At 62.7% G+C, this 54573-nt stretch carries 57 protein-coding genes and 1 pseudogene (1 of these 58 only partly in view); 20 read left to right on the top strand and 38 right to left on the bottom strand.

Annotation, left to right across the window (positions count from 1 at the left end):
- Positions 1 to 133: c-type cytochrome (locus tag ACWUKX_RS19325; RefSeq protein ID WP_456008564.1), on the top strand; the 133-nt coding region annotated here is incomplete at its 5' end.
- Positions 134 to 262: 129 nt separating this feature from the next.
- On the opposite strand, the gene gph is transcribed toward ACWUKX_RS19325, so the two are convergent.
- The 10 genes from gph to ACWUKX_RS19375 all read right to left on the bottom strand — a co-directional run bounded on the left by gph (position 263) and on the right by ACWUKX_RS19375 (position 10253).
- Positions 263 to 964 carry a phosphoglycolate phosphatase gene (gene gph / locus ACWUKX_RS19330; RefSeq protein ID WP_456008462.1) on the bottom strand — a complete coding sequence of 234 codons (702 nt, stop codon included), beginning with the start codon at positions 962 to 964 and terminating at the stop codon, positions 263 to 265.
- Positions 961 to 1518, bottom strand: a complete 558-nt coding sequence (locus ACWUKX_RS19335; protein WP_456008464.1) for a thioredoxin family protein — start codon at positions 1516 to 1518, stop codon at positions 961 to 963. The genes gph and ACWUKX_RS19335 overlap by 4 nt, the downstream gene beginning before the upstream one ends.
- Before the next feature lie 22 nt (positions 1519 to 1540).
- Positions 1541 to 2227, bottom strand: a complete 687-nt coding sequence (rpe, locus tag ACWUKX_RS19340; protein ID WP_065010917.1) for a ribulose-phosphate 3-epimerase — start codon at positions 2225 to 2227, stop codon at positions 1541 to 1543.
- Between the two features lie 62 nt (positions 2228 to 2289).
- On the bottom strand, positions 2290 to 3228 hold the full coding sequence (cbbX, locus tag ACWUKX_RS19345; RefSeq protein WP_095518892.1) for a CbbX protein: 939 nt from the start codon (positions 3226 to 3228) through the stop codon (positions 2290 to 2292).
- An 8-nt stretch (positions 3229 to 3236) separates the two neighbouring features.
- On the bottom strand, positions 3237 to 3671 hold the full coding sequence (locus ACWUKX_RS19350) for a ribulose bisphosphate carboxylase small subunit (protein WP_065010919.1): 435 nt from the start codon (positions 3669 to 3671) through the stop codon (positions 3237 to 3239).
- A gap of 18 nt (positions 3672 to 3689) precedes the next feature.
- The gene (locus ACWUKX_RS19355) at positions 3690 to 5183 is read right to left on the bottom strand and encodes a ribulose-bisphosphate carboxylase large subunit (protein WP_127209844.1); all 1494 of its coding nucleotides are present in this window, start codon (positions 5181 to 5183) and stop codon (positions 3690 to 3692) included.
- Between the two features lie 21 nt (positions 5184 to 5204).
- Positions 5205 to 6284, bottom strand: coding sequence for a class II fructose-bisphosphate aldolase (fba, locus tag ACWUKX_RS19360; protein WP_128341945.1), 1080 nt, complete (start codon positions 6282 to 6284; stop codon positions 5205 to 5207).
- Between the two features lie 12 nt (positions 6285 to 6296).
- Positions 6297 to 8318: a transketolase gene (tkt, locus tag ACWUKX_RS19365; protein WP_456008465.1), complete on the bottom strand. Its 2022-nt coding sequence runs from the start codon at positions 8316 to 8318 to the stop codon at positions 6297 to 6299.
- Positions 8319 to 8328: 10 nt separating this feature from the next.
- Positions 8329 to 9201 (bottom strand): phosphoribulokinase, encoded by an 873-nt coding sequence (locus ACWUKX_RS19370; RefSeq protein ID WP_065010922.1) that lies wholly within the window; start codon positions 9199 to 9201, stop codon positions 8329 to 8331.
- Positions 9202 to 9206: 5 nt separating this feature from the next.
- The gene (locus ACWUKX_RS19375) at positions 9207 to 10253 is read right to left on the bottom strand and encodes a class 1 fructose-bisphosphatase (RefSeq protein WP_029350350.1); all 1047 of its coding nucleotides are present in this window, start codon (positions 10251 to 10253) and stop codon (positions 9207 to 9209) included.
- A gap of 123 nt (positions 10254 to 10376) precedes the next feature.
- Between ACWUKX_RS19375 and ACWUKX_RS19380 the strand changes: the two genes are divergently transcribed.
- On the top strand, positions 10377 to 11336 hold the full coding sequence (locus ACWUKX_RS19380) for a LysR family transcriptional regulator (protein ID WP_127209840.1): 960 nt from the start codon (positions 10377 to 10379) through the stop codon (positions 11334 to 11336).
- Between the two features lie 70 nt (positions 11337 to 11406).
- Here the strand turns inward: ACWUKX_RS19380 and ACWUKX_RS19385 are convergent, their stop codons facing one another.
- On the bottom strand, positions 11407 to 11832 hold the full coding sequence (locus ACWUKX_RS19385; protein WP_456008466.1) for a hypothetical protein: 426 nt from the start codon (positions 11830 to 11832) through the stop codon (positions 11407 to 11409).
- Positions 11833 to 11935: 103 nt separating this feature from the next.
- Between ACWUKX_RS19385 and ACWUKX_RS19390 the strand changes: the two are divergent.
- Positions 11936 to 12149, top strand: a pseudogene (locus ACWUKX_RS19390) (TetR/AcrR family transcriptional regulator); the annotation flags it as partial.
- A gap of 111 nt (positions 12150 to 12260) precedes the next feature.
- Here the strand turns inward: ACWUKX_RS19390 and ACWUKX_RS19395 are convergent.
- Positions 12261 to 12719 carry a nuclear transport factor 2 family protein gene (locus ACWUKX_RS19395; protein ID WP_455837749.1) on the bottom strand — a complete coding sequence of 153 codons (459 nt, stop codon included), beginning with the start codon at positions 12717 to 12719 and terminating at the stop codon, positions 12261 to 12263.
- Positions 12720 to 12841: 122 nt separating this feature from the next.
- Between ACWUKX_RS19395 and ACWUKX_RS19400 the strand changes: the two genes are divergently transcribed.
- Positions 12842 to 13441, top strand: a complete 600-nt coding sequence (locus tag ACWUKX_RS19400; protein ID WP_456008468.1) for a TetR/AcrR family transcriptional regulator — start codon at positions 12842 to 12844, stop codon at positions 13439 to 13441.
- Entirely contained in the window at positions 13438 to 13755 is a 318-nt protein-coding gene (locus ACWUKX_RS19405; RefSeq protein ID WP_456008469.1) for a hypothetical protein, read from the top strand. Before ACWUKX_RS19400 ends, ACWUKX_RS19405 begins: the two co-directional genes overlap by 4 nt.
- Here ACWUKX_RS19405 and ACWUKX_RS19410 read toward each other — a convergent pair.
- From ACWUKX_RS19410 to ACWUKX_RS19420, 3 genes are all read right to left on the bottom strand, one after another.
- Positions 13752 to 14366: a TetR family transcriptional regulator gene (locus ACWUKX_RS19410; protein WP_455837747.1), complete on the bottom strand. Its 615-nt coding sequence runs from the start codon at positions 14364 to 14366 to the stop codon at positions 13752 to 13754. The genes ACWUKX_RS19405 and ACWUKX_RS19410 overlap by 4 nt on opposite strands.
- A 140-nt stretch (positions 14367 to 14506) precedes the next feature.
- Positions 14507 to 17626 (bottom strand): efflux RND transporter permease subunit, encoded by a 3120-nt coding sequence (locus ACWUKX_RS19415; RefSeq protein ID WP_456008470.1) that lies wholly within the window; start codon positions 17624 to 17626, stop codon positions 14507 to 14509.
- The gene (locus ACWUKX_RS19420) at positions 17626 to 18738 is read right to left on the bottom strand and encodes an efflux RND transporter periplasmic adaptor subunit (protein WP_456008471.1); all 1113 of its coding nucleotides are present in this window, start codon (positions 18736 to 18738) and stop codon (positions 17626 to 17628) included. The genes ACWUKX_RS19415 and ACWUKX_RS19420 overlap by 1 nt, the downstream gene beginning before the upstream one ends.
- Positions 18739 to 18963: 225 nt before the next feature.
- Between ACWUKX_RS19420 and fabF the strand changes: the two genes are divergently transcribed.
- Together fabF and ACWUKX_RS19430 are read left to right on the top strand one after the other, a co-directional pair.
- Positions 18964 to 20268: a beta-ketoacyl-ACP synthase II gene (gene fabF, locus ACWUKX_RS19425; RefSeq protein ID WP_456008472.1), complete on the top strand. Its 1305-nt coding sequence runs from the start codon at positions 18964 to 18966 to the stop codon at positions 20266 to 20268.
- A 383-nt stretch (positions 20269 to 20651) separates the two neighbouring features.
- Positions 20652 to 20852 carry a hypothetical protein gene (locus ACWUKX_RS19430; RefSeq protein ID WP_095518885.1) on the top strand — a complete coding sequence of 67 codons (201 nt, stop codon included), beginning with the start codon at positions 20652 to 20654 and terminating at the stop codon, positions 20850 to 20852.
- 28 nt (positions 20853 to 20880) lie between these two features.
- On the opposite strand, the gene ACWUKX_RS19435 is transcribed toward ACWUKX_RS19430, so the two are convergent.
- The 6 genes from ACWUKX_RS19435 to ACWUKX_RS19460 all read right to left on the bottom strand — a co-directional run bounded on the left by ACWUKX_RS19435 (position 20881) and on the right by ACWUKX_RS19460 (position 26069).
- Positions 20881 to 21510 (bottom strand): hypothetical protein, encoded by a 630-nt coding sequence (locus tag ACWUKX_RS19435; protein ID WP_456008473.1) that lies wholly within the window; start codon positions 21508 to 21510, stop codon positions 20881 to 20883.
- Positions 21510 to 22370: an ABC transporter permease gene (locus tag ACWUKX_RS19440; RefSeq protein WP_456008565.1), complete on the bottom strand. Its 861-nt coding sequence runs from the start codon at positions 22368 to 22370 to the stop codon at positions 21510 to 21512. The genes ACWUKX_RS19435 and ACWUKX_RS19440 overlap by 1 nt, the downstream gene beginning before the upstream one ends.
- Before the next feature lie 11 nt (positions 22371 to 22381).
- Complete coding sequence (locus ACWUKX_RS19445) at positions 22382 to 23170, bottom strand: ATP-binding cassette domain-containing protein (RefSeq protein WP_456008474.1); 789 nt, start codon at positions 23168 to 23170, stop codon at positions 22382 to 22384.
- A 114-nt stretch (positions 23171 to 23284) separates the two neighbouring features.
- Positions 23285 to 23773, bottom strand: a complete 489-nt coding sequence (locus ACWUKX_RS19450; RefSeq protein ID WP_456008475.1) for a hypothetical protein — start codon at positions 23771 to 23773, stop codon at positions 23285 to 23287.
- A gap of 52 nt (positions 23774 to 23825) precedes the next feature.
- Positions 23826 to 24752 carry a YVTN family beta-propeller repeat protein gene (locus ACWUKX_RS19455; protein ID WP_456008567.1) on the bottom strand — a complete coding sequence of 309 codons (927 nt, stop codon included), beginning with the start codon at positions 24750 to 24752 and terminating at the stop codon, positions 23826 to 23828.
- 66 nt (positions 24753 to 24818) lie between these two features.
- Positions 24819 to 26069 (bottom strand): ABC transporter substrate-binding protein, encoded by a 1251-nt coding sequence (locus ACWUKX_RS19460; protein WP_456008476.1) that lies wholly within the window; start codon positions 26067 to 26069, stop codon positions 24819 to 24821.
- A gap of 225 nt (positions 26070 to 26294) precedes the next feature.
- Between ACWUKX_RS19460 and ACWUKX_RS19465 the strand changes: the two genes are divergently transcribed.
- The 7 genes from ACWUKX_RS19465 to ACWUKX_RS19495 all read left to right on the top strand — a co-directional run bounded on the left by ACWUKX_RS19465 (position 26295) and on the right by ACWUKX_RS19495 (position 33434).
- Positions 26295 to 28136, top strand: a complete 1842-nt coding sequence (locus tag ACWUKX_RS19465; protein WP_456008477.1) for a (5-formylfuran-3-yl)methyl phosphate synthase — start codon at positions 26295 to 26297, stop codon at positions 28134 to 28136.
- 3 nt (positions 28137 to 28139) lie between these two features.
- The gene (locus ACWUKX_RS19470) at positions 28140 to 28691 is read left to right on the top strand and encodes a flavoprotein (protein WP_456008478.1); all 552 of its coding nucleotides are present in this window, start codon (positions 28140 to 28142) and stop codon (positions 28689 to 28691) included.
- Positions 28684 to 30078 carry a DUF6513 domain-containing protein gene (locus tag ACWUKX_RS19475; protein WP_456008479.1) on the top strand — a complete coding sequence of 465 codons (1395 nt, stop codon included), beginning with the start codon at positions 28684 to 28686 and terminating at the stop codon, positions 30076 to 30078. Before ACWUKX_RS19470 ends, ACWUKX_RS19475 begins: the two co-directional genes overlap by 8 nt.
- Positions 30079 to 30081: 3 nt before the next feature.
- Positions 30082 to 30672, top strand: coding sequence for a DUF447 domain-containing protein (locus ACWUKX_RS19480; RefSeq protein WP_456008480.1), 591 nt, complete (start codon positions 30082 to 30084; stop codon positions 30670 to 30672).
- 448 nt (positions 30673 to 31120) lie between these two features.
- Positions 31121 to 32716: a patatin-like phospholipase family protein gene (locus ACWUKX_RS19485; protein ID WP_456008481.1), complete on the top strand. Its 1596-nt coding sequence runs from the start codon at positions 31121 to 31123 to the stop codon at positions 32714 to 32716.
- Between the two features lie 73 nt (positions 32717 to 32789).
- Complete coding sequence (locus ACWUKX_RS19490; protein WP_456008482.1) at positions 32790 to 33026, top strand: hypothetical protein; 237 nt, start codon at positions 32790 to 32792, stop codon at positions 33024 to 33026.
- A gap of 18 nt (positions 33027 to 33044) precedes the next feature.
- On the top strand, positions 33045 to 33434 hold the full coding sequence (locus ACWUKX_RS19495; protein WP_456008483.1) for a holo-ACP synthase: 390 nt from the start codon (positions 33045 to 33047) through the stop codon (positions 33432 to 33434).
- On the opposite strand, the gene ACWUKX_RS19500 is transcribed toward ACWUKX_RS19495, so the two are convergent.
- The 7 genes from ACWUKX_RS19500 to ACWUKX_RS19530 form a co-directional block, all read right to left on the bottom strand.
- Entirely contained in the window at positions 33386 to 34375 is a 990-nt protein-coding gene (locus ACWUKX_RS19500) for a MazG nucleotide pyrophosphohydrolase domain-containing protein (protein WP_456008484.1), read from the bottom strand. The two genes, ACWUKX_RS19495 and ACWUKX_RS19500, sit on opposite strands and share 49 nt — an antisense overlap.
- Positions 34296 to 35333 carry a nucleotide kinase domain-containing protein gene (locus ACWUKX_RS19505; protein ID WP_456008485.1) on the bottom strand — a complete coding sequence of 346 codons (1038 nt, stop codon included), beginning with the start codon at positions 35331 to 35333 and terminating at the stop codon, positions 34296 to 34298. The genes ACWUKX_RS19500 and ACWUKX_RS19505 overlap by 80 nt, the downstream gene beginning before the upstream one ends.
- Before the next feature lies 1 nt (position 35334).
- Positions 35335 to 36144: a thymidylate synthase gene (locus tag ACWUKX_RS19510; RefSeq protein ID WP_456008486.1), complete on the bottom strand. Its 810-nt coding sequence runs from the start codon at positions 36142 to 36144 to the stop codon at positions 35335 to 35337.
- The gene (locus ACWUKX_RS19515; RefSeq protein WP_456008487.1) at positions 36137 to 36985 is read right to left on the bottom strand and encodes an ImmA/IrrE family metallo-endopeptidase; all 849 of its coding nucleotides are present in this window, start codon (positions 36983 to 36985) and stop codon (positions 36137 to 36139) included. Before ACWUKX_RS19515 ends, ACWUKX_RS19510 begins: the two co-directional genes overlap by 8 nt.
- A 3-nt stretch (positions 36986 to 36988) precedes the next feature.
- The gene (locus tag ACWUKX_RS19520) at positions 36989 to 37348 is read right to left on the bottom strand and encodes a helix-turn-helix domain-containing protein (protein ID WP_456008488.1); all 360 of its coding nucleotides are present in this window, start codon (positions 37346 to 37348) and stop codon (positions 36989 to 36991) included.
- On the bottom strand, positions 37345 to 37647 hold the full coding sequence (locus ACWUKX_RS19525) for a hypothetical protein (protein WP_456008489.1): 303 nt from the start codon (positions 37645 to 37647) through the stop codon (positions 37345 to 37347). The genes ACWUKX_RS19520 and ACWUKX_RS19525 overlap by 4 nt, the downstream gene beginning before the upstream one ends.
- A 465-nt stretch (positions 37648 to 38112) precedes the next feature.
- Positions 38113 to 39147 (bottom strand): hydantoinase/oxoprolinase family protein, encoded by a 1035-nt coding sequence (locus ACWUKX_RS19530; RefSeq protein WP_456008490.1) that lies wholly within the window; start codon positions 39145 to 39147, stop codon positions 38113 to 38115.
- A gap of 56 nt (positions 39148 to 39203) precedes the next feature.
- Between ACWUKX_RS19530 and ACWUKX_RS19535 the strand changes: the two genes are divergently transcribed.
- The gene (locus ACWUKX_RS19535; protein ID WP_456008491.1) at positions 39204 to 39902 is read left to right on the top strand and encodes a HisA/HisF-related TIM barrel protein; all 699 of its coding nucleotides are present in this window, start codon (positions 39204 to 39206) and stop codon (positions 39900 to 39902) included.
- 277 nt (positions 39903 to 40179) lie between these two features.
- Here the strand turns inward: ACWUKX_RS19535 and fae are convergent, their stop codons facing one another.
- From fae to ACWUKX_RS19570, 7 genes are all read right to left on the bottom strand, one after another.
- A complete protein-coding gene (fae, locus tag ACWUKX_RS19540) occupies positions 40180 to 40686 on the bottom strand; it encodes a formaldehyde-activating enzyme (RefSeq protein WP_029350398.1) in 507 nt (168 codons plus the stop codon).
- 168 nt (positions 40687 to 40854) lie between these two features.
- Positions 40855 to 41697, bottom strand: coding sequence for a triphosphoribosyl-dephospho-CoA synthase (locus ACWUKX_RS19545; protein WP_456008492.1), 843 nt, complete (start codon positions 41695 to 41697; stop codon positions 40855 to 40857).
- A 12-nt stretch (positions 41698 to 41709) separates the two neighbouring features.
- Positions 41710 to 42654: an ATP-grasp domain-containing protein gene (locus ACWUKX_RS19550; protein ID WP_456008493.1), complete on the bottom strand. Its 945-nt coding sequence runs from the start codon at positions 42652 to 42654 to the stop codon at positions 41710 to 41712.
- A gap of 85 nt (positions 42655 to 42739) precedes the next feature.
- The gene (mch, locus tag ACWUKX_RS19555) at positions 42740 to 43696 is read right to left on the bottom strand and encodes a methenyltetrahydromethanopterin cyclohydrolase (protein WP_456008494.1); all 957 of its coding nucleotides are present in this window, start codon (positions 43694 to 43696) and stop codon (positions 42740 to 42742) included.
- Complete coding sequence (locus tag ACWUKX_RS19560; RefSeq protein ID WP_456008495.1) at positions 43693 to 44823, bottom strand: ATP-grasp domain-containing protein; 1131 nt, start codon at positions 44821 to 44823, stop codon at positions 43693 to 43695. Before ACWUKX_RS19560 ends, mch begins: the two co-directional genes overlap by 4 nt.
- Positions 44801 to 45694, bottom strand: a complete 894-nt coding sequence (locus ACWUKX_RS19565; RefSeq protein WP_456008496.1) for an NAD(P)-dependent methylenetetrahydromethanopterin dehydrogenase — start codon at positions 45692 to 45694, stop codon at positions 44801 to 44803. Before ACWUKX_RS19565 ends, ACWUKX_RS19560 begins: the two co-directional genes overlap by 23 nt.
- A 41-nt stretch (positions 45695 to 45735) precedes the next feature.
- The gene (locus tag ACWUKX_RS19570) at positions 45736 to 46704 is read right to left on the bottom strand and encodes a beta-ribofuranosylaminobenzene 5'-phosphate synthase family protein (protein WP_456008497.1); all 969 of its coding nucleotides are present in this window, start codon (positions 46702 to 46704) and stop codon (positions 45736 to 45738) included.
- 156 nt (positions 46705 to 46860) lie between these two features.
- On the opposite strand from ACWUKX_RS19570, the gene ACWUKX_RS19575 reads away from it, so the two are divergent.
- From ACWUKX_RS19575 to ACWUKX_RS19595, 5 genes are all read left to right on the top strand, one after another.
- Positions 46861 to 47241 carry a 4a-hydroxytetrahydrobiopterin dehydratase gene (locus tag ACWUKX_RS19575; RefSeq protein WP_095518869.1) on the top strand — a complete coding sequence of 127 codons (381 nt, stop codon included), beginning with the start codon at positions 46861 to 46863 and terminating at the stop codon, positions 47239 to 47241.
- Between the two features lie 118 nt (positions 47242 to 47359).
- The gene (locus ACWUKX_RS19580; RefSeq protein ID WP_456008498.1) at positions 47360 to 48454 is read left to right on the top strand and encodes a tungsten formylmethanofuran dehydrogenase; all 1095 of its coding nucleotides are present in this window, start codon (positions 47360 to 47362) and stop codon (positions 48452 to 48454) included.
- A complete protein-coding gene (locus ACWUKX_RS19585) occupies positions 48448 to 50079 on the top strand; it encodes a formylmethanofuran dehydrogenase subunit A (protein WP_456008499.1) in 1632 nt (543 codons plus the stop codon). The genes ACWUKX_RS19580 and ACWUKX_RS19585 overlap by 7 nt, the downstream gene beginning before the upstream one ends.
- A complete protein-coding gene (fhcD, locus tag ACWUKX_RS19590) occupies positions 50067 to 50975 on the top strand; it encodes a formylmethanofuran--tetrahydromethanopterin N-formyltransferase (protein WP_456008500.1) in 909 nt (302 codons plus the stop codon). Before ACWUKX_RS19585 ends, fhcD begins: the two co-directional genes overlap by 13 nt.
- Positions 50972 to 51781, top strand: coding sequence for a formylmethanofuran dehydrogenase subunit C (locus ACWUKX_RS19595; protein WP_456008501.1), 810 nt, complete (start codon positions 50972 to 50974; stop codon positions 51779 to 51781). The genes fhcD and ACWUKX_RS19595 overlap by 4 nt, the downstream gene beginning before the upstream one ends.
- Positions 51782 to 51846: 65 nt before the next feature.
- On the opposite strand, the gene ACWUKX_RS19600 is transcribed toward ACWUKX_RS19595, so the two are convergent.
- The 3 genes in view from ACWUKX_RS19600 to ACWUKX_RS19610 are tightly spaced (at most 18 nt apart) and all read right to left on the bottom strand, a layout consistent with a single transcriptional unit that may run on beyond the window.
- A complete protein-coding gene (locus tag ACWUKX_RS19600; protein WP_456008502.1) occupies positions 51847 to 52671 on the bottom strand; it encodes an alpha/beta hydrolase in 825 nt (274 codons plus the stop codon).
- Positions 52672 to 52682: 11 nt separating this feature from the next.
- On the bottom strand, positions 52683 to 54170 hold the full coding sequence (locus ACWUKX_RS19605; RefSeq protein ID WP_456008503.1) for an NAD-dependent succinate-semialdehyde dehydrogenase: 1488 nt from the start codon (positions 54168 to 54170) through the stop codon (positions 52683 to 52685).
- Positions 54171 to 54188: 18 nt separating this feature from the next.
- Positions 54189 to 54573 carry the final stretch of an iron-containing alcohol dehydrogenase gene (locus tag ACWUKX_RS19610; protein WP_456008504.1) on the bottom strand. Its footprint extends 842 nt past the window's final position, so the window shows 385 of its 1227 coding nt (coding positions 843–1227); the start codon falls outside the window, past its right edge; its stop codon occupies positions 54189 to 54191.

Genomic DNA, 54573 nt, shown 5'->3' on the forward strand with positions numbered 1-54573 from the left:
CGAAGCCACGCTGACAGACTACCTTCGCGATCCCAAGGCCAAGATCAAAGGTACGAAGATGGCGTTTCCCGGCCTCAAGAAGGACGAGGATATCGCCAACGTCATCGCCTATCTGAAGCAATTCTCCAAATAACCCGGTTTTTCCGCAGAAATAACCCGGTTCTTCCCCATGAAGTAACCCTGTTCTTCCCCGGAAATAACGCGACTTCGCCGGCCGTTCGAAACTGCGTTCGGCCGGCGCCCGCCTGGTGGTTGGCGCCGGTCAGGCGGCGTCTTGCAGCCTGCGCATCGCGGAAGGCAGGTCGAACAGGTTATCGCAAACGAGATCGGCGCCAAGCTCTTCAACCGGAATTTGGGTGTAGCCGCCACGCAGCAGAATGATGGGCATGCCGGCGGCGCGCGCGGCAGCCACGTCGGCGCCGCTGTCTCCGACCATCAGCGCGTCACGAGGTTCGACCTGAAGCTGGTCGAGCGCGAGCAGCAGAGCGTCGGGCGCCGGTTTCAGGTATGTCACCGCGTCTCCGCCAACGATCGCGCCAAGGTGTTCCGTCAGCCCAAAATGCAGCAGGATTTCGCGAGCCGCCAACTGCGGCTTGTTGGTCACCACGCCCATGGCTATTCCGCTCAAGTGGAAGTGGGTGAGAACCTCCCGGACGCCAGGCATCAGCGTCGTCAGGCCGGTGAGATGTCTGCGGTAGATCGGCGCCATGACGCGGTTGGCCTCGTCAAGCGCGCTGCCGAGGAGCGGCGTACCGGAAGCGGTGAAGGCTCGCTCGACCAGTTTCCTGACGCCGCCGCCGATCATGGCCTTAACCTGTTCCAGGCGCAGCGGCGGCAGATCGCGGCCGGCCAGCAACTCGTTGACTGCGGCCGTTATATCAGGCGCCGAATCGACCAGCGTGCCGTCGAGATCGAACAGGATCGCTTTCGACGATCGAAACCGCCTACCCAGGCCGACGTTCATGCGGCGTCCTTCCACTTGATCGAGCAGCCGATCGAAGCGATCTGGTCGAGCGGCCCGTCGCCGGTTCGGGCAATTTGCTTCATCGCCTCGAACAGGTCGCGTCTCAACCCGGGCGGTCCGGCGTCGCGTCGCGCTGCGTCCAGCCGGCCGCGATATTGCAGCGTCAACTCGCTGTTGAGCCCGAAGAAATCCGGAGTGCAAACGGCTCCATAGCCACGCGCCACGGTCTGGCGCTCGTCGTGGAGGTAGGGGAAAGTGAAGCCGTTCGTCCTGGCGAAGAGCTTCATGTTGTCGAAGGAATCATCCGGATAGGCGTCGGCATCGTTGGAATTGATCGCGACAAAGCCGATGCCTTCGGGCTTGAGATCGTTGGCATCGCGGACGACGCGTGAAATCACCGCCTTCACATAAGGGCAGTGGTTGCAGATGAAGGCTACGACCAGCCCGTTCGGGCCGGCGTGGCTGAAGATCGAGTGCGATTTGCCGTCGATGCCGGGCAAAACGGCATCGATGGCTTGCCAGCCGAAATCGCAGACAGGTGGGATCGCCCCCATGTTGCCCTCCGATGAAATGGTTTTACGCGGCTTTCCGGATCGCCCCGTCGGCTGCCTGTCTGATGGCGCCGATATTGGCGCGATAGGCAGCCTCGGTGCCACCCTTGAAAATGGCCGAGCCGGCAACCAGCACATTGGCGCCGGCCGCGGTGACCAGGGGCGCGGTTTCGGGCGTGACGCCGCCGTCGATCTCGATGTCGATCGGGCGGTTGCCGATCAGTGCCTTGATCCGCCTGACCTTGTCGACGACCGCCGGAATGAAAGCCTGGCCGCCGAAACCCGGATTGACTGTCATCAGAAGCACCAGATCGAGCCGGTCGAGCACATATTCGATGACACTTTCCGGCGTCGACGGGTTCAGCGATACGCCGGCCTTCTTGCCAAGATTCCTGATCGCCTGCAGCGAACGATCGAGATGCGGCCCGGCCTCGGCATGAACCGTGATGATGTCGCAGCCGGCATCGGCGAAGGCGGCGAGATATGCATCGGCCGGCGCGATCATCAGATGGCAGTCGAAGATCTTGTCCGTTCGGTCGCGGATCGCCTTGATCACCGGCGGGCCGAAGGTGATGTTGGGCACGAAATGGCCGTCCATCACGTCGAGATGGATCCAGTCGGCACCCGCCCGGACGACCGTTTCGACCTCGTCGCCGAGCCGCGAGAAATCCGCAGAAAGCACCGAGGGCGCGATGATTGTCTTAGTACCCATGGTCGTCGGCTCCCATTCTGTCTACCGTTTCCGGTCGCTGCACACCAACCGGCGTCATCTTGTCAGCGCGCCTTCGTCTCCGGTTCGCCTTCGAGCTTACCTTCCGCGAACACGCGGCTGCCGCGAATATCGGATTCTTCAATGGTGATAAGGTCGGTTTTCGTCAACGCCCGGTCGCGCGACGCGAAAAGCCGGTTGGCCTGGCGAAGCCGCGCCCGGTCGAGCCCATTGCGGACCGAGCGGGCGTTGGAGAAATGCGGCAGCCGCATGCGTATCGGGAGATACTCCTCGAGCGCCTTGGCCGCCGCCTCGCTGAGACGGTAATTCTGTTCCGCCAGCATGATCTCGGCGATCGATTTGAGTTCGCTGACGCCGTAGTCGGGAAAATCTAGGTGGTGGGCGATGCGCGAGCGCATGCCGGGATTGCTGTCGAAGAAGCGGTCCATCTTGTTCTTGTAACCGGCAAGAATCACGACCAGGTCGTCACGGTTGTTTTCCATGCATTGCAGCAGGATTTCGATCGATTCCTGGCCGTAGTCGCGTTCGTTCTCGGGCTTGTAGAGATAGTAGGCCTCGTCGATGAAAAGCACCCCGCCCATGGCGCGCTTGATCACTTCGCGGGTTTTGGGCGCGGTGTGGCCGACATACTGGCCGACGAGATCGTCTCGCGTCACCGCGACCATATGGCCTTCGCGGACATAGCCGAGACGATGCAGGATTTCGGCCATCCTGAGCGCCACGGTGGTCTTCCCGGTGCCGGGATTTCCCGTAAAGTTCATGTGCAGCGTCGGCGCGCCCGAGGTCAGGCCGAATTTGCGGCGAAGCCGGTCGACCAGGAGCAGCGCCGCGATCTCGCGGATGCGGGTCTTGATGGGCTTCAGGCCAACGAGTTCGCGGTCGAGCTTGTCCATCACCTCGTCGATGTTAGACGCCTCGAACTCGGCCTGCAGATCAACCGATTCGTCCTGCGCGGCAGCGCCCTTTGCTATCGCGTCCAGCATGGTTTCGGCTAGCTCCGCTCGCCTTCGGGCCTGTCGGTCGCATAAGGCACGATCGAATAACCCTGGCTGCGGCCGTCGCGCTCCTGGCGCAGCAGCCGGAACCCGGGTTCGTTGGGCGGCCGGTTGACGATGAACGACATGCGTGGCGCTTCCCAGCCCTTGGTCGAATCGAAGGCGGTGACCCGGACATACATGTTGGGCATGGCTTTCCGGCAGCTGTTGACTTCAAGCAGGATGCCCGCCGGGTCCTTCAGGTCGAACATCGGGTTGCCGTACATTTCCCAATAGGTGTTTCGCGGATGCGGATCGTCCGTGTACTCGACGCTGACCGCCCAGTGGTTTTTTAGCGCGTATTTGATCTGCGCCGAAATCTGCTCATCGGTCAGGTCGGGCAGGAACGAAAACTGTCCCTGCGTGACCTTGTTTCCCGGATTGGTCATCATGGCGACGGTTCCTTTCGTCTAGAAGCTGGGCGTTGCGGTTGGCACGAAGTCGGCCGTGTCGGTCGATTCGTAGTTGAAGGTGACGTCCTTCCAGGTCTCCAGGGCCGCCTTCAGCGGCGTGCACCATCTGGCCGCCTGTTCGAGGATTTTGGTCCCTTCGCGCAGATAGTCGCGGCCCTCGTTGCGGGCGAGGATCATCGCCTCCAACGCGACGCGATTGGCCGTCGCGCCGGCCTGGATGCCGTCCGGATGGCCGATCGTGCCGCCGCCGAACTGCAGGATGACGTCCTCGCCGAGATAATGGATCAGCTGGTGCATCTGGCCGGCATGGATGCCGCCCGAGGCAACGGGCATCACCTTGTTGAGCGAGGCCCACTCCTGATCGAAGAACAGCCCGGTTTCGAGGTTCTGCGGCGTGCGCTCCTCGCGCAGCGTGTCATAAAAACCCTTGATCATCAGCGGGTCGCCTTCCAGCTTGCCGACCACGGTGCCGGCATGGATGTGATCGACGCCGGCCATCCGCATCCATTTGCAGATGACGCGAAAATTCATGCCGTGGTTCTTCTGGCGCGAATAGGTCGAGTTGCCGGCGCGGTGCAGGTGCAGGATCATGTCGTTGCGGCGTGCCCATTTGGCCATCGACTGGATCGCCGTGTAGCCAATGACGAGGTCGATCATGATGATGCAGGAGCCAAGCTGTTTTGCGAATTCGGCGCGCTCGTACATCTCCTCCATCGTGCCGGCGGTGACGTTGAGATAATGGCCCTTGACTTCGCCGGTAGCGGCCGAGGCCTTGTTCACAGCCTCCATGCAGTAGAGGAAGCGGTCGCGCCAGTGCATGAAGGGCTGCGAGTTGATGTTCTCGTCGTCCTTGACGAAGTCGAGGCCACCCTTCAGCGCCTCGTAGACGACGCGGCCGTAGTTGCGGCCTGACAGGCCAAGCTTCGGCTTCGTCGTCGCGCCGAGCAGCGGCCGGCCGAACTTGTCGAGCCGCTCGCGTTCCACCACGATGCCGGTCGCCGGGCCCTGGAAGGTTTTGAGGTAAGCCACCGGGATGCGCATGTCCTCGAGCCGCAAGGCCTTGACTGCCTTGAAGCCGAACACGTTGCCGATGATCGATGCAGTCAGGTTGGCGATTGAGCCCGGCTCGAACAGGTCGAGGTCGTAGGCGATGTAGGCGAAGTACTGTTGCTCGGTCTTGGTGCCGGGACCTGTGTTCGGCACCGGCTCGGATCTGAACGCCTTGGCGCGGTAGAGCTCGCAGGCGGTCAGCCTGTCGGTCCACACCACGGTCCATGTCGCGGTAGAGGATTCACCGGCGATGGCGGCGGCCGCCTCCTCGTGGTCGACGCCGGGCTGCGGCGTGATCCGAAACATGGCGATCAGGTCGGTTTCCTTGGGCCGGTAGTCCGGCTCCCAGTAACCCATCTTCTTGTAGGGTATGACGCCCGACTTGTAGCGCTCCTTGCCTTCCTTGAGGGTGCCTGCTGACGGCATGTCGATCTTGTTCATAACAGGTCTCCTGTTTGCCGCTCAGGCGGCTTTCGCGGTTGCGATTTGCGGGTCGAGCTTTCCCGCGGCGTAACGTTTGGCCATCTCGTCCATGGCGATAACCCTGATCTTCGAGGCGTTGCCCGCTGTGCCGAAGCGTTCGAAGCGATCGCGGCAAAGATCGCGCAAGGCGTCCATGGCGGGTTTCAGGAATTTGCGCGGATCGAATTCGCGCGGGTCCTCCGTAGCGATGCGGCGGAACTGCCCGGCCATGGCCATGCGGCAATCGGTGTCGATGTTGACCTTGCGCACGCCGTAGCGGATGCCGCGCTCGATCTCTTCGACCGGAACGCCAAAGGTCTGGGGCATCTCGCCGCCATATTTGTTGATGATGTCCTGTAGTTCCTGCGGCACCGAGGAAGAACCATGCATGACCAGATGCGTGTTGGGCAGCTTTTCGTGGATCGCCTCGATCACCTGCATAGCCAGGATGCCGCCGTCCGGCTTGCGGCTGAATTTGTAGGCGCCATGCGAAGTGCCGCAGGCGATCGCCAGCGCGTCGACCTGGGTGGCGGTGACAAAGTCGACCGCCTGATCGGGATCGGTCAAAAGCTGGTCGTGGGAAAGCGCACCTTCGGCGCCATGGCCATCCTCGGCCTCGCCCTGGCCGGTTTCCAGCGAGCCGAGCACGCCGAGCTCGCCTTCGACGGAAGCGCCGACCCAATGCGCCATGCGTGCGACACGTTCGGTGATGGCGACGTTGTAATCGTAGCTCGCCGGCGTCTTGGCGTCCGCCATCAATGACCCGTCCATCATCACCGAGGTGAAGCCGTGGCGGATCGCCGAAAGGCAGGTGGCTTCGTTGTTGCCGTGATCCTGATGGATGCATAGCGGAATGGCCGGATGCATTTCGGTCAACGCCTCCATCATCTTGGCCAGCATGATGTCGTTGGCATAGGAGCGGGCGCCGCGCGACGCCTGGATAATGACCGGCGCGTCGCAGGCCTTGGCCGCCTCCATGATGGCGAGGCCCTGTTCCATGTTGTTGATGTTGAATGCGGGCACGCCATAGCCGTGCTCGGCGGCATGGTCGAGAAGCTGGCGAAGGGTGATGCGGGCCATTATCGGGTCCTCCTAGATGATGAGCTTCAGCGTCGCTGCGGCGACGGCTTCGGGCGTGATGTCGAAATGCCGGTAGAGATCCGGGGCAGGGGCGCTGGCGCCGAAACCGGCCATGCCGACGAAAGCGCCGGTGTCGCCGATCCAGCGATCCCAGCCGAGCCGCGCCGCGGCTTCGATGGCAATGCGCGGCGCCGAGCCGAGGACGGCCTTGCGGTAGTCCGCATCCTGTTCCTCGAAGAGCTCCCAGCATGGCATCGAGACGACCGCGGCGGCGATGCGGTGTTCGGTTTCCAGCCGTTCGGCGGCGGCAACGGCAATCTCGACCTCCGAGCCGGTGGCGATCAGGGTCACGGCGCGGTGCTCGGCTGGCTCGCGCAGGATGTAGGCGCCCTGGCTCGACCGGTTCTCGTCGCTGTGTGGCTCGTCGCTGTGTGCTTGGCGCAGCATCGGCAGGTTCTGGCGCGAGAGCACCAGCACGCTCGGCCGGTTCTTGCTCTTCAGCGCCAGTTCCCAGCACTCCGCCGTTTCGATGATGTCGGCCGGCCGGAAGACGTTGAGGTTCGGCGTCGCCCGTAGCATCGCCAGGTGCTCGACCGGCTGGTGGGTCGGGCCGTCCTCGCCGAGCCCGATGGAATCATGCGTCATCACATAGATAACGCGCTGGCCCATGAGCGCCGAGAGCCGCATCGCGCCGCGCGCATAGTCGGCGAAACACAGGAACGTGCCGCCATAAGGCACGAAGCCGCCATGCAGCGCGATTCCGTTCATGGCCGCGGCCATGCCGTGCTCACGGATGCCGTAGTGAATGTAACGGCCGGCATAGTCATCCGGCGCTATGCGATCCATGCCCTTGGTGATCGTCAGGTTCGAATGCGTCAGATCGGCGGAGCCGCCGACTGTCAGGTCGGTCGCGGCGTTGATTGCGCCGAGCGCCATTTCGGAGGCTTTTCGCGTTGCAACCTTGGTCGCCTTCTCGACATGCTCCTTGCGGAAAGCGCCGAGCGCTTCGAAGACCGTGTCGGGCAGGTTGCCGGCGACCGCGCTCTCGAGGGCCTGGCGCTGAGGCGAGGCGGCAAGCCGCTGCTCCCAGGCGCGCCGCGCCGCTTGCCCGCGCTCGGCAATCTCGCGCCAGGCGAACAGGATGTCGTCCGGCACCTCGAACGGCGCGTAGGCCCAGCCGATGTTTTCGCGCGTCGCGGCGATCTCTGCATCGCCCAGCGGTGCGCCATGTGTCTTTTCCGAGCCGCCCAGATTGGGCGCGCCCTTGCCGATTACCGTGCGGCAGGCGATCAGCGACGGCCGGTCAGACTGCTGCGCCGCTTCGATTGCCGCTCCAACAGCTTCCGTGTCGTGGCCGTCCACCGATTGGACATGCCATCCGGCGGCTTTGAACCGGGCCGCCTGGTCCATCGATGTCGACAGCGAAGTCGGTCCGTCGATCGAAATCGAATTGTCGTCCCAGAAGACGATCAGCCGGGAGAGCTTCAGGTGACCGGCAAGGTCGATCGCCTCATGGCTGATGCCTTCCTGCAGGCAGCCGTCGCCGGCGATCACATAGGTGAAATGGTCGACGAGATCGGCGCCGTGGCGGGCAGCAAGCATGCGTTCGGCCAGCGCCATGCCGACGGCGGTCGAAACGCCTTGTCCAAGCGGACCGGTCGTCGTCTCGATGCCAAGCGCATGGCCATATTCCGGATGTCCGGCGGTACGGCTGCCCAGCTGACGAAACCGCTGCAATTCCTCGATCGGCATGTCGTCGTAGCCGAGCAGGAAATGCAGCGCATATTGCAGCATCGAGCCGTGCCCGGCCGAAAGCACGAAGCGGTCGCGATCGGGCCAGTCGGGCGCCGACGGATCGATATTTATGAAGCGGCTGAACAGTACCGTCGCCACATCGGCCATGCCCATCGGCATGCCAGGATGACCGGAATTGGCCTTTTGGACGCTGTCCATCGCCAGTGCCCGAATGGCATTCGCCATGTCGCGCTCCGAGACGGCGGCGACGGGTTTCAATGCTGCTGCTTGGCTGTTCATGGCGTCCTCCTCACGACACACGGTTCTTGCGTTCGATCAATTGCAGGATGAGCGGCGTCAGGATCAGCTGCATGGCAAGGTCGAGCTTGTTGCCTGGTACCACTATGGAATTCGGCCGCGACATGAACGAGTCGTGGATCATCGAAAGCAGGTAGGGGAAATCGATGCCGCGGGGGTTGGCGAAGCGGATCACCAGCATCGATTCGTCGGGCGTCGGAATCCAGCGCGCGATGAATGGGTTGGACGTGTCGACGATCGGCACGCGCTGGAAGTTGATGGCGGTCTGCGAGAACTGCGGGACGATGTAGCGGACATAGTCCGGCATGCGGCGCAGGATCACGTCCATCACCGCCTCGGTGGAATAGCCGCGCGTTGCCCGGTCGCGATGGATCTTCTGGATCCATTCGAGATTTATGACCGGCACCACGCCGATCTTGAGGTCAGCGTGCCTGGCCAGGTTGATCTTGTCGGTGACGACGCAGCCATGCAGGCCCTCGTAGAAGAGCAGATCGCTCGGCGGGAATTCGCGCCATTCGGTAAATTGTCCCGGCGGCGTGCCGTACTGCTTCTCCTCGTCTTCGTCATGGATGTAGGTGCGGGTCTTTCCGGTTCCCCGGCGGCCATATTCCTCAAACACCTCTTCGAGGATTCCGAGTTCGTTGGCCGCGGCATTGAAGTGGGTGAAGTTCGGATTGCCCGCCTTCTCCTCCTCGGCCACCTTCACCTTCATCGTGGCACGGTCGTAGCGGTGGAAAGCGTCGCCCTCGATGAAGGCGGCCTCGATATTCTCGCGCCGGAAGATCAGATCGAAGATGCGCTTGACCGAGGTGGTGCCTGCGCCCGACGACCCGGTGATGGTGATGATGGGGTGCTTTGCCGACATGATGCTCAAGCCCTGAACAGGCCGCGGCGGCTGAACAGCGGCGCACGCTCGCCGATGGCGCTGGGCTCGGTGTGATAGCGGGTGATGCGCGCGACTTCCCGCGCCGATCCGAACACCACGGGGACGCGCTGGTGCAAGCTCTCGGGTTCGATTTCGAGGATGCGGGTGATCGTATCGGTAGCGGCACCGGCCGCCTGTTCGATGAGATAGGCAATCGGGTTGGCCTCGTAGACGAGGCGCAGCCGTCCCTGGCGATAACCCTTGCGCTTGTCGCCTGGATACAGGAATACGCCGCCGCGCATCAATATGCGATAGCAGTCGGCGACCAGGGAGGCGATCCAGCGCATGTTGAACTCCTTCTCTCGTGGGCCTTCGGTGCCTTCGAGGCAGTCGTCGATGTAGAGCCGCACTGCCTCGTCCCAATGCCGGTAGTTGGCGGCGTTGATGGCGAACTCCTGGGTGCGCTGCGGGATGATCCGGCTCTCGTAGGCCTGGACGAAGGTGCCGAGCCTGGTCGAGAGGACGAAGACATGCGTACCGCTGCCGAGCGACAGAACCAGCGCCAGCTGCGGCCCGTAGATGAAGAAACCGGCACCCAGCTGGTTCACGCCTGCCTGCAAAAAAGAGGCGGCCGGATTTTCGTCCGGCGCGCCAGTTGCAGGGAGGAGCGAGAAGATCGTTCCGATCGACACGTTGGTGTCGATGTTGGAGGAGCCGTCGAGCGGGTCGATGGCGATGGCGAGAGGCGCTTGCCTGTCGAGCAGGACCGGCTGCTCCAGTTCCTCGGAGGCGTAGAGCGCGACCGGAGCGTGGCGCATGGCGTCGAGGAAGATGTCGTCGGCGAAGATGTCGAGATCCTTCTGGATGTCGCCATCGGCATTGGCGCCGCGGGTCCCGGCAAAGGCGGTGCCAAGCACCCCTTGATTGATGGTGTTGCGGATATTGGTAGCGGCCTGCGTCAGCTGGCGGACAGTCGCCACCACCGCGGAGCGCAGCTCGTCCGGCGGGCCGAGATAGGAATTCAGAAAAGCATCGAGCGTTGCCGCTGGCATCGTAACCTCCCGATCCAGCCGCCTCTCCTCGGGTCGGCCGGACAGGGGAATGAGAACAAACACCACCGGATAAGTAAAATTCAATAACTTTACTTCTACACTAAAAAAATTTTAGTGTGTCGCATGAGAAACCTCACGCTCAAGCAATTCAAGACAGTTCAGGCAATCATCAGCCATGGAAAAATCGTCAGCGCGGCCAAGGCGTTAGGCCTGTCTCCTCCAGCGCTGACGATCCAATTGCGGCAAGTCGAGGAGGAGTTCCAACTGGCCTTGTTCGACCGGACGTCGGACGGCATGCGTCCCACTGCCGCAGGTCTGGCCTTCGTCGAGACGGCGCAGGCGATCGAAGAGCGGCTTCGCCTGCTCGAAGACAGGATGGATGCGATCAAGGGCGTGCGCATCGGCAGCTTGAGGCTGGGCGTCGTTTCCACCGCCAAATATTTCGCGCCGCGGCTCATGGCCGGCTTCATGAAGGAGCATCCCGACATCGACATGCGGCTTGCCATCGGCAACCGCGCCGAAACGATCGACAGTCTGAAGAACCACGACATCGACATCGCGCTGATGGGACGCCCGGCGAAGGAAGTCCCGGTCCGTGCCTCGGTCTTCGGCGATCACCCGCTGGTCATCATCGCGCCGCCCGACCACCCGCTGGCCTCGGCACGCGAGATATCCAAGGAGCGGATCGCCGAGGAGCATTTCCTCATTCGCGAGCCCGGCTCCGGCACGCGCATCTCGCTGGAGATATTCCTAAGCGACGTGCCCGGCCGCATCGACGATCTCGGCGTCGAGATGGACTCGAACGAGACGATCAAGCAGGCGGTGATGGCCGGGCTCGGCATTGCCTTCATCTCTGCCCACACCATCGCCGCCGAAACCGAAGCCGGCCGGCTGGTCATCCTCGACGTTGTCGGCATGCCGATCCGCCGGCAATGGTTTTCGGTGATGCGCAGCGATCACGCGATCTCGCCTGCCATGGCGACGTTCCACGACTTCCTGATGCGCAAAGGCGCGATGTACCTGCCCCTGTTCGGCAAGCTCTATCCGCACGAAGAACCGAACACTAGAGGTCGCGCGAGTTAGGGCGCGCGGCCCCAGGGCAAACCCTTCAGACAAACGATGGCCCTCGTCGCTCTCAAGTTACGTTTGACCTTTACATCGGCCCCACGGACGCGAGCTCTCGGCCAGCAGCACGCAGGCTGCCGTCTGCAGGACGGGTCAGTGCATTGGCGTCGGCTCGCAGGTGCACGTCGGTCTCGGACGACACCGTCACCTCATCGCCGGACCGCGAGAACGCGTAGAGCGGGCCGCGGTGGCCCGGCATCGAAAAGGCCACGGAATCGCCGTCGGCAAGGCCCATGACGACGCGCTGCGGATCGCCGCCGATCTTCGGCGCGAAGGTGGCGGTGACCTCCAGGAGGTCGCCCTCGGCCGGGACGTAATAGACGACCATGTCGAGGTGTCCCTCGTGCAGGCTGCCGCCTTCGATCGGGCGTCCTATGGTGGCTTCCTCGGCAAATGCCGGGGCGGCAAGAAACAGCGCGGCCAAAACCGAGGCGCTCAGGGTTTTGCGGATCATCTCGTATCTCCTTCTTTTTAGATTGCGTTCGAACTCTATAGAGGTTAGATTACGAATGCAATCTAAAAATGAAAAATAATGATGCCTGTGAGGCGCTGCGGAAATCCGCGAAACCGTGATCAATGTGGCAAGCGGGCTTTTTCGGGAGCGCGGCTTTGACGGCATCGGCCTTAGGTGCCGGGCTGACCCAGGGCGCGTTCTACAAGCAGTTCGCCTCCAAGGACGATCTGGCGGTGCAGGCATCGAGGCGGGCGATGGAGAGCGCCACCCGCCGGTGGTCTCGCGGACCGTCAACGACGAGCGCTGTCGAAGCGGTTCCTGCAAGCGGCCGCTGAGAGCGTGCTAATGGGGTCGTCTGCGGGCGATGCCCGGCATGGCCACGGGCTAGCGTACCCGCGGTTACGATGCGGCCGCCGACTGCGCTTCTGCTAGCCTACAATTGGTTCGGCAACAGCTTCTTCGAGGCCAGTTGCCGCTTGGGCGGCAAGACCGCGGGCTGCTGCTTGTGAATCGTAGAATTCCTCGAGGGCATAGACCTTGCCCCATCGCAGGGTGAACACGTGGAGACCGCTGTTGACGTAGGACGCGTCGCCGTTGAGCAGCGTCGCGGTGCCGTCCCACTGGGCGAACACGGTGGTATGCCACGGCCAGCCCTTCACCCAGACGTGGTTGACCGTAAGATGGAGATTGGGCAGGACGCGGCCGAGGCGCTCAAACCATCGGCGCACGGCTTCTTTGTCGTGGCGCTCACCACCAAGCGCATGGGTGCCGGAAACGCGGTGATGGACATGCGGCACGAGTGCTTTCACCGCCTCATCCCAGCGATGTTTGTTGACGTGGTCGAAGCTCTCCCGGATCGATTTCTCGACAAAATAACTGTATAGCATTTGACCTCTCCTCCAAATTTTCGATGGCGTGATCGCGGGCACCCGTGCGCAGCCAAATTGGATTGCGTTCGCACTCTATATCTGCTATAGATGTCGAACGCAAGCTAATTTAGGAGATGACGATGCGTGTGAGTCGCATTCAGGCGGCGGAAAACCGCGAAACCGTGATCAATGTGGCAAGCCGGCTTTTTCGGGAGCGCGGGTTTGACGGCATCGGCCTTAAGGACCTGATGGAGGCTGCGGGGCTGACCCAGGGCGCGTTTTACAAGCAGTTCGCATCCAAGGACGATCTGGCGGCGCAGGCGTCCAGGCGGGCGATGGAGAGCGCCACACTCCGGTGGTCAGCCGCGACTGCGGCCAATCCTGAGGATCCGCTTGGCGCGGTGATCGCGTTCTACCTCAGTATGGACCATCGCGGAGAAAGGATGGACGGCTGCCCGATTGTCGCGCTCGGTTCGGATGCTGCCAGACAGGGCAGCGACGTGAAAGCGTCGTTCGAAGCCGGGATCAGGGAGCATCTCGAAATCCTCGGTAATTGGGTTGGCGACGGCGAGGAGCCCAGTGGCAAGGCCATGGCCATTCTCTCGACCATGGTCGGCGCGGTAGTCCTCTCGCGGGCTGTCAACGACGAGCGGCTGTCGAAGCGGTTCCTGCAAGCGGCGGCCGAGAGCGTGCTGATTGCGTCGTCTGCGGGCGATGCCCAGCAAGGACCGCGCCAATGACGATGGATTCTGCGAGCGAAGCGCGCAGCGCGACAGGCTCAATCGCCGAGCTGGCGGACTGCACCGGGCTCGAGCTCGTTGCGAGGCTGGCGGACGGCAGCATCCGCTGCGGAAGCGCAGAGCTGCCGGTAAGGACCCACAGCCGGACCGAACCATTCGACGCGTCGGCGATAGGCTGCGGGCCGCTGCTTCTCATATCCATCAAGTCTGATGTCGTGGGCGATTACTGCGAGCTGGAATTCGCGCAGACGCATGCGCTCGAAACGCCTGGTGGCTTTGAGATGTGCTGGCAGCCGCCTTCCCAGGCCGCCTAGTCCGACTTGCCGAGAGCCTTCAGAATAAAGCGAATCTGCTCGCGCAGGCCCGCTTCGGTGTCTTCGCCGTGTTGAACGCTGTGCTCGATCAGAATCGGGTGGAAGAACGGCGTGAACGCGGTCTTGATCGCACGCGCCGCTTCCGCGGGATCTTCGACGATGAATTCGCCCGCTTCGATGCCCTCGCGGATGATCGCCTCGAAGATTGTCACCATCCCCTCGATATGCGCTTTGATGATCGCCGAGTTCGCCTGCATGGCGTCGACAATCATGTCGTGCATGCGCTTTTCCTTGATCAGTTTCGTCTTGTTGTGGTGGTGAATAGCGGTCAGGAGTCGGTCGAGTTTTTCCGAGGCTGTCGCGTTCGTGCATGCGATCGCAAAGGCGATCTCAGCGACCTCGTTCACGACACGTCCATAGATGGACTCGTTGATCGCACCCTTGGAGGCGAAGAAACGGTAGACGTTCGCCGGGCTCATGCCGATCTCGGAGGCGATGTCGGCCACCGACGTCTTGTGGTGGCCGATGCGGCGGAAGTGCTCCTCCGCGACCTCCAGGATGCGTGCGCGCATCTCGTCGGGATCAGTTCGCGTTCGGACCGGACGATTCATAAATGTCTCCAGAACTGATGACTGCCGGGCTCGCCCTGGACGATCATCTGTAAGCGGCAAGATCGTGCAGCTTGCCCTGCGCATGTTCAGGCAAAGGCCAGCGGACGAGAACTTGAACCGCCTCCTCCGGCAACAGAACCCTATTCGGCGGCTAATGTTGTTTGCATTTCCAGTTCATCCGTCGAGTCGGATGGCTCCTCATGGACGTCGTCTGCTGTTGGCTTGATCCGGAACCACGCGGCATAGAGCGCTGGAAGGAAGAGCAGGATCAGCACCGTGCCGATCGCCGTACCGCCGATCAGCGTATAGGCCATCGATCCCCAGAAGACAGAGTGCGTGAGGGGGATGAAGGCCAGCACGGCGGCAAGTGCGGTCAGGATCACCGGCCGCGTGCGTTGCACCGTGGCCTCGATGACGGCGTGATAGTCGTCGAGGCCGGCCGCCTGGTTCTCCTTGATCTGTTCGGTCAGGATCAGCGTGTTGCGCATCAGGATGCCGGCCAAACCAATCAGGCCCAGAATGGCGTTGAAGCCGAAGGGCTGGTTGAAGGTGAGCAACATAGGCACGACGCCGACGAGGCCAAGCGGTGCCGTCAGCATGACCATGGCCATTGTCGAGAAGGACCGCACCTGCAATATGATGACGATCAGCATGGCGGCGATCATGGCCGGAAAGACTTTACCCAGCGCCGTGTTGGCCTTTTCGGCCTCCTCGATCGATCCGCCCAGTTCGATGCGATAGCCGGCCGGAAGGGACGCGATCAGCGGCTGAAGGGCCTTCATGATCTGCTTGGAAACCTCCGGAGGCTGGGTCGCCTCGTTGATGTCCGAGCGGATCGTGATGACGGGCGTGCGATCGCGGCGCTTCAGGATCGGCTCTTCCAGGCGGATTTCCGAATGGCCGATCTGGTCGAGCGGAATCTGGCGGCCGTCCCGGCTCATCAGCGAGAAATCCGCCAGGCGTGCCGGATCCAGCCGCTCAGCCCCGGCGCTGCGTGCGACGACGGGGACATTGCGGATGTCCTCGCGGACCTGCGTTACGGGGATACCGGTGAGGAGGAATTGCAGTTGCTGGGCCACCTCGGCAGGCGAGAGGCCGATGAGGTTCAGCCGGTCCTGATCCGGGACGAAGCGGAGCACGGGCGTGCGGTTGCCCCAGTCGCGGTTGGCCTGCCGTACGTCCGGGACGTCCCGCATGATGTCGAGGGCCTTCTCGGAAATGCTGTAGAGTTGCACTGGATCAGGTCCCATGACCCGAAACTCGACCGGGAACGGCGTGTAGGGCCCGAACACAAGTTGGGTGACACGTACGTCGGCCCCGGGTGCAAGCCCTTGGGACACCGCCTCCCGGAGCCGGTGCTTCAATGCCTCGCGCGCCTCCGCGTCCGGTGTCAGCACGACGATCTTGGCGAAGGCGGGATCGGGCAATTCCGGCGCCATCGCGAAGAAGAAGCGGGGAGCGCCCTGACCGACATAGCTCGTGACGATCTCAGCCTCGGGCTGGTCGTCCAGCCAGCCTTCGAGCGTCTCGACCGTGGCGGTCGTCGTCTCGATGCTGGTGCCTTCCGGCAGGCGAACCTCCACCAGCACTTCGGGGCGGTCGGATGTTGGGAAGAACTGCTGTTTGAGGGAGCCCATGCCGACGACGGAAAGCACGAAGGCGATGGCGACAATACCGCTGATTACGAACTTGTGCCGCACGGCAAAGACGATGAGCCGCCGCAGGCGCCGATAGTTCGGTGTGTCGTAGATCGCGTGGTGACCGCCTTCGACCGGTTTGATCTCGGGCAGCATCTTGACGCCAAGATAGGGCGTGAAGATCACCGCGACGATCCACGAGACGATAAGGGCAAACCCGACGACCCAGAAGATGTTGCCCGCGTATTCGCCGGCCGTGGAGCGCGCGAAGCCCACCGGCAGGAACCCGGCGACCGTCACGAGCGTTCCCGACAGCATCGGCGCCGCGGTGTGGCTCCACGCATAGGCCGCCGCCTTGATGCGGTCCATGCCCTCTTCCATCTTCACCACCATCACCTCGATGGCGATGATGGCATCGTCCACGAGAAGACCGAGCGCCAGGATGAGAGCGCCGAGCGTGATGCGGTCGAAGAACCGGCCGGTTTCCAGCATGATAAGGAAGACGACCGCCAGCGTCAGAGGAACGGCGGCCGCCACGACGATGCCGACGCGCCAACCCATGCTGATCAGGGCGATCAGCAGCACCACGCCGAGCGCCATCGCGAACTTCATCATGAATTCGTCGACCGCCGAGGTAATGTTGACGGCCTGATCGCTCACCTTGTCGAGCGTCATCCCGAGCGGGAGTGTCTGTGCGATGGCCGCAGTTCTGTCCTCCAGCGCCTTGCCGAGCGCGAGACCGTCCCAGCCCTCCTGCATGACGGCTGCCAGCATGATGGTGGGCTCACCCTGGCGGCGGATGAGATATGTGGGCGGATCCTCGTAGCCGCGGCGGACCTCGGCAATGTCGGAGAGCTTCAGCGTCCGCCCCGAAGCGACGATCGGCGTGTCGGCGATCGCCTGGACGCTGTCATAAGCGCCGTCGACCCGGATGAAGACCCGCGGCCCCTGAGTGTCGATCGAGCCCGCCGGTGTGACGGTGTTCTGCCGCTGCAAGGCGGCGACGATGTCCTGTGCCGAGACGCCGAGGGTTGTCAATTTGGCGTAGGAGAACTCGACGAATATCTGTTCGGGACGCTCACCGAGGATGTTGATCTTCTTGACGCCGGGCACGTGCAGGAGGTCCTGGCGGATCACTTCGGCCTGCCTGGCCAGCTCACGCATCGGCATGCCCTTGGCCTTCAGAGCATAAAGGGCGAAGCTCACGTCCGAATATTCGTCATTGACGAAGGGGCCGAAGACGCCGGGCGGCAGGTTGCGGGCTTCATCCCCGAGCTTCTTGCGGGCCTGGTAAAACTCCTCCTCAACGGCGGATGGCGGCGTGTCGTCCCTCAGCGTGACCGTCATATAGGCATAGCCCGGCCGTGTGGTCGTCTCCACCCGGTCGTACCAGGTCAGTTCCTGAAGCCGTTTCTCCAACGGTTCGGCGACGAGATCCTGCATCTCGCGTGCTGTCGCACCCGGCCACGCCGTCGTGACCGTCAGGGTCTTGATGGTGAAGTTGGGGTCTTCCGCCCGCCCGAGCATGACAAACGCATAGGCGCCGGCCGCCACTGCCAAGAGGATGAAGAACAGGGTGACGGCCCGTTCGCGAACGGCAATCGCGGAAAGATTGAGGTTCATCACTTGCCCCCGCTTTCGGATGCAGTCCTGACTTGAGCGCCCTCCTGCAGGAGGTGAGCGCCGAGCGAAACAATCGGATCGGCAGAGTTCAATCCGGAGATCACTGCGGATTCACTGGTCACACGAACAAGCTGCACGGGCTGAAAGTGTACGGTCGAGGTGGCGCTGTCCAGGACCCAGACGCCGGTCTTCCGACCATCATCGAGCACAGCCCCGAGCGGCACCTGGACTTCAGGCTGACCGGCCTGGCTTGCAAGCCGAATGGTTACCGTCGCGCCAAGCGGTGTTGCCGCGGCCTCGCCATCAAGCACATAGCGGGCCTCGTAGGTACGGGTCTGGGCATCGGCGGAGTTCGATAACTGCCGGAGATGTGCTGCATAGCGACGCCCATCACCCCCATACACGCTGGCCTCGGCCACCGACCCGATCGCTGGCCGGATCGTTTCGGGAAGCGCGACCACCGCTTCGCGGGGGCCGGCCTGGGCGATGCGAACCACCGGCTGGCCGGCGGAGACGACCTGCCCCGGCTCGCCAAGCGTATCGACCACCGTTCCATCCGCGTTCGCCACCAGGACCGCGTAGGTCGCCTCGTTCTCTGCGACCTTCGCTTCCGCTTCCACGGCGGCAAGCTGGGCCGTGGCAGTATCCAGCGCGGCCTTTGCCTGCTCGTACCGCTGCGGGGTTGCAGCCAACTCCTTCTTGACCAGAACAGCGTAGCGCTTTTCGTCCGCGCTCGCCTGAACCAGGACAGCGCGTGCTGCAGCGACAGCGTTGCGCTTCGCCGTGAGCGAAAGGCGAAGGTCGGTGTCGTCGATCCGCATCAGCGGCTGACCGGCTTTGACCTCCTGACCGACGTCCACGAGCCGTTCCACGATCTTGCCTGAGACGCGAAAACCGAGATTGCTCTCGACCTTCGCTCCTATGATGCCCGTGAAGCTGCGTTCGGATCCGGCCACCGGAGCTGCCGTCGCCAACCTGACCATAGGGGGTTCCTGCCTCGGGTCGCCCACGGCGGCGGCTTCCTGCGTGGGAATGGCAAGTGTGGCGAACGCCACCGCCCCTGACACCGCGATCAAGACACCGGCTAACACCACACGATTCCGCTTTTTCATGCCCATCGCCTCCTCTCAAAAATAGATTGCATTCGCACTCTATATCCGATATAGATTTCGAACGCAATCTAAAAAAGGAATTCGACGATGCGTGTGAGTCGCATGCAGGCCGCGGAAAACCGCGAAACCGTGGTCAATGTGGCAAGCACCGCTTCTTCCGAGCGCCACCTCGCCGGGGCGGAGCCAAGCGATTCTAGCAACCTGCCGAGATCGATAGGAGAACAGATGCGACGGATTGTTGTTACAGGCATGGGAGCGGTCACGCCCCTTGCTGCCGATGTCGAAGCGTCGTGGTCGCGGCTCCTGGCCGGTCGCTCGGGCATCCGCAGGCTTCCGGACGATATGGTGGGAGATCTCCCGGCCAAGATTGGCGGGGTGGTTCCCTCGCTGGAAGACGATCCGGACGCTGGTTTCGATCCGGATGCCGTCCTGTCTGCGAAGGACCAGCGCAAGGTAGACCGGTTCATCATCTTCGGGCTCGCCGCTGCACAAGAGGCACTCGCGCAAGCAGGGTGGGCGCCCGCCTCGGAAGCGGATCGCCTGCGCACGGCCACGATCATCGCCTCCGGCGTCGGCGGGTTCCCCGCCATAACCGAGGCGGTGCGCACGGTCGACCAGCGCGGCGTCCGCCGTCTCTCGCCGTTTACGGTGCCGTCCTTCCTGGTAAACCTCGCGGCGGGCCACATCTCGATCCGCCATGGCTTCAAGGGGCCGCTCGGCGCACCGGTAACGGCGTGCGCGGCCGGCATCCAGGCGATCGGCGATGCGGCTCGCCTCATCCGCGCCAACGAAGCCGATATCGCCGTGTGCGGCGGAACGGAAGCCTGCATGAACATCGTCAGTCTCGGTGGGTTTGCTGCCGCACGCTCTCTTTCAACCGGCTTCAATCGGGCGCCGGCTCAGGCGTCACGGCCTTTCGACGTGTCGCGGGACGGCTTCGTCATGGGCGAAGGAGCCGGCGTGCTGGTGATCGAGGCGTTGAGCCACGCGCTGGCGCGCGGCGCGAAACCGCTCGCCGAGCTCGTCGGCTACGGCACGACGGCGGATGCTCATCACGTCACTTCCGGTCCCGAGGATGGCGACGGCGCGCGCCGAGCCATGGAGATCGCGATTGCCCAAGCCGGCATTTCGCCGGGTGAGGTTCGCCACCTCAATGCGCACGCGACCTCCACCCCGGTCGGTGACCTCGGGGAAATCGCGGCGATCAGAACACTCTTCGGCGCAGATTCCGCCATCGCTGTCAGCGGAACGAAGTCGGCGACCGGACACCTGCTCGGAGCCGCCGGCGGGCTTGGAGCGATCTTCACAATCCTGGCGCTCAGGGATCAAGTAGCACCGCCGACACTCAATTTGAGCGCGCCGGATCCAGCCGGCGACGGGATCGACTTCGTCGCAAACCAAGCCCGACCGATGGGAATGGACTACGCGATCGCCAACGGCTTCGGCTTCGGAGGCGTCAATGCCAGCGCGCTATTCCGGCGCTGGACGGACAAGTTGGCCGGTGCGGATACCAGAGGCGCTCATAGCTGACGCCCTCCGAGAAGGCGCTATGCGGCGGGAAAAAATGGCGCGCCAGGTCAGTTTGCCCCGCATTCGCATTCGACAAGAGCCTGCGTAAGGAGAACGGGCTGCCGGTCTGACGACATCGACGACATGCCGTGATGATCGGGTTCATCGGCACTGGAAACATCGGCGCCACATCGAGGCAGCACAAACCTGAAGCAATTGCTCTGGAGAACGTCCCGGCGATCGTTGGCGTAAGATAAGCGGCATGTTATGTTGCAGTGCGAAAGAGCAGGGGCCACGTCCTTTCACACCCGTAAGCGATCTGTATGTGCGACCCCTGCAGACTGGTCGGTATCTCGGAAACCTCCCGGGCATGGGGTTCGGGAATTCGATGGGGACAAGGGGCAATGCTTTACACGCTCGTTATGATGGTCTGCCTGACGGATGTGCCGCAGACCTGTGAACAACGCGAACAGATGGTGGACGGCCTGGCGATGAATCCCGGGACCGCCTTCATGCAGGCGCAGCCGCTGGTAGCCCAGTGGATCGAGACGCATCCCGGTTACTTCGTGCAGCGCTGGCGCGTGCTGCCCGGCCGAGGATCGTGAGAGCCGCCGCGAAGATCGAACAAAGGTTCTACTTCTTCGCGGCGAGCGTTTCCGAGACCGCCTTGGACAATTGATAAAGCCGCTGCTCGATGATCGTCGGCACTTCGCAGACGTAAGTCAGTGATTGTACGCGCTCATTGAAAATTCGCGTCGCGAATTTCAGCTGTTCGGTTCGCCGTTCGACCTCGTCGGGGTCCGCATCGGGCTTTGCCCGCAACGCATCGACATCGGACGCTTCCTTGCGCAACGCGGCGGCCATTTCGAGCTGCTTGTGGGCGTAACGGGCAATGCCTGAGATCACGTGAGAACGCTCGGCGTCCATGTGATCGAACATGCCTTGAACCAGCATCGCCATTTTCGGCGCAAGCTGCTCGGCCGGCAGCGAGGCGGCGAAATCCTTGATCTTCTTTTGGGCTTCGGCAATCGGTATCCGCCGGGCTGCTACCTCCTCGACCAGGGCGGAGATACCGGGGTCTTTCGACAAGTCCTTCGCCGCTGGCGGCAGCTCCGGCCCGTTCCAGATCTGGCCGAGCGAGAGTTGTGGCACCTTGCGCTGTATGCAAGGCCAGTCCGGATCGATGTTCGCCGCCATGGCGTTCACGCTCGGCGCGAGCATGGCAACCACAGCCAGGCAGCGAACAAGGCTCATTCGTGCCATCAGGCATTTCCTCCCGTGTCCTGTTTGCGGGTCATCAGGCCGCGCGAAGGGTCGTAGGCGATGATTGCGGCGGCAAGGAACAGCAGCGTGCAGCCGGCAACGACGCCCAGCGACAGCCAGTTAATCTGGCCGTAGAAGGCGAAGCGGATCAGTTCGACGGCATAGGTGAACGGGTTGGCGAGGCAGATTTTGTAAAGCAGCGGGCTCGCCTCCTGGATGCGCCACAAAGGATAGAGCGCCGGAGAAGCGAAATAGCCGGGAAAGATGACGAAGTTCATGATGCCGGCGAAGTTTTCGAGCTGCTTGATCATCGACGACAAAAGCATGCCGAGCGCGCAAAGCATCATGCCCGACAAGAACAACGCCGGCAGCACCATGAGATAGCCGATCGGCGGCGCCTTGACGCCCCAGAACCAGGCAACGATCAGGAACGCGTAGACTTGCGCGATCGATACGGAGACGCCGGCGAGCATCTTCGACACCAGCAGGAACCAGCGCGGGAAGGGGCTGACCAAAAGGGTGCGCATGTTGCCCATCTCGCGGTCATAAACCATCGACAGCGAAGACTGCATGCCTGAGAACAGCAGGATCATGCCGCACAAGCCCGGCGTGATGTAGACCTCGTAGAGCACGTAGGTCTTGTAGGGCGGGATGATCGATACGCCGAGCACCTGCCGGAATCCGGCCGCAAAAATGAACAGCCAGATGAGCGGCCGAACCAGCGAGGATATGAAGCGCTCGCGCTGGTGCAGGAAGCGCAGGCACTCCCGCAGGACGACGCCTTTGAGGCAAATGAGATAATGGCGCAGGCCGAATTTTTCGAACTTCACCGGGATGATGCCGGCGACTTTCTCGGGCATTGCGGGAGCGCTCATGGCGATATCTCCGCGATGCCGACTGCCTCGATGCGGCTGAGCCTCGAAAAGGCGTCGCGGATCGAACCGGCGCCGCTCGTCCTGACGACATCGGCAACCTTGCCCTTGGCGACCAGTTCGCCCTGCCGCAGCACGACGACATGGTCGCCGTCTTTAACCTCGTCGATCAGATGCGTCGCCCACAGCACGCCAATGCCCTCGGTTTCGACGAGCTTGCGGATGGTGGCGAGAATGCCTGCACGCGACTGGATGTCGAGACCGACGGTCGCCTCGTCGAGCAGCAGCAGGGAAGGGCGGTGGAGCAGCGCCCTGGCGATCTCGATGCGCCGCATCTGGCCGCCGGAAAGACTGCGTGCCTTGTCATGCTGACGGCCCTGCATGTCGACCGTATCGAGCAGCGCGGCAATGCGCTGCCGGGCCTCGCGTCCGCCGATGCCATGCAGCGCGGCGTGATAGGAGAGGTTCTGGTGGACGCTGAGATCGAGGTCGAGCGTGCGGGCCTGGAACACGATGCCGACACGCCTGAGTGCTTCGCCAGAAGCGCGGCTGACGTCATGACCGAAGATGCGGATCGATCCGCGGCGCGTGTCGTAAAGATGGCTGATCAGCGAGAACAGAGTTGTCTTGCCGGCGCCGTTAAGGCCGAGAAGGACGGTGAAGGTCGCCGGCGCGATCGAGAATGAGACGTCGTTGAGCGCCCGCTTGGGACCATAGGAATGGCTGACGCCGACGACGTCGAGCGCCGCCACCTCATCTCCTGGTCCGCTTGTCCTCACATGCTGCACGCAGCTGGCTCCTTGTCGTCGACGATAGTCTAGCGCACCTAAGTCTAGCGCACCTAGCGCACCAGGAGTCTAGCGCACCGGGCCCGATCGCGAAGGTCCCGCTTTCCGGTGATCCTACTTGATCGTGATTGTGCCCTTCATGCCTCTGTCGGCGAGGTCGGGCACCGACCATGTGTAGATGCCGGGCCTGACGGTGGTGAACTGCACCTGGATGGTGCCGTCGGCGTCGAATTCGAGCCACGCGGGTGCGCCGTTCATGTGCACCTCGAGGTCATTGATCACGATCTGGTTGTTCCACACATTGCGGAAGAGGTCGGTATGGAATTTGTACTCCAGCCCGCCCGCCGCGGTGATCTTCCAGCGATAGCCCTGGCCGGCAATCAGCTGGAAGTCCTTCTGGTTGGCGGTGAACTGGTCTTCCTTGCTGCCGAGGATAAGTTCCGGCACGTCCTTGCTGGCCCGGGTTGCCTTCTCGGCTTCGGGGCTGGCGTCAGTTTTGGTGGCCGCACCGGCGTCGTCGTCATTGTCCTGCGCCCATACCTGGCCCTGCGTGAGTGCCATGCCGACCAGCGCAGCGAAAGTGACGGCCCGAAATTTCCGCATGATTTCCTGCCCTTCTGCTGTTTTTCTGTCTGTTTGATTCAATTGAGTTGATTCAATTGGGCGAGACGACGACGCCCCATGGCAGCGCGCCGACGGTCACCGACTGCACCGGCTCGTCAGTCTCCACGTCGATGAAGGTGATGTCGTTCGACACGCCGTTGGTCGAGATGATGGTTTTCTGGTCCGGAGTGAAAGCGAGCTGCCAGACGCGTTGGCCGACCAGCACGTATTTCTCGACCTCGTATGTCTGCGTGTTGATCACCGCGACGCGGTTGGCCGGTCCGAGCGCCACATAGGCTTTCTTGCCGTCGGCGGTGATGCGCACACCGACCGGCTGGATCGATTCGGCCCTCAGGCCGGCAATCTCGAAGGTGATCTTCTGGACAACTTCGCGCGTTTGATTGTCGATCACCGAAACAGTGCCGCCGATCTCGGCAGTCACCCAGGCCTGCTTGCCGTCGGGGGTGAACTCGACGAAGCGCGGACGCGCATCCACCAGCACGTTGTCGGTGATCTCGTGGGTCGACGTATCGATGAAATGCGCCATGTTTGTCGTTTCGGACGTATTGATCATGATCTTTCCGTCCGGGCTGACGCCCATGCCTTCCGGTTCGACACCGACCGGAATTTCAGCCAGCACCTTCTTATTCTCGATGTCGATGACGGTGACGAGATTGTCGTCCTCATTGGCGACATAAAGCGTCTTGCCGTCAGGCGAGAGCACGAAGAGCTCCGGGTCGGGCCCGGAGGGCAAGGTATCGACGATCTCCAGCGACGCCGTGTCGATCACCTCGATCGAATCGTCGTCGCTGGCGCAGAGATAAATGTGCTTGCCGTCATGCGAGATGGTGATGCCGCGCGGACGTTGCCCGACATTGACGGTCTTCACCACCTGCATCGTCGCGGTGTCGACGACGGACATCGTGTTGTCCTTCTCGTTGGAAACATAGGCCATGTAGGCCGACGCTGGGCAGGCCATGAAGCCGGTCGCGAGAATGGCGAGTGCGCAAGCTCGTCTCTGCACTGAAATTCCTCCCAATTGGTTCTACTTAAGCACGCATTTTGTTTCGGGTTCATCGACCCCGAGCGTATCGAGCTCCGACACCTGGTGCAAAAAACCTTCCTGCGGCGACGTCGAGACGACCGACCTGTTGTCGCCGAGGAAGATCGGCTGCCGCAACTGCTGGTTCCACTTGCGGAAAGTCAGTTTCTGCCCCTTGAACGCGGCGATCGAAAAATCGTCGGAGCGGATGAAGTCGGCCATCTTGCGCGGGTCGGCACCTTGCGTGCGGGTCGCCGCCTCGCCGAGGATGCGCACCGCGGTCCATGCCGCCATATCCTTCGACATCATGCGGCGGCCGTTTGCCTTGGCGAAGCGGTTCTGGATCTGGGTGCCGCCCCATTGCTCGCTGGCCGGATGCCAGGCCGACGGGGTGAGCCCGGCGGTGCCGGCGACCGGCCGCGGAGTCCAGGTGCGGAACGGAACATAGGTGCCGAACACCTCGCTTTCGTCGGCGACCAGCAACACATCGTGCTCCGGCAGATCCTGGGTGAAGACAGGCATCTGCCGCTGGATTTGGACGACGCCGGAATCGGTCCGCCGTGCCGTTCCGGTATCCTCGAACAGCTTTTCGCCGACGATCTCGCCGCCGAAGCGCGTCGCCGCCCGGCGCAGGGCCTCGGCAAAAAGCTGGTCGCGCTCGTGCGAGCCGTAGATCAGCACCCAGCGCCGCCATTGCTTCCAGACCAGATATTGCGCCAGCCCGTCGGCCAGCATGCTGCGCGTCGGGATGGTATGGAAGATGTTGGCGCGGCATTCCTCCTCGCGAAGACTGTCGTCGGTGGCGCCGGCATTGAAGATCAGAACGCCGTTGTCGCGGGCAAGATCGGCGATCGACAGCAATTGTTTGACCGGGAGGTCTGCGATTACGTAGCGGTCGCCTTTGGCGATCATTTCCTGGAAGGCCGCAACGACATCCGCGTCCGGCTTTACCTCGATCACGTCGAGGCTGAATTTCTGGCCGAGGAAGCTGCCGGTCGTGTTGTTGTCGGCAATCGCGACATTGCCGCCGGCAACGCCTTCATCGCGGGGCGGGACGTCGAGCACCGACAAAGCGAGTTGCGGCGCATAGGCGCGTAAATAGCCTATCTTGATTTCGGTCAGCTTTTTTTCCGGCTTGGCCGTTGCGGCCGGTTGCTTGCCCGTCGCTTCCTGGGCCAGCGCGCCCGGAACGTTGACGGTCAGGGAAAAAAAGCACAAAAAGGCCGCGAGAGTGCCCGGCACCGCGCTCGTCATCGATAAAATTACCCGTTCTTGCGCTAAAGTCCGATTGTTGCCGGACCGGCGCGAAGTCAAGGTGCCCGTGATGAGCTTAGCTGACCCGCAAATTTTATCAAACCCTGAAAGTGGACTTCTCGCGTCTGCTTTAGTGGCATGCCTGCTCGCCGGAAGCGCAACTGAGCAGATTTCGGTATCCGGACCCGAGAGCGCCCTGTCCCTCATGCCGGAGAAAGTCTTCCAATGACCAGAATGCTGGCCAGTGTCACCGGCGTCGACGAGGCGGAGATCGCGCTTTCGGGTGGCGTCGACATCGTCGACCTGAAGGATCCGAAGGCGGGGGCGCTGGGCGCGGTATCCACGCAAACCATCCGCCGGACGATTTCATTCATCGCCGGCCGGGCGCCGGTCAGCGCGGTCTGCGGCGACCTGCCGATGGAACCGGAGACGATCCGCGGCAAGGCCGAAGAGATCGCCGCGACCGGCGTCGATTACGTCAAGATAGGCCTTTTCCCGTCGGAAAATGTCTCCGCCTGCGCGGCGGCGCTCGAGCCGCTCGCCGCGCGAACGAAACTGATCGCCGTGCTTTTCGCCGACCTGGCGCCGGATTTCGAGCTTCTGCCGATGCTTGCCAAACATCGCTTCCATGGCGCCATGGTCGACACTGCGATCAAGGCAAACGGGCGGCTGCTCGACCATCTGCCGCCCGAGCGTATCCCGGGTTTCGTCGATCGAGCCAAATCGCTCGGTCTAATTGTTGGCCTGAGCGGATCGCTGGAAACCCCTGATATCCCGCGCCTGCTGCCCTTCGCTCCCGATTTTCTCGGCTTTCGCGGGGCACTGTGCGGCAACTCCGGCCGCGTGGGTTCGATCAGTGCCGAGGCCGTTGCGCAGATCCGCGAGTTGGTCCCGGAAGAATCCCGGGCCGGCGGCCCGTCGAGCGTCGACTACCGCCTGCTGGCGGCGAGGGGCTATTCGCCGGGCACCGACCCGACACTGGGCACCGACAAGATCTTCGTGCGGGACTTTGTCCTGCCGGTTCAGATCGGCGCTTACAGCTTCGAGCACGGCCATACACAGAAGGTGCGTTTCGACGTGACCGCCGACGTGCTGCAAGTCACCGACCATCCCGAAGACATGCGCCATGTGTTCTCCTACGACATCATCATGGACGGCATTCGCACCATCGTCGCGCGGGGCCACGTCCAGCTCAGCGAGGCCTTGGCCGAGCAGGTGGCGACCTACATTCTGGAGAACCCGCGTGTCGTGCGCGTCACGGTAAGGGTGGAAAAACTCGAACTCGGCCCAGGCGGCGTCGGCGTCGAGATCGAACGCAAGCGCCAAGCGGCAGGCCGCGGCGTCGCCTCCGGCCCTGCCGGCCGAAAGGGTCAAATCGCTGCTTCCCAGCCGCGACAAGCAAGGCCTGAGGCCATCAGGCGAGCCGCCGTCAAGCCGTCCGTCGTCAAGCTTGGCGGCAGCACGGTCCATGCGGCGGAAATGGAAAGCTGGATCGCGGCGCTGGCGGGTTCCAAGCTGCCTATCGTCATCGTGCCCGGCGGCGGCCTCTTCGCCGACCAGGTGCGTGAGACGCAGTTCCGGATGGATTTTTCCGATACCGCTGCCCACGCCATGGCGATCCTCGCCATGGAGCAGTTCGGCCAGGTCATACTCGACCGTGACGAAAGGCTGGCGGCGGCACGGTCGCTGGAAGAAATGGTTCGAGCGTTGAATGAAGGGAGGGTACCGGTGTGGCTGCCGTCGTCATTGGCCCTGTCGGCGCCGGACATTCCAGCGTCCTGGGACATTACCTCCGATTCCCTTGCCGCCTGGCTTGCCGGCAAGCTCGGCGCGAATACGCTGCTGCTGATCAAGCAGACCGGCGCCTTCTTCGGCAGCGACACGATCGACGGCCTGGCAGTCAGAGGCATCGTCGATGCCAGCTTCGCCGCTATGCTGCCCGACGGCGTCGATTTCCATCTCGCCGGTCCGAAAGATGCAGCCGAAGCCGGGGCGCTGCTCGCGTCGGGCAATCTGCCCGGGATCCGGATCGCGGCTCCGATCCGGTCGGCAAGAAAAGCAGGGTAGGCGATGGCGACGCTGCATACGCCGCGCTGGGCATGGGTTTTGACCGGTTCCGGTCATTTTTTTACGGAGAGCTTCGCACTCATTCACCAGATAGAACATTGCGATGTCTTTGTGTCGAAAGCCGCCAACGAAGTGCTGCGCATGTACAAGCTCAAGCTCGATTTCCCGGAGACGACGCGCGTCCTGCACGACAAGACGGCGAGCGCGATCCCGGTCGGCGAATTCTATCACGGTGTCTATCACACGGTGGTGGTGGCGCCGGCCAGTTCCAACACGGTTGCCAAATGCGTGCACGGCATTTCCGACACGCTCGCCACCAACGTCTTTGCCCAGGCCGGAAAATGCCGAGTGCCGGCCATCGTCTTTGCGTGCGACACCGCGCCGGAACTCGAAACCATGGCGCCGCATGGGCTTGTCAAGGTCTATCCGCGCAGGATCGACCTGGAGAATACCAACCAGCTGAAGAGCTTCGAGCGGACCCAGGTGGTCGAGTCGCTTGCCGATCTCGAAGCTTCGGTCAGACGGCGCCACGCCGAACTCGTAAGCCATGGCTGAGCGGCTGGTCTTTCTTACCGGCCACCTGGCCAAGGTCCGGCTGGAAAGGCTGCTGGCCGGACTGGGCGAAACCGAATTTGCGTGGGAGATCATCGACATCGGCGTCAAGGTCGCGGCGCTGATGAGCGAAGACATCATCAAGCGGCGGCTCAGCCTGACAGGCGGCGGCGACCGCGTCATCCTGCCCGGCCGCTATCGCGGCGACATCGAGCATCTGTCGAACCATTTCGGCGTGCCCTTCGTACGCGGGCCTGACGAGATCGCCGATCTGCCGGCCTTTCTCGGCCGGGCGGGCGAGCCGCCTGACCTTTCGCGTCACGACATGCGCATCTTCGCCGAAATTGTCGACGCGCCGATGCTGTCGGTCGAGGCGCTGGTGGCGAGGGCACGGACGCTGGCTGCGGCCGGTGCCAACGTCATCGATCTCGGCTGCCTGCCGGAAACACCGTTTCCGTTATTGGATGAGGCCGTGCTCGAGCTGAAGACACAGGGATTTCTGGTCAGTGTCGATTCGGCCAGCACGGACGAACTGTCGATCGGCGCACGCGCCGGTGCGGACTATCTTCTCAGCCTCGATGAGAACACGCTGCCGTTGGCCTTCGATTGCAAGGCCGTACCAGTGCTGATCCCGTCCACCCCCGGCGACCTGGATTCGCTCGGCCGGGCCATCGAAGCGGCGCAAAAGGCCGGCGTCGCCTTCATCGCCGATCCCGTGCTCGACCCGATCCATTTCGGCTTTGCGATGTCACTTGGCCGCTTCATCGAGGCGCGCCGCCGCTGGCCCGACATCGAACTGCTGATGGGCACCGGCAATCTCACCGAATTGACCGACGCCGACAGTTCCGGCGTTACCGCGGTTCTGGCCGGGCTCTGCTCGGAACTTCAGATCCGAAACGTGCTTGCCGTGCATGTCAGCCCGCACACGCTGCGAACGATCGAGGAGCACGATGTTGCCCGCCGCATCCTGTTTGCGGCGAAGAACGACGGAGCGCTGCCGCGCAGTTACCATCCAGGGCTGCTGCAGGTTCACGACCGCAAGCCGTTCACGGCCTCGACCGAGGATATCGCAGCGCTCGCGGCGGAGGTGCGCGACAACAACTTCCGCATCATGACCGCCGAGGACGGCATTCATGTTTTCAACGGCAAGGGGCATGCAGTTTCCAGGGATGCGTTCGAACTCTTTGCCGGGCTTGGCGTTGAGGCTGATGGCGCGCATGCGTTCTATCTCGGCGCGGAACTGATGAAGGCCGAGATCGCGTGGCGCCTCCGCAAGCGCTACGTGCAGGACGAGCCGCTCGCATGGGGAGTTGCCGCGCCGGCTCCCGAAATCGACCGCACCCGTCTTGCGGAGGCGGGCCACACGCTTCGCGCGAAGAAAGAGCGCTAAACCATGCCCTACATTCGCGAATCGATCATCACCACCGTCAACAAGACCGGCGATGTCCACATCGCGCCGATTGGCATCATCGCCGAGAAGGACGGCTGGGTCATCGCGCCGTTCCGGCCGTCGATCACGCTCGACAATCTCGCCGAAGTGCCGTTCGCCATCGCCAATTACACCGATGACGTGCGTATCTTTGCCGGCTGCCTGACCGGGCGCAAGCTTTGGCCAACCGTTGCGGTCGACGGGTTTCCGGTGCCGCGGCTCGAGGCGGCGCTCGCGCATTCTGTCCTCGAAGTCGAAGGTATCGATGACGATGCTATGCGACCTCGCCATTTCTGCCGCGTGGTGGGGGAGGAAACGCATGCGCCGTTCACCGGCTTCAACCGCGCCAAGGCGGCGGTGCTGGAGCTGGCCATCCTGGTCAGCCGGCTCGGCATGCTGCCGCGCGACAAGATCGAGGCGGAAATCAACTACCTTTCGATTGCCATCGAGAAGACCGCCGGCGAGGGCGAAAAGGAAGCCTGGGACTGGCTGATGCAGCGTGTCGGCGATCACCTGTCGGTCAAGGAGTCCAGCGGTGATGAGGTACGGGGCTGAGCCGGATATGCTGGGTAAGCGTCCGGGCTGACGCGTTTTAGCATGGTACGCGGTGGCGCTGATCTCAAACGGCGGTGGCGCTGATCTCAAACGGCGGTGTTCGACCCTTTGCGGTCATTGAGCCCGGTATGCACGATGACCGGAGTGGGGCCGTGTCCGGACTGTCCGGTTGTAGTCACAGAGATTGGGAGAAGAGACATTCGGGCGAACAATGATGAGACGGCCACTGGACATGACGGAATCCACTAAGCATCCTGCTGCGATTTTTGATGTCTAGGACAGGTATTAATGTGCTGGGATAGTCGCCCGAACGGTTTGCGTGAGGGAACATGGCGTTGCGACCCGTTGCAGATCCGGCCTAGCCGTGCATCTAGTACGAGAGGGCAAGCCTCGCATCGCGGGACCAATAGCATTGGCTAAGCCCCCTATCGTCGCCGAGCCGCAGCGTGTGTTTGTCGCTCTTGCCGGCGGCGGCGCCAAGGGTCTGATTCATGTCGGCGCGCTGCGGGCATTGGAAGACCGCGGCGTCGCATTCTGTGGCCTCGCGGGAACATCGGCGGGTGCGATCGTGGCCGCGCTCAAGGCGGCCGGATTTTCCTCCCGGGAATTGCTCGACCCGGACGGCGGGCCGACGCTGATCGATCAGCTCAGCGAGATTGATCCCGACTTCACCCGTGCGACCGACATCTTCGGGCGGATTGGATGGGTGCGCGTTTTGATGTTTCGGTGGGCGTCGGGGCATAGCTGGATCGTCAAACTCTTCGCGATCGCGTTTGGAGTGGCCGTTCCGGCGGGTCTCATCATCGCGGGCACGACCCGCTCGACGCCAATAATCGTCGGAGCAGCGCTTTTGGTCGTCGCGCTGGCTGGTCTTGGCTTCCTTGGAGCGCGTTTTCTGATCGGGGGGCTTGCCGATGTTCGGCGCTTTCAGTCCGCTCTGGGGACGCTTCTTCAGCGCAAACTCTACCCAGACGAGCCTGACCGCATTGTCACCATGGCCGATTTCGGACGGGAGGGACGGCCCACCCTAAAGATCGTCAGCGCTAACCTCAGCAAGCGTAGCCTCCAGCTCTTCTCTCCGGATCGGACCCCAAAGGTTGCCGTTGCCGACGCGGTTGCGGCGTCCATCTGCTTGCCGATCATTTTCGAGCCGTGGCGGATTGGTACCTCTACATTTGTCGATGGCGGCATCGTTTCCAATCTCCCCGCCTGGCCGTTCGACGAGGAACGCGAGCTCGATCCGCGAGCGCTGACGATCGCTGTCGAAATTGCCGACACGTCGAATGCGCCGGTCGTGCGGCGCTTCAACTGGATTCCTTCCGCCATTCGCACCGCCTTGTTCGGGTCGGGTGAGCTCAATCTCCGCGTGTCTGGGCAGGCCGAGCAGCTGGTGCTCGAGAGCAGTATCAATCTGCTTCAGTTCGATCTCGACGTAGAGCAGGCGCGACAGGAAGTGCGGGACGGCGAAGCCGCCGCCAGCGTCAGGCTCGACAAGCGTCTCTTTCGACGTCCGGAGCTTTATAGCAACGCCTGCGAAGTGACGCGAGGCCTGGCGGAAGACGTCATCGAATCCGCTCTGGAGATTAGAGCGAAGCGCGTTCGCGTCGCGATCGCGGTACCTGATCGCGACTACCACCATTCCCTGCGTCTGCGCTTCTCGACCGGCTACGAAGAGCATGCGGACGAGGGGATGTTGGTGCCGATCGAAGGCTCAGTCCTCGGCGAGGCATGGGCATCGCAAGAATCCCGTTTCGAGCTCGCTCCCTTTCCCGAGGAGCTCGATCTGCCCGGCGACGCCAACCGGCTGCGGCGTAAGCTCCGCTGGCCGAAACTGGCATGGCAGTTGTGCATTCCTATATTAGACGAGAATGGCCGGCCGCGCTTTGCCGTCCATATCGGCGGTGACGCGAAACTCGAACCCGATGAGCGGCTCGAGATTGCTGTAACCGAGATTGAAAACGCTGTGAACGAGTTCTTTCGTCTGATAATACAGGAGCTGTTCGAACTGGAAGATAGCGATGGCTTGGAAGAGCACCACCTTTAAGTCCGCTGCAAATGGTAGGTTCGTGACGAAGGCTGGCACTGCGTCCAAAGCTGCGAGCACGACTGGAGATAAAGTGACGGGCGCGAAGTCATCCGGCGGAAAAACCGTGGGATGGAAGACGGTTAAGGGCGGGGGGTCTGGTGCAAATAAGACTGCGGGTGATGCGAAGCAGGCAAGTTCGCAAGCGGTCGAGAAGCATCGGAGCGCCATGTCGGGCGTCATCCTGGAAGCCAAGAAGATCGCGGAAGATCGCCGCGAAACCCTGAAATCGATCAAGGATCCCGATCTCAAGCGCAGTGCAGCGCGTTAGATCCGCGGTTCCGCGCTTATGAACACGGTGGCGGTCGGACTAGATTTGGTCGAGCTTGATCGGTTCGAGCGCATCTACGGGGAATTCGATCCAGATGTCCTGAACCGCGTATTCACGGCGCGCGAACAGGCCGTTGACGGGACAGCTAGCGAGCGCCTTACTCGTCTCGCCGCGCGCTTCGCGGTGAAAGAGGCTGTGCTCAAGACAATCGGCGGCATGCAGGACGGCATAGCCTGGACCGACGTCGAGCTCGTATCAGATGGCGTCTCTGCCCCGTACGTGGAGGTAACCGGGAGCGCGCGGACGACAGCAACAGCGCTGGGTATCTCAAGCTGGCTCGTCAGCGTGACCCACGGCACTCAAAGTGCGGCAGCGGTAGCGCTCGCGATCGGCGCCAGCGGCGCATAGCTTAGGGTCCGCGACGTCCGGTCGACTTCAACCGTGCCGCCCGACGCCGCGACAATTTCCCGCCATGCCGCAAAGCTTTGAATGATCGCGCTTTGCCAAAGGGCTTCGGGCTGCTCCTTCACTTCGAGATGGGCGCACATCCCGCGCACCGTCTTGAGCAGAGATTCATCCACGCCGCCCGCACCGGCAAGAAAATTGTGGTTGCGGCCATAATCGAAGATTGCGGCGACGATACCCTCTTCGATCACAGTTGCCCGCCCGCCGTCCTCTACCTCATCGAGCTGGGCGACGCTCTTACGCTTACGCCCGAGCAATTTGCGCAACACGGGTGACCAGCCCAGCACGGCGACGAAGCCCGCGTGGAACACGTCGTGAAAACGATAGCCGTCATCATCATGGGCATTGTCGGTCAATTCCGCCCCGACCTGCTCGCCATTAAACAGCGTTCGCACCAGGACGCGATCGCCGTCGGCCGGCTGAACGAAGGTCAAGGTGAAGCGATCCGGGAAACTCTCGGCCTCATGCTCGCAGCGCCCCAAATCAACCCCCGTCTCGTCGCCAAACCGCGCCTTGGTCTTCGCGAGATTGGCCGCCGCGATATCCTCCAGATCGAGCCCGTACTTGCTGGCGACGTTCGACACATACCACAATATGTCGCCCAGCTCTTCACGGACGCGATCGACAAAGCGGACGTGCGACGGACCATCCCGCAGCCGCTTCTTATATTCTGAAAGCAGCTGGCCAGCCTCGCCGGCAAGACCGAGCAGCGGCACAAGCTGTGTGGCTTCAGCGCCGCTCAATGCAGTCCTGTCGGTCTCCAGCGCCTGCCGTTGATAGTCCGTGAAGTGCATGTCTAACTCCCTAGAGAAGTTGTTCGTTGAGCTCTGGCTGTGCCGGCAACCGGTCGTTGATGCCCCATTTAGGCGGGAACCAGACGCCATGATGGGCCGGCTCGGGCTTGAAGATTTGCTTGATCCGGGTTCTCCCGGAGACACCCGCTACATCGGGATGAGCGACGCGGGCATATTTGCTGATCTCGCAGAACAGATTCTGGCAGTCGATGAGCTGGAGGCGACGCCCCCATAGATCCCGGAAATTCAGGCCAAGCCGCTCGAACTCGATTTCCTGCCGGTCGTGCATGAATTCGATGATGTCTTCAGCGACATAATCGCTGGAATTGGCGAAGCATTTCGCGATCCCGTCGCGCGCGCCCGGCCCCGCCACGACAAAACTGTCCTCGGGAAAGTCGATTAGCGTCGCGTAATTCAGGTCGATTGCGAGCTGGAAGGCGAGGAAATCGCCAAGCGAGGGGAGCTGCTTCAGCAAGGCGAACACCTCGCCGAGCAAGGTCGCGCCATCGAGGCGACCGCTAAGATTGCCAGTCAAGGCGGTCCGAATGAGGTGGAGGTGCCCGCGGTGTTTGGTCCCGTCCCCATCGGCCCATTTCACCGGCGGCATGATGTAGGCAGCAGAATAGAGTCTCCTGCCGTCGCGCATCGCCGCCGTCAGCACCTTATCATAGGCGTGGTAGTCGAAATCTTCCCAGCTGAGCGGACCGAGCTGCGCCTCGAGCAAGCGCCAGGTATCGATCTTGTTGAACAGCTTAAACATGAAGACGCGAAAGAGCTGCTCTTTCGGCGCCATACTGCGACCCTTTCCGTAAATCACCTCACGGATGAGAAACTGGCTGACGCGATCGGCCGCGCGATAGGCATTGGTGAAGCGGTGGCGCGCTAGGATCGGATCGTCGGTCCACGGCCCTAGCTCGCCCGCGAGCCGCCGGAAGAAGATGGCCTGTCGCTCGGCCGCGAAGCGCCAATAGCTGTCGAAGACCTTGGTCGGGCGCAGATCGGCAAATCGGTTCGGACCGCGAAAGATGGTTGGGCTGCTGTTGGTCATGTCAGGCGGCTTGGACCAGTCCCTGCACGGCAGCCAGCTCTGCACGAACCGTAGCGAGCATCTTGGCGAAATCTCCGTCGGTCTTGCCGATCTTGTCCATCTTGGCGATGCCAACGAAGATGTTCAGCCGCTCGAGGCGACGGTGCATCTGCGATGCCATGAACGCGCCGAGACGGGCCAGACCGAGATAATTACCATAACCTTTGTGGACGATCTGCTGCGTCGCATAGAAGGCGTTCACCACCAGGCCGCCGTCGCCGGAGAAGGTGAAGCTGACTTGCTGCAGGCACGGGAATTCGAGCTGTGCCGTGGTCAGCATGTCGCGGTACGGATCGAAAGTGGTCGCCTGCCATTTGGAACGCCGCCCACTGGGATTCCTATCATATTCGTCGAGGATCCAGGCAAGCTGGTTAAACCCTTTCCCGCCGCCCTCGAAGTCGACCATGCGCTGGAAATAGGAACCGCGTTTGTTGTTTTGCGGGTTGAATTCCTGAATGCGCGGGAACGCCTCGCTGAACATTTCGAAGAAGGCCGCGCGGTCACCCTGCGCCATCACCCAATAGCGCTGCGGGAAAATCGTCCACGCGACATTTTCGATCTCGCGCTTGTCCTTGGCGCTGAGCAGTTCGTCGATGGCGGCGCGGATCGCCGGCACCTCGGTCGCGACCCCATTGTCGTCGAAACCCGTGATGGAGAGGCTCAACGGAGAGATCGCATCGACACCCGGCCGCGCAAGGCGGTCGAGCACTGAGGCCCAGCCGAGCGACAGGTTGGAAGCTGTGATGGTTTCCGGCTCAGCGATCTTACTCATCGGGGTCCTCCAGGAAGCGATAGTTGGCGGCGCCCACAAACTTGGCCGGCGCGACGCGCGCCTCGGTCTGCCAGGCGTTGGTGGTGATATTCGCGCGTCCTCGATCGACCGCGTCATAGATGTCGAAGCCCTCGATCGACTGGCTCTTGCTGAGAGCGGCGCCACTGACGCTCGCTCCTTTGGGAACGGCAAGGGCATATCCCTCATCCAGATCGACCGACGTTGCGAGCTGCTTGTCGTCGAGGATGACCAGTCCGTCCGCGTCTTCGTGACCGAGCAGGCGCTTCCGGATGCGCTGGGGCGTCCATTTGCCTAGCTCGTTGCGGACGCCATGCGGCATGTCCGATAGCGTCACCGACAAGTGGGTGAGCAGCGTCTCATAGCCAACGCCAAATTCGCTGGCGATGGTCAGGATCTGCACGGGATTGGCCGTCGCCGGTTTCCAGCCTCGGCTGTTGAAAGCACGCCGCATGGAAATGGTCGGCATTAGCAGGAAAGCGGCGAAGGCATTAGCGAGGATTTCTTCCGGGTTTTCGGAATCCTGCCGGTCATCGGACTTGAGTTCATCGATGGTCGAGCCATGCCCGAACCAATGATGTCCCACCTCGTGGGCGCAGGTGAAGGCCTTGCGCGCGAGCGGGCGTAGCGCCGAAAGCATGATGCGCGGTGGATTTCCCTTCTGGTAGAAGCCCTCCATACTCACGGGGAGGAAGCGCACCCGAATGCTGAGGCTTTCGGCGATCGCATAGGGATCGACGGGCGCGATCTGATCGAGACTGAGCTGGTCGCGCACGTTGGACGCAGCCTGAGCACCGTCGAGAATAAGCGTCCGCCGGTTCATTGCTCAGTCCTTGGCCTCATCGTCACCCTCGGTGCGCACAGCGGCGAGCGCGCGGAGCAGACCATCGAGTGCCTCGGGTGACAGTTTCGCAAGTTCGCGCGCCGCGAGCTGCAATTTCGGGTCGTCCATCGCGAGCTTGTCTGGGGCCTCACCGAGCAGATAGCTGGTGCTCACATCATAGATTTCCGCGAAGCGCGCGATCTCATCCGCGGAAACGCGGCGGTTGTCCGCCTCGATCTCGCTTATGGTGGGGCGGTGCATGCCCATCATTTTGGCAACCTGCCCCTGGCTCAGACCGGCAAGCTGACGGGCTTCCCGCAGGCGCTGGGCGATGAGCTGTCGCTGTTCGGCCTCGGTGTTCATTCCGCCGCCACTGCGTAGTTTTGTTGGGCGATATGCGCGCAGATAACTTCGGCCGACTGGTTGATCGTCAGCAGCGGCCCCCCATTTTTTCCACCGAACAGATGAACGTCATTTTCAATCGTCACTCCGAGCTCCTTGGCGATCCACGATGTGGCCACCGGCCAGACCGTGCTGTCGAACTGTTCGAGCACCCGACGTGGCACGTCACCACCCGCCAGGACTGGACAGGGCAATCCACTTGCGTCTTGAACTTTCTGCAGCGTCTTGACGATCGCCGCTCTGGCTTCATCTAGAGTCATAGGCACCTTCCTTACGCCTAGTAAGATAATCTTACCACCGTGGCAGTTCAAGGGGTGGGTCTATTTTTTTGCTTGCTCAGCCCATATCCTGTGACTTGCGCAGATTCTCCCGCAGATACTAAGCCGCAGAGTTCGGGGGAGCTGTCGGGCTGGTTTTCAGCCATGGGCCTGAGCAGATGGTGCGTCTTTTGCAGCCTAGCGCTGAAGCGGATTGGTGATCCAACTTGGACAATTCAGGCATCCTGAATAGTCCGTCAGAGGTCCGCTTTCAGGCACCACGAAACCGCGCCTCTACGACGGACATTGGGCGCGAACCGGACATGCGCCGAGCGGGTGCCGAACGCCAGCCTTTCCACCTTGTGGCGACCCTGCGCGCGGTCCGATTTTGGACGCACTGGTACGGGTTGAGATCTTTCAAGCCGGGGCAGTATCTCCCCGATTGATCGGATGGCCATGAGATAGCGCCTACAATTGAGATCCCGCCAACAGCGCCACCGCTGATGCAGGTGCCACGCTGCTCGCTTCGCCGCGAACGGCGTCATCTGCGGGGATGATCTCGGCAAAATCGACGAAGCGGCGTTCCATGCGTTCGGCCAGCCGCCTGATCTGCCAGCGGCCGGTTCCGGCGCCGACGATCGGCACATCCCTAGCGAGGGGCCCGGCAACCAGGGATGCTGCGTCGTGGATCTTGCGCAGCTGCTGCTCGCTGAACCAGCGCGCGACTTCACGCCATTCCGGCAACGTCAGGTCGGCAGCGTCGCGCCCGATCATGCGCGCCAGCCGCGCTACCGAACCGTCGATCGTCTTTTCCTTGCCGTCGGCGGAAGCGTGCCTGTCGTCCTTCTCATCGAGGACCCCCAGGATCCGGTGCGCGTCGGCGATCGAGGCGAAATACTCGTTCATCAGTGGTGTCAGCCTGCCGCGGACGGGGGCCGACGAGGCGACACCGAACAGGAACGTCCTGGTGAAGCCGGTATAGACCAGTTCGCCGCTTAGAAGCCGTCCGGCATCGGTGTAGCCGTCATTGGCGACGGCGCCATTCCTGACGGCGATAATGTCGGTGGTGGTGGAGCCCATATCGACGAACAGGGCATCGCCGGCGAGTTTCGCCACCAACGACGCTGTCGCGTGCCAGTTGGCGGAGGCGACATCGGCGCTCAGCCGCGTTGCTTGCTCGACCCCGACGAAGCCGGACGGCCCGGCATAGATCAACTTTTCGCCTGGGAAACGGGTTGAAATCTCATCCAGCAGAGCCGCGACGCCGGCATCGCGGGAGGGAAAGATGTCCGCCAGTTCGCCGGTCATGGTGAATGCGTTGAGATCGGCGCCCGCGTAAATCGGGGCCGTTTCCTCGAATGCCAAGGTCAGGGTATCGAGCCCTAGCCAAAGCGGCGTGGCGATTGTTACTGCCTCGACGATGCGGCCGTCTTGCGCACGCGTCACCTTCAGATGCGCGCCGCCAATATCAAAGCCGGCAACGATGCTCTTTCTTTTTTCCACACTTCAAGCTTTCATCACAGTTGGTCAGGGGCAGTTGGTCAGCGAGAGAAAGAGCGTTGCGTATCATTCCGGTTCTCGACCTGAAAGGCGGTGAAGTGGTGCGCGCCCAGCAAGGAAAACGCGATCGCTACAGGCCGATTGTCACGCCGCTCAGCCAAACTTCCGATGTCGTTGCGGTCACTGAGGGCCTGCGCCGGCTTTACCCTTTTGCGACCTTCTATATCGCCGATCTCGATGCCATCGAAGGCGGAACGCCAAACAGTGCCGCGCTTGCCCGGCTGAAGGCGATGACGGAGCCGCCGGAGCTTTGGGTCGATGCCGGCTTCGCCGACGAGAAAACACTTTCGGCAGCACTTGCCGAACCCTGGCTCTGCCCGGTCCTGGGTTCTGAATCGCAGCAGGACGACGCGCTGTTGCGGCGTTTTTGCGATCATCCGGGCCTTATCCTGTCGCTGGATTTCTTCGACGACGGATTTCGCGGTCCGGCATCATTTCTCGACGAGCCGGCGCTTTGGCCGCAAAAGGTGATCGTCATGACACTGGCCAAGGTCGGTTCCGCCTCCGGTCCCGATTTCACGCGGCTCGAGGCGATCAAGGCGAAGGCTGGAAGCCGCTCCGTCATAGCGGCCGGCGGGGTGCGCAACGAGGCTGACATTCGCGCCCTTTCGTCACTCGGTATTGCCGCGGCGCTGGTTGCGACCTCGCTGCATGACGGCACGCTCACGCCGGGGCACCTCGCAACGCTTGTCACCTGACAAACGCTGGGCACCTGATAGTCGTGTAGCCTCGAACTTCGGCCTCGGAAACTGGTCCTTTGTACTGGGCCTAGTAGAGCGGCGGACTCTCAGGTCGATCGTCTCGCCGCTCTATCTCTTTGCTGGAGCATCGGATTCCCAAAACCAGTCCACCCTCGGGTCAGGCCCGAGGGCAGGCTCTTCATCCGGTGCTCTAAAGGCCCAGAAGCTTTTTCAGGCGACGCAACAGACCATCCGGCTCCGCGGAGGGTTTTGCCTGTGCGGGGCTGTCTCTTGTCTAAGCCGCGAACGGATGCTTCACCTGATCCCGCTTGGCCGTGGCCTCGGCGGCGGTCGGGGTTCCCGAGACCGCGCGCTGGATGGCTTCCTTCGTCGCTTCGTAATTGTACTTCTGGATCTTGGCGTCGTCGGCGGCGTCCCAATGGATGAAAACGCCGACGCAAATGAACAGATCGTCCGCCTCGTTGGCGGGAATGATGTCCTCGGCGACGGCATCCTGCACGGCCTTGGCGACCGCATGCTGGGCCGGGCCGAACATCTGCACCGCCTGCTTGGCGCCCTTGATCGTGACCTTGTTGAACATCACGGTGTTGGGCTTGCACTGAAGATTGGGCGCGATCACCGCCAAAAGGGAGGTAAAACCGTCCTTGTTGTTGGTAAGCGCGTTGCAAAATGCTGTTTCGACCGCGCTCCCCCGCGGGCCGATGAGCAGGTCGACATGCGCCACTTCGTTGCCGTCTCCTACCAGCGATTCACCGACCATTACTTTCGAGATCTTTGCCATGCCAATTTTCCTCCAAGACACAGTTATGGTGTCCAAAGACGCCGCAAACCGAGCGAGCGCTCGATGGACAGCTATCCTTGTTGGCAGCGCCCGGACATCCGGACCGGTTGGCTGGATAGCCGCGGAAGCCCAGCTTCCGCTCCTGAAAGTCAACCACCAACGTTGCGATTATGCAAGCTGAACGCCGAGGAGGTGGACTAAAAGAGTAGCCACGGTCAGGTCGGCCGAGGTGCCGGGGTTAACGTTGTCCGCCTTCAGCCGGCGGTCGAGCCCCATGAGCAGACGAATGCGTGACGCCTCGTCGCCATTGGCATGCAGCGCCGCTTCAACGGCAAGGGCTTCTTGCCGTGCCTGATTTGCGGTTTCAGCGCCATGATTGCGCACCACGTGACTGTCGGGGAAGCCGGCGAGAAACGCCATATAGGCGAACACCGTCGGCCACATGCCGTCTTCCCCGCGTGCCAATGCCGCTTCCAGAGCTGCAAGCCCGACGCTGAACACGTCGCCGAAACCGGTAACATACTGGCGGGCGATCATGTCACGGTCGGCCGCCTCCCGCATGGCTTCGAGCAGATGAACCTTCGGCTCCTGCCGCACATCGTTCGCGGCCTCGCCAAGGCCGCCCGGCGCGGCCGCGACGATCGCCTCGAACACCGCCCTGGTATCGTCCATGTTCATCGCGCGCAGCACCGCGTCGAGATTGTCGTGCAGCCTGCCGCCGGTCGTTTGGGCGGCGCATAGCAGAGGCCCTGCCAGAAGGATAATACCGAGATTGGTGTTGGTCGCGACCGCCAGACGTGTCGCGCGGACCGCTTCCAGCATGCGCTGTCCGACCGGCAGGCGAGGATCGGTCAGCGGCGCGGACGAGACCTCTGCGCTCGTCATGAACTGGGCGGCAGACATGCCGTGCCCGTCGGCGAATAGATGGACGTTGCCGGGCTTCAGCGCCTCAATCTCCATCCGGCAGGATTCCTTGTAGGCAACCCGGAGGCGTTCTCGCGAAAGCGCCATGCTACCGGCTCGTCACGAATTCGCCGGCGCCGTAAGGCGGTAGGGGCGCGCCGCCGCCGCCTCGGTGCGATCAGCCAGGAATTTCAGCAGGGCATCGGCAATCGCATCGGCGATGTTCACCGCGACGACCGATTGAAGCCCGGACCAGGCGGGCATGCTGTTGACCTCCAGCACGAACAGCTTGCCGTCGGCCGCCGGCACGATATCGACGCCGGCGAAATCCGCGCCGATAGCGGCGGCGGCGGCTTTTGCCAGCGCCGCTAATTCGGTTTCGCCGTGCCCTGAGACTTGCTCGGGCACTGCCCCGCGATTGACGTTGGTGATCCAGTCGTCGCCACGCCGGCTCATCATCGCCAGGACTTCGCCGGCGCAGACGAAAACGCGAAAATCGCGGAAAGGAGGGCCGGGACGCGGCACGTAGTGCTGGAGATAGTAGACGCCGTTCACCTCGTCCTCGGCGGGGAGATCGGACAGTGTTTCGATCAGCCTGATGCCGCGACCCTGTGCGCCGAAGAGCGGCTTCAGCACCAGCGGCGTAAACGGCAGTTCGCGTCCGGCGATCGCTTCGGCCATGGCACGTCCCTCGACCGCGAATGTCGGCGGCGTCGGCAGGCCGGCATCCTTCAGGAGGAAGGTCGTCATCGACTTGTCGACGCAGCGTTCTATCGCCTGTGCGGAATTCCACACCGGAATGGAAAGCTTGCCGAATGCGTGCAGCACGCCGAGGCGGCGGGTGACCGCTTCGAACGACCCGGCGGCGATCGAACGGACCAGCACGGCGTCGGGCAGCGCGCTGTCGAAGCCGGGGATCGACAGTCCGCTCGGGCTGCCGGTGTCGAACGCGATCGCCGCCAGCGGCACGGTTGCGACCACCGCGCCGCGCCGGTCCAGCCTTGCCGCCAGGCCCTTGGCGCGGGCGTCCGAGACGTCGCTGACGATCAGGATGCGGGGGATCATGTCACGCCTCGGATACCGGATGCCGATGGCGCGAGCGGGCGGCCCGGCAGGCGGATGAACGAGGAATCCATTGCAGCGCCATGGTCTAACCGAGGCTCCGTTCGAGCATCTGCAGATCACGCTCGCCGGCGCGAAACGTATCGCCGGTTTCGATCGCCGTGACGATCACTTCGGCCGGGCTGAACAGCAGCGGATCGATGGCATAGAAATCGCCCTTGAACCGCTTGAAGACCTCGGCAAAGGGGTGGCCGTGGTCCCGCGAGGCGCGGCTCGGCAGTTGCTCGGCGAGCTCCCTGGCGTCTTTCGACGAGCCCTTTACGAAGAGCTGGACGCTGCCGCCATAGATGATGGCGTCGTTGGTTCTGCCCATGGCGGTCAGGAAATCCGGATGGGGGGCGGGGATAGGCGCCGTTCCGATGCCGTCGACGACGTTCTCCAGCGGAAACTTGAGATCGTTGGTCTTGTGCAAGGCAACCTCGAGCGCGCGCGCAACGATCTGCACGCCGCCCGCAAGGCTTTGTGTCGGCGCATAGAGGAAGGTGAGCTTTTCGGTTGCCAGTCCGGTTGCCTTGCCGACCTTCTCGACAATCGCTTGGGGCGGCGGTTCGGCCGTCTCCAGGATAAGCACGGCGGATGAGGCGGTGTCGCGATAGGAAAGAGCTTCGAACAGCGGTTCGACGCGGGCGAGCGCCCGCGCCGGTCCCGATCCCATGGCGAAATAATCCTGGCTCGACAGGTTCCAGCCCGCATACTGGCTGCCCAGGCAGGCAAGCACCGGCTGCGAAGACCGCACTTCGACGGTGAGCGGCCATTTCTGCGACGCGCGGTCCATACAGACCGAAACGCTGCCGAGCCCGCCCATCGCGGCTTCCGCCATGCGCAGCCCGGCCTCGACGCCGCCAGCGGCCTTGGCGCCGGCATCGATCAGGCACTCGCCCAATGGCCCGGTGGAAACGGCGATACGCAGGCGTTCGGCGTCGCCGATCATGCCGTCGATGATGCGCTGCGCATTGTCATTCAGGAATGCCGAACCGTCTTTCATGTCCGGTCTCCTTCCCACTGGTGTTGCAATCGGCTGGCTTGTTCCTTGATGAGCCGCCTGGTCAAATCGGCGCTCGGACCGCGCGCGAAGATGGTGCAGACAGGATCGCCAGCGATCAGACGGGTGCCGGGCGACTGATGGTCGGCAGTCCATTCAGGCCAGGCAACCGATGGAAACTGGGCGATCGGCGTGGCGGCGTAGGTCACCATCGATGCCATCGAATCGACGAAGCGCGGCAGGCGGCAGGGCCTGCCTGTCGCGGCGCGCAGATGCGCTTCGATCAGAGGCGCGTCGGCATCGTCGAAAATGTCGAGCGTGGCGCCTGGCCTCGGATTGATCTCGATGAGCTTGTAGCCATCCGGTCCGCGAATGAGATCGGCGCTGCACAATCCAACCAGGCCGGCGCGGCGCACCAGAGCTGAAAGCCAGCCGCGGATGATTGCCGCCTGCTTGCGATCGAAGCGTCTCAACCGCACGGCGCCGCCATAGCGATAGGGCGCTGCCGGGGCGGGGGACGCCCATTGTTGGCTGAAGCCGACGATATCAGCGGTTTGGCCGTCGCCGACGAACAGGGCCGAGATGCTGCGGCCGGGAACGAAATGCTGGAAATAACGGCCGGTGGCCGGGGCTTCTCCGGCGGCCCGTCTGATATGCGTGCCGCCGGCGCCGCCCGCGGTCTTGACCACCCAGTTCTCCGGATCAGGCGGCCGGTCCCATCGGAATTCCGGATGCGGGATGCCGAGCTCGGCGCAATCGGCGGCCAGCAATTGCGGGTCCTTGATCCTGCGGATCGCGACGCCGCTATTGCCGGCGAGCGGAAAATGGCGCGCAACCTCGTCTACGGTCTCCGTCATCCGCTCGAAGCCCGAGCCCAGGACAATGGCGACCGGCTGGTCGTCTCCAGACAGTTGCCGAAGCGTCTCAATGATGCGCTCGCCGTCGATGCCGCCCTGTAGGTCGCCCGGCAGCATCGTCGCGCGTTCGGCGAGCGCGACCGTGTCGGTGTCGCAAAAGAAATCGGCGACCAGCGGACGATAGCCGGCGCGACGCGCAGCGGCAGCCAGCGCCCGGCCTGAAATCGCCGCGATCAGGAGAGATCCGGCATTATTTCGCGGTTTCGCGTGCAAGGGAAAATGCTTCCTGGAAATCCAGCGTGATGGTTTTTTCGGATTCGATCATTCTTTTGAAGAGGCCGAATTCGACCTTGTATTTCACGTTGCCGATGGCAAGCGGACCAATGCCGACAGCTTTTGCCGCTTCGAGCGGATCGCCATTGGCATTGACGGCCACGCCTTCGATGCCGGCCGGCGGAACCGCATTGACGTCGGCGGCAATGAGCAGGCCGTCGCCTTTCAACTGGGCTTTCGAGACCACCTGGACGCCGGCCTTGGCGCACGCCAGGATCACCTCGCTCGCCTCGACCAGCTTCGTCTTGCGGGCGTCGCTCGACCCGTCGGCCGCATCCACGGCGATTTTGAAACGGCTTTTGATCTCGGCCGCGATCTGCTCGACCCTGTCGATGCCGTCATGACCGACCAGCGTGACCCGGGCGCCTTCCCTGGCCGCGATGACGGCAGTGCAGAAGCCGACAACGCCGGTGGCGCCGAAAACAGCGATCCTCGTGTCCCTCAGCCCGCGCTCGAATTTCTTCTCCAGGGCTTTTTCGACCTTGGCCACCATCGCAGCGGCCGTGGTGAACGAGCCGGCCGGATCGGCGAATACCGAAACCTGGAAAGGCGGCACCATCGCTTTTCGCGCTGCGTCGAACATGTCGAGCGCCAGCGAGGCATCCTTGCCGGCGATGAAAATGCCGGTATCGACGCCCGCATCGGGCGGGCGCGAGAAGATCGCGTCCTGCACGAGGCCTGTCACCTCGCCAAGGCTTACATCGACATAGGGGACGACGGCGTCGAAGCCTGCGTCGAGCGCCATGTTCACGTCGAAAGGGCTCATATGCTTCAACGGCGTCAGCATGTGCAGGATGTGTTTGCGGGCCATTTCTCGCCTTTCTTCTTGAACCTGATCGTGTTGCCCAGCCGTCAGCTGCCGACGAGATCAAGTTTGGTCGAACTGATCTTCGCGCCGGAATTTCTGCCCTTGATGATCCTGATCTCGATGCCGTCTTCAACTGTCTGCTGAACCGCGCTGACGAAGCTGACTGCGGCGTCTTGCGATGGGGCGAAGGCAAACCCTGTTGGTCCCCACGAGCTCTGGCCGATGCCGACAGCGCCCGCTTCATTGAGACCGTGGGCCACCCTCTCGACCCGCTTCGAGGTGAATACGCCACCTTGCGCCGGGGCGAAATGGGTGCCGATCAGCATCTGGATCGCGGCGACGGCGGCGCCGAAGGCTGGAAGGTCGTGCTCGACCAGAGCCGGCATGATGCCCATCAATACCCGCCGGCAGATCTCGCCGCTGCCGGACGCCGGGAAGGGCGGCAGCGAACGAAACGCCGCGATCTCGGCATCGCCATGCAGTCCATGCCCGCCATGATCGAGGATCAGGAGGACGCGCCACTCTTCCGGAAACGGCAATCGCGCCACGACCGGCGGCGGCCTGCCGCTGTCGTCCTTGCCGGCGTCGACAATGACGCCACCGCTTTCGAAACTGGCGATGCCGATGCCGGATCGGCCGCCGCGATCGAGCAGCGTCGCGTCGCCGCCGATATCGAGAGGCAATTTGTGGAGCGTGCGCAGCGCCGAGGCGACGGCAAGGGCGATCTGCGTGCCCGAGCCCAGGCCGGCATGGCTCGGGATCGATTGTTCGACCACCAGCCGGTGCTGGCCGCGAATGCCGAGATGGCTGCAGAGCGTCGACAAATGCTCGCCGGCGCGACGGCCTTCGGTGCCTTCGACGATGGTCTCGCTGGACCGCGAAAGGGTGACGACGGTTTCGGGTTCGCTTAATGGTAGCCCGACGCTGCCAAAGCGGCGGCCGGTATCGCCATTGAGATCGAGGAAGCCAAGGTGCAGGCGGGCGGGCACTCGTATGGTAACAGAATTCGACATCTACCCCCCGATGGGTGCATCATAGACGCATCATGGAAGTTTAGGTGCCCGTCACCATGATAGCTGTTTTCGTCGAAGGGGCAAGCCGGAGAGAGTGCATTCGTTTTATCTGTTTTGGCCCCGGCATGACAGACCGGGCAGTTCGCGGAGATCGAGATGAGCGAGACAGCTAAGGAAAAGGTCTATTCGGAAGCCGAGATTGCTGAGCGGCTCGAGAAGGAGCTGCCGAAATGGCGCTACGAGAACGGCTGGATTCGGCGCAAGTACAAGACCCACAGCTGGAAATCGACACTTATGGTCATCAACACGGTCGGCCATCTCGCCGAGGCGGCGTGGCACCATCCCGACATCACCGCCTCCTATGCCTGGGTCGAGGTGCGCCTGATGAACCACGCAGCGAAGGGGATCACCGACAAAGACTTCGAATTGGCCAAAAAGATCGAGGATGTCGTCCAGTGGCAGCCGGCCAAGGAAGGCGGCGCGCTGGAAGGCACTCCGCCGACCGATCAGCGCTTCGCTTACATCAAATATGATTAAGCGCGATCGGAATTTGTAGATAGCGTATGAAAACATTCGCTAATCTGCTGGCAGGCGGGGTTCACGGCCAATCCAGTTTCGTCTAGGATCGGGCCGGCACCAGAAAGTAGCGTAATGGATGGCGGTTGCTTGGATCGGCAACCGGGAAACGCTGGTCGAGCGCGCGGCTGCACATGCCGCCGCGCTGTTGGGGTCGAGCCGGTGCCCGGTTTTCAGCTTGGATACGGATATACATGGCACCAGGGCGGCGATCGCGCTGGCTGAGCGGGTTGGCGCGGCATACGATCATGCCGCCGATGGCGCGGCACTTTCGCGGGAGACCGCGCTTTTTACCGACAAGGGCGCGATGACCGTCGCGCCTGGCGAGGCGCGCCGGCGCGCCGATGTCGTGGTGATTGTGGGCGAACTCCCGCAAATCCATCATGAATTTGTCGGCGAGCTTGCTGAGACGGTTCCCGATCTCTCGGCCAAGAATCAACGCCAAATCTTTCTGGTCGGATCGAAAGGGGCGTCTGCTCCGCCGCTGAACAACGGGCGGACAGCGACGCTCCTTTCCTGCGGCGAGGCAAGCCTCGGCGCGACGCTGGCGGCGCTGAGGGCGCAGTGCAGGGGGCGTAGGACATCGCAACCGGTGTCGAATTTCGACGATTTCGCCAAAGCCCTGGAGGCTGCGCATTTTCCCGTCTTCCTGTTTTCAGGCGACGCGACCGAAGGGCTGGCGCTGGAGATGCTGCAAGGACTGATCGCCGATCTCAACCGCAAGTCACGCGCATCCGGCCTTCATCTGCCGGCGAACGAAAACGGCTGGGGAAGCGCGCTCGCCTCGACCTGGATGACGGGGTTCCCGTTGCGCACCGGCTTTGCGCGCGGCTTCCCGGAATTCGACCCCTGGCGTTACGATGTCGCGCGCATGATCGCTGCCGGCGAAGCCGACCTGCACCTGCGGATCTCTTCCTCAATTGTCCGGCCGCAGAAGAAAAAGAACCGCATGGCGCTGATTGTGCTGGCGAAAACGCAGGAGTCGATCGCGGGTGCTGCAGTCACCATCGCCATTGGCGAAGCGGGCGTCGATCACGAGGCGGTGGTCTATTCCAGCCGCACCGGTTCGCTAAGGTCGGTCGATGCGCGAGCGGCGTCGGAACTGCCCTCCGCTGCAACTGTTATCCGCCTGGTCGCCAGTCATGTCTCCGCCGAGGCCGCGTTGCCATGCTGACGAAAATCTCGGGCGGCGACATCATCGATCCGGTCAACGGCCGTCTCGGCAAGGGCGACCTCTGGATCAGGGACGACAAGATCGTTGCGGCGCCGGCGGGGGGCGCTGCAGACCGGACCATCGACGCTGCCGGCTGCATCGTGATGGCGGGCGCCATCGACATCCATTCCCACATCGGCGGCGGCAACGTGAATACGGCACGGCTGCTGTTGCCCGAGCAGCATGCCGCGCATCAGGCGCGGCCGGCGACGACGCCGCTCTCCAACGCGGGCTGGTCGACCTTCCAGACCGGCTGCCTCTACGCCAAAATGGGTTTCACGACGGTCGTCGAGCCGGCGATGTCGCCGGGAGCTGCACTTCACACCCACCTCGAACTGGCCGACATCCCGATCATCGACAAGGCGACGCTCGCCATTCTCGGCAACGACGATTTCCTGCTGTCGATGATCCGCGACGACGCCCCCTCAACGATGATCGAAGACTATGTCGCCTGGACGGTCGCCTCGACGCGGGCGCTTGGGGTCAAGGTGATCAACGCCGGTGCGGCGGCCGCCTTCAAGGAAAACGTCCGCACCTTCTCGCTGGACGACGTCGTGCCTTCCTATGGCGTCAGCTCGCGCAAGATCGTCAAGACGCTGCAGGCGGCCGTCGACAGTCTCGGCGTCCCGCATCCTCTGCATGTCCATTGCAACAATCTGGGCAGCCCCGGATCGGCGGATACGGCGGCCGCGACGATCGCGGCGGCGGAAGGATTGCCGCTGCACCTCGCGCATCTCCAGTTCTACGGCTACGGCACCGAAGGCAAGCGCAGGTTTTCCTCGGCCGCGGCGCGTCTAGCCGAATTGGTCAACGCGACGCCGGAGGTCACCATCGACATCGGCCAGGTAATGTTCGGCCAGACGGTCACTGTCTCCTCCGACGTCATGCGGCAGTTTTCGGCGCGTGGCAGTGCCCACCCGAAGAAATCCGTCATTCATGATGGGGACGGCAATGGCGGCGGCATCGTGCCCTACAGCTATGGCAAGGATTTCTATGGCACGATGCAGTGGGCGATCGGGCTCGAGCTTTTTCTCCTGATCGACGATCCGTGGCGTGTCTTCTTCACCACCGATCATCCCAATGGCGCGCCCTTTACCGTCTACCCGGCTCTGTTCGAGCTGCTGATGAGCCGGGAAGCGCGCGCCGAAATGATTGCCGAACTTCCAAAATCCGCCATGGCGCTGTCCACCCTGGCCGCAATCGACCGTGAATACACGTTCGAGGAAATTGCCATCATGACGCGCGCGGCCCCAGCCAAGCTGCTCGGACTGACGGATCGGGGCCATCTCGGCGTCGGCGTCACAGCCGACATCGCTGTCTACCGCAGGGACGAGAATATTGCGAAAATGCTGGGGCAGGCGGCGTATGTCTTCAAGGATGGCGATCTCGTCGTGCAAGATGGGGAGATCACCCATTACCGTTGGGGCAAGGCGCTCAGGCTCAATCCGTCGCCGGACAAGGCGATGGTGCGGCGGCTGGAGGACTATCACCAGCAGCGCTACGGCCTGTCGCTGGACTGGTTCAATTTCCCGGATTCCGCGATAGCGCGCGAACAGCCGTTCGGCGAGGTTGCATGCCGAATGTGAGCGTAAATGGCATAACGATCGACGATACCTTTGCCGAGGCCTTCGGCATGCGCGCGACCGCCATCATCATCACCGCGCCGAACCGGAAATGGGCGCGCCAGGCGGCGATCACGATGACCGGCTTTGCCACCTCGGTGATCGGCTGCGGCTGCGAAGCGGCAATCGATATCGAACTGCCGCCATCGGCCACACCGGATGGCCGGCCCGGCTGCCGCGTGATGATTTTCGCGATGGGAACAGACGAGCTGCAGAAACAACTGCTCAATCGCGTCGGCCAGTGTGTCTTGACCTCGCCGGGTTCGGCCTGCTTCGCCGGACTGGAGGGCAGCGCCGAGTTGAAGCTCGGTTCGGCGCTGCGCTATTTCGGCGACGGCTGGCAGATCTCCAAGAAAATCGGCGGCAGGCATTTTTGGCGCGTTCCCGTCATGGATGGCGAATTCCTGTGCGAAGCAACGACCGGGTTGACGAAGGGTGCCGTCGGCGGCGGCAATTTCTTCGTCATGGCTGAAAGCAGCGCCAAGGCCTTGGTTGCTGCCGAGGCCGCCGTTGCCGCGATAGGCCTGGTGCCCGGCGCGATCGTGCCCTTTCCGGGCGGCATCGCCCGTTCGGGTTCCAAGATCGGTGGTAAATACAAGGGCATGATCGCCTCGGCCAACGAAGCCTACGCGCCGACACTGCGCGGTGTTGTCAGGAGTGAGCTCGGGCCCGACATCAACGCCGTCCTGGAAATCGTCATCGACGGCGAGACCAACGATGCCGTTGCCGCCGCGATGAAGGCCGGCATCAAGGCCGTCATCGAGCTTGGGTCGAAGCGAGGCGCGGTTCGCATAAGCGCCGGCAATTACGGCGGCAAGCTCGGCAAGTTCATCTATTCGCTGAAGGATATGCTGCCATGAAGGCGCTGACCTTCACCCTTGTCGCCGAGCCGCCCGAGCGCCTTGACCTGTCGCCGCTGACGCCGGAGCGGCTTGCCGGGATGGAAAGGCACGAGATCGAAAAAGTCCAGATCGGCATGTCGAAGCATGGATCGAAGGTCGGCGATATCTTTCGCGTCGCCGGGAACGATCCGCTGGACATCGTGTTCGAAGGTGGAAGCGCGCGCCTCGACCGCGTGGCGGAGGGCATGCGGGGCGGTTCGGTTCGCGTCGTCGGTAATGCCGGCGCCCAGGCCGGGCGTGCCATGCGCGGCGGCAAACTCACGGTCGAAGGCAATGCCGGTCCGCATGCCGGCTCCGGCATGCGCGGCGGCAGGCTTGAAATAACAGGCAACGCCGGTGATCACCTTGGGGCGCCGCTCGCCGGGGAACTGGCCGGCATGAATGGCGGCGTGCTGATCGTCAGGGGCAAAGCCGGCGCTTTTTCCGCCGACCGCATGCGGCGCGGCCTGATCGCGGTGCTGAAAGGCTCAGGCGACCATGCCGGCAGCCGCATGATCGCCGGCACGCTGGTGGTGGCCGGCGGCACCGGCGAGATGCCGGGCTATCTGATGCGTCGCGGTTCGATCCTTCTCGATCGCGCGCCGAAAAGCCTGTCGCCGAGCTTCGTCGAATGCGGCGCGCCAGAGAGTGTCTTCGCCGCCATCGTCGATCGCCATCTGATCGCCGAGGGTATTTTGAAACGGCCGCTTCTGGGCAAGGCGCCGCAGAAATATGGCGGTGACAACGCGGTGCTTGGAATGGGTGAGGTTCTTTTCCCTCGCTGAGGCGTTCAGCAGACGGCATTGCGGTTAAGCCGCCGTGGTGATGGCCGGCATGTCTGCTGGGAGGGTTAGCGGCGGTCGTTGGCAATCAGTTTCGTCAGGCAATCACCCGCCTGGCTCTCAGGCACGCCGAGATCTCTGACACTGTCCATGTGGTTGCGGTTCGTGAGAACAAGCGACGTTGCCGGCGAACCCTGCTGCAGCAGGTTCTTTTTGAATCGATCTGCTTGCTGATGGAAAGGCGGCGTCTCATTGGCTCCGACCAGAACCGTCGCCCTGGTTTGAGGATCATGCCGATAGGCAAGAGGTGTAAACATGGCGACTTCCTCATCGGTGATTCCAATCTCGTTGGCGAGAAAGGAGTTCTGGAGCGGTTTCAAATCGTAGAGCCCGCCGAGCAGAAGGACTGCCCGCACATTCGATGGGGTATTCTCACTGTTGAACAGAAACGTAGAAAGATGTGCTCCAGCCGAATGGCCGCTGACAGTCAGCTCTGCCGGGTTTCCGCCGTGGTCGGCGATATGGGCCAGAACCCACTGCTTGGCGCGGCGCACCTGGTCGACGATCGTGGCCATTCTGACCTTGGGCATCAGAGCATAGTCGACGATGGCGGCTATCGCACCGGCCTGGGTAATCGTCGTCGCCACGTATGAGTAGTCGCGCTTGGAGAACATTCTCCAGTAGCCGCCATGGATAAACATGTGCACCGGCAGGCCGCTTCTTTTGCCCGAGGGAAAGAACAGGTCGATGGTTTCGGTCTGATCCGGCCCATAGGCAACGTCGGCAGTCATTGGAATGGTTGCGCGAACGGCCTCGCTGCGGTGAACGATGTCCTGCACGATTTTGTCAAAATCCGCGACGTGGTCGCGGATGCGAAACGGATCGCTTTGCACTCTTCCTCCGCTCAGATGCTGATGGCGAGGTATTTCGCCTCCATGAACTCGGCAATGCCGTGATGCTGGCCGCCCTCGCGGCCGAGGCCGCTCTGCTTCACCCCGCCGAAAGGTGCTGCCGGATCGGACATCAAGCCGCGGTTGAGAGCGATCATCCCGGCTTCGATCTTGGATGCCACCCGCATTCCACGCGCAAGATCGCGCGTGTAGATGTAGGCGGCAAGACCGTATTCGGTGTCGTTCGCGCGCGCGATGACGTCGGCTTCCGTTTCGAATCTCGAGATCGGCGCCACCGGCCCAAAAATTTCCTCGTGCGCCATCTCCGCCTCGGCCGGGACGTCGCAGAGCACGGTCGGCGGATAATAGTATCCCGTTCCCGAGCCTGCCTTGCCCCCGCACAGCACCCGCGCGCCACGGGCGACAGCATCGTTGACCAGACGGTCGATCTTGTCGACGGCCTTCCTGGTGATCATCGGCCCGCACTCCGTGGCTGCGTCCGTACCAGCGCCGATCTTGAGTGCCGACATCCGCCTGGCGAGGCATTCGCCAAAGGCATCGTAAACGCCAGACTGGACATAGATGCGGTTTGCAGCCGTGCAAGCTTCGCCGGCGTTGCGCATCTTCGCCACCATCGCCCCATCGACCGCCGCGTCAAGGTCCGCGTCATCGAACACAAGGAATGGCGCGTTGCCGCCAAGTTCCATCGAACACGAAACCACGTGCTTTGCGGCCTCGGCCAGCAGAACGCGCCCTACACCCGTCGAGCCGGTAAAGGAGAGTTTCCGCACCCGCGGATCGGCCAGTAGCGCGGCCGTCACAGGGCCGGGATTGGAGGTTGTCAGAACGTTCACCACACCTGGCGGAACGCCTGCTTCCTGGTAGAGCGCGGCAAGCGCGTAGGCCGTGAGCGGGGTCTCGCTGGCTGGCTTCAAAATTACCGTGCATCCGGCAGCCAAGGCGGGCGCGATCTTGCGCGTCGCCATGGCGGCAGGGAAGTTCCAGGGTGTGACAAGGATGCAGATGCCGATGGGCTCGTAGTCGACCACGATCCGGTTCGTGCCGGAAGGCGCCATTCCGAATTCACCGGTGATGCGAACGGCTTCCTCGGCATTCCAGCGAAAGAATTCCGCAGCATAGGCGATCTCGCCACGCGCGTCCCGGAGTGCCTTGCCGTTTTCCAGCGAGATCAGGGTTGCGAGCGTCTCTGAACGTTGCGTCATCAGCTCGAAGCAACGTCTGAGGATTTCGGAACGCTTGCGGGGTGCCGTTGTGCGCCAGCCATCGGCGGCCTTGGCCGCAGCCTCCACGGCGGCCGCGGCATCTTCGATCGTCGCATCGGGAACGGCGGCGATCACTGCCTCGGTGGAAGGGTCCACGACCTGGATTTCCCTGCTGTCGGCGGATTGCCTCCATTGGCCACCGATATACAAGCCGTGGGAAAATCTATGGAAGTCGGCAGTGTCCTGCTCGTCCTCCAGCACCTGATGAGATATGTTCATGGCCTGCTCCTCTATTGCTCACACGACGTAGGTGGCGAGGTCGCCATCATAGGCAGCCTGGATCAGGCCCCGCATGGCTGCCAGATCGAATGGACGCGGATTGTTCTTGATGAGACGGTCAATGCCGAGGGCCTGTTCGGCCGTCCAATCGAGCTTGTCGGCGGGAAGTCCGAGCTTGGCCAGCGTAGGCGTGATCCCGATCGCTCCAAACAGCCGGCCGATCTCGTCGATCGCCGCGTCGGCCATCTCACCGGTACTCCGTTCCCTCCCGTCGAGACCAAGGGCAAGGCCGATCTCGGTCATCTCGGCGGCCGCGGCGACCCGGTTGTACTTCATGACATACGGCAACATGGTGGCGACACCCAGCCCATGCGCGGTGTGGGTAACGGCTCCGATCGGATAT

It is taken from the genome of Mesorhizobium sp. f-mel (assembly GCF_053850215.1).

What these genes read in the sequence shown, in the direction of transcription:
- gph (WP_456008462.1), bottom strand. Translation starts at nt 964, where the DNA reads ATGAACGTCGGCCTGGGTAGGCGGTTTCGATCGTCGAAAGCGATCCTG.
- ACWUKX_RS19335 (WP_456008464.1), bottom strand. Translation starts at nt 1,518, where the DNA reads ATGGGGGCGATCCCACCTGTCTGCGATTTCGGCTGGCAAGCCATCGAT.
- rpe (WP_065010917.1), bottom strand. Translation starts at nt 2,227, where the DNA reads ATGGGTACTAAGACAATCATCGCGCCCTCGGTGCTTTCTGCGGATTTC.
- cbbX (WP_095518892.1), bottom strand. Translation starts at nt 3,228, where the DNA reads ATGCTGGACGCGATAGCAAAGGGCGCTGCCGCGCAGGACGAATCGGTT.
- ACWUKX_RS19350 (WP_065010919.1), bottom strand. Translation starts at nt 3,671, where the DNA reads ATGATGACCAATCCGGGAAACAAGGTCACGCAGGGACAGTTTTCGTTC.
- ACWUKX_RS19355 (WP_127209844.1), bottom strand. Translation starts at nt 5,183, where the DNA reads ATGAACAAGATCGACATGCCGTCAGCAGGCACCCTCAAGGAAGGCAAG.
- fba (WP_128341945.1), bottom strand. Translation starts at nt 6,284, where the DNA reads ATGGCCCGCATCACCCTTCGCCAGCTTCTCGACCATGCCGCCGAGCAC.
- tkt (WP_456008465.1), bottom strand. Translation starts at nt 8,318, where the DNA reads ATGAACAGCCAAGCAGCAGCATTGAAACCCGTCGCCGCCGTCTCGGAG.
- ACWUKX_RS19370 (WP_065010922.1), bottom strand. Translation starts at nt 9,201, where the DNA reads ATGTCGGCAAAGCACCCCATCATCACCATCACCGGGTCGTCGGGCGCA.
- ACWUKX_RS19375 (WP_029350350.1), bottom strand. Translation starts at nt 10,253, where the DNA reads ATGCCAGCGGCAACGCTCGATGCTTTTCTGAATTCCTATCTCGGCCCG.
- ACWUKX_RS19380 (WP_127209840.1), top strand. Translation starts at nt 10,377, where the DNA reads ATGAGAAACCTCACGCTCAAGCAATTCAAGACAGTTCAGGCAATCATC.
- ACWUKX_RS19385 (WP_456008466.1), bottom strand. Translation starts at nt 11,832, where the DNA reads ATGATCCGCAAAACCCTGAGCGCCTCGGTTTTGGCCGCGCTGTTTCTT.
- ACWUKX_RS19395 (WP_455837749.1), bottom strand. Translation starts at nt 12,719, where the DNA reads ATGCTATACAGTTATTTTGTCGAGAAATCGATCCGGGAGAGCTTCGAC.
- ACWUKX_RS19400 (WP_456008468.1), top strand. Translation starts at nt 12,842, where the DNA reads ATGCGTGTGAGTCGCATTCAGGCGGCGGAAAACCGCGAAACCGTGATC.
- ACWUKX_RS19405 (WP_456008469.1), top strand. Translation starts at nt 13,438, where the DNA reads ATGACGATGGATTCTGCGAGCGAAGCGCGCAGCGCGACAGGCTCAATC.
- ACWUKX_RS19410 (WP_455837747.1), bottom strand. Translation starts at nt 14,366, where the DNA reads ATGAATCGTCCGGTCCGAACGCGAACTGATCCCGACGAGATGCGCGCA.
- ACWUKX_RS19415 (WP_456008470.1), bottom strand. Translation starts at nt 17,626, where the DNA reads ATGAACCTCAATCTTTCCGCGATTGCCGTTCGCGAACGGGCCGTCACC.
- ACWUKX_RS19420 (WP_456008471.1), bottom strand. Translation starts at nt 18,738, where the DNA reads ATGAAAAAGCGGAATCGTGTGGTGTTAGCCGGTGTCTTGATCGCGGTG.
- fabF (WP_456008472.1), top strand. Translation starts at nt 18,964, where the DNA reads ATGCGACGGATTGTTGTTACAGGCATGGGAGCGGTCACGCCCCTTGCT.
- ACWUKX_RS19430 (WP_095518885.1), top strand. Translation starts at nt 20,652, where the DNA reads ATGCTTTACACGCTCGTTATGATGGTCTGCCTGACGGATGTGCCGCAG.
- ACWUKX_RS19435 (WP_456008473.1), bottom strand. Translation starts at nt 21,510, where the DNA reads ATGGCACGAATGAGCCTTGTTCGCTGCCTGGCTGTGGTTGCCATGCTC.
- ACWUKX_RS19440 (WP_456008565.1), bottom strand. Translation starts at nt 22,370, where the DNA reads ATGCCCGAGAAAGTCGCCGGCATCATCCCGGTGAAGTTCGAAAAATTC.
- ACWUKX_RS19450 (WP_456008475.1), bottom strand. Translation starts at nt 23,773, where the DNA reads ATGCGGAAATTTCGGGCCGTCACTTTCGCTGCGCTGGTCGGCATGGCA.
- ACWUKX_RS19455 (WP_456008567.1), bottom strand. Translation starts at nt 24,752, where the DNA reads ATGGCCTGCCCAGCGTCGGCCTACATGGCCTATGTTTCCAACGAGAAG.
- ACWUKX_RS19460 (WP_456008476.1), bottom strand. Translation starts at nt 26,069, where the DNA reads ATGACGAGCGCGGTGCCGGGCACTCTCGCGGCCTTTTTGTGCTTTTTT.
- ACWUKX_RS19465 (WP_456008477.1), top strand. Translation starts at nt 26,295, where the DNA reads ATGACCAGAATGCTGGCCAGTGTCACCGGCGTCGACGAGGCGGAGATC.
- ACWUKX_RS19470 (WP_456008478.1), top strand. Translation starts at nt 28,140, where the DNA reads ATGGCGACGCTGCATACGCCGCGCTGGGCATGGGTTTTGACCGGTTCC.
- ACWUKX_RS19475 (WP_456008479.1), top strand. Translation starts at nt 28,684, where the DNA reads ATGGCTGAGCGGCTGGTCTTTCTTACCGGCCACCTGGCCAAGGTCCGG.
- ACWUKX_RS19480 (WP_456008480.1), top strand. Translation starts at nt 30,082, where the DNA reads ATGCCCTACATTCGCGAATCGATCATCACCACCGTCAACAAGACCGGC.
- ACWUKX_RS19495 (WP_456008483.1), top strand. Translation starts at nt 33,045, where the DNA reads ATGAACACGGTGGCGGTCGGACTAGATTTGGTCGAGCTTGATCGGTTC.
- ACWUKX_RS19500 (WP_456008484.1), bottom strand. Translation starts at nt 34,375, where the DNA reads ATGGCGTCTGGTTCCCGCCTAAATGGGGCATCAACGACCGGTTGCCGG.
- ACWUKX_RS19505 (WP_456008485.1), bottom strand. Translation starts at nt 35,333, where the DNA reads ATGACCAACAGCAGCCCAACCATCTTTCGCGGTCCGAACCGATTTGCC.
- ACWUKX_RS19510 (WP_456008486.1), bottom strand. Translation starts at nt 36,144, where the DNA reads ATGAGTAAGATCGCTGAGCCGGAAACCATCACAGCTTCCAACCTGTCG.
- ACWUKX_RS19515 (WP_456008487.1), bottom strand. Translation starts at nt 36,985, where the DNA reads ATGAACCGGCGGACGCTTATTCTCGACGGTGCTCAGGCTGCGTCCAAC.
- ACWUKX_RS19520 (WP_456008488.1), bottom strand. Translation starts at nt 37,348, where the DNA reads ATGAACACCGAGGCCGAACAGCGACAGCTCATCGCCCAGCGCCTGCGG.
- ACWUKX_RS19525 (WP_456008489.1), bottom strand. Translation starts at nt 37,647, where the DNA reads ATGACTCTAGATGAAGCCAGAGCGGCGATCGTCAAGACGCTGCAGAAA.
- fae (WP_029350398.1), bottom strand. Translation starts at nt 40,686, where the DNA reads ATGGCAAAGATCTCGAAAGTAATGGTCGGTGAATCGCTGGTAGGAGAC.
- ACWUKX_RS19545 (WP_456008492.1), bottom strand. Translation starts at nt 41,697, where the DNA reads ATGGCGCTTTCGCGAGAACGCCTCCGGGTTGCCTACAAGGAATCCTGC.
- ACWUKX_RS19550 (WP_456008493.1), bottom strand. Translation starts at nt 42,654, where the DNA reads ATGATCCCCCGCATCCTGATCGTCAGCGACGTCTCGGACGCCCGCGCC.
- mch (WP_456008494.1), bottom strand. Translation starts at nt 43,696, where the DNA reads ATGAAAGACGGTTCGGCATTCCTGAATGACAATGCGCAGCGCATCATC.
- ACWUKX_RS19565 (WP_456008496.1), bottom strand. Translation starts at nt 45,694, where the DNA reads ATGGCCCGCAAACACATCCTGCACATGCTGACGCCGTTGAAGCATATG.
- ACWUKX_RS19570 (WP_456008497.1), bottom strand. Translation starts at nt 46,704, where the DNA reads ATGTCGAATTCTGTTACCATACGAGTGCCCGCCCGCCTGCACCTTGGC.
- ACWUKX_RS19575 (WP_095518869.1), top strand. Translation starts at nt 46,861, where the DNA reads ATGAGCGAGACAGCTAAGGAAAAGGTCTATTCGGAAGCCGAGATTGCT.
- ACWUKX_RS19580 (WP_456008498.1), top strand. Translation starts at nt 47,360, where the DNA reads ATGGCGGTTGCTTGGATCGGCAACCGGGAAACGCTGGTCGAGCGCGCG.
- ACWUKX_RS19585 (WP_456008499.1), top strand. Translation starts at nt 48,448, where the DNA reads ATGCTGACGAAAATCTCGGGCGGCGACATCATCGATCCGGTCAACGGC.
- fhcD (WP_456008500.1), top strand. Translation starts at nt 50,067, where the DNA reads ATGCCGAATGTGAGCGTAAATGGCATAACGATCGACGATACCTTTGCC.
- ACWUKX_RS19595 (WP_456008501.1), top strand. Translation starts at nt 50,972, where the DNA reads ATGAAGGCGCTGACCTTCACCCTTGTCGCCGAGCCGCCCGAGCGCCTT.
- ACWUKX_RS19605 (WP_456008503.1), bottom strand. Translation starts at nt 54,170, where the DNA reads ATGAACATATCTCATCAGGTGCTGGAGGACGAGCAGGACACTGCCGAC.